The 55,961-nt window shown below is 64.5% G+C and carries 53 protein-coding genes and 1 riboswitch (1 of these 54 running past the window's edge); of the genes, 26 read left to right on the top strand and 27 right to left on the bottom strand.

Annotated features, from left to right (window positions below):
* Window positions 1–577: the 5' portion of a GlxA family transcriptional regulator gene (locus ABY44_RS05945; protein ID WP_060171602.1), read on the bottom strand. 434 nt of this gene lie to the left of the window's left edge; only the first 577 of its 1,011 coding nucleotides appear in the window; the start codon lies at window positions 575–577; its stop codon lies beyond the left edge, outside the window.
* Window positions 578–665: 88 nt separating this feature from the next.
* Here ABY44_RS05945 and ABY44_RS05940 point away from each other — a divergent pair, with 88 nt between their 5' ends.
* Entirely contained in the window at window positions 666–1,766 is a 1,101-nt protein-coding gene (locus tag ABY44_RS05940; RefSeq protein WP_060171600.1) for a DJ-1/PfpI family protein, read from the top strand.
* Between the two features lie 17 nt (window positions 1,767–1,783).
* Here ABY44_RS05940 and ABY44_RS05935 read toward each other — a convergent pair whose 3' ends face one another.
* Window positions 1,784–2,203 carry a hypothetical protein gene (locus tag ABY44_RS05935; RefSeq protein WP_060171598.1) on the bottom strand — a complete coding sequence of 140 codons (420 nt, stop codon included), beginning with the start codon at window positions 2,201–2,203 and terminating at the stop codon, window positions 1,784–1,786.
* A 138-nt stretch (window positions 2,204–2,341) separates the two neighbouring features.
* Entirely contained in the window at window positions 2,342–3,421 is a 1,080-nt protein-coding gene (locus ABY44_RS05930) for an MDR/zinc-dependent alcohol dehydrogenase-like family protein (RefSeq protein ID WP_060171591.1), read from the bottom strand.
* 110 nt (window positions 3,422–3,531) lie between these two features.
* On the opposite strand from ABY44_RS05930, the gene ABY44_RS05925 reads away from it, so the two are divergent.
* A complete protein-coding gene (locus ABY44_RS05925) occupies window positions 3,532–4,323 on the top strand; it encodes a helix-turn-helix transcriptional regulator (protein WP_060171589.1) in 792 nt (263 codons plus the stop codon).
* A gap of 97 nt (window positions 4,324–4,420) precedes the next feature.
* On the opposite strand, the gene ABY44_RS05920 is transcribed toward ABY44_RS05925, so the two are convergent.
* The 7 genes from ABY44_RS05920 to ABY44_RS05890 all read right to left on the bottom strand — a co-directional run bounded on the left by ABY44_RS05920 (window position 4,421) and on the right by ABY44_RS05890 (window position 14,986).
* Window positions 4,421–5,899, bottom strand: a complete 1,479-nt coding sequence (locus ABY44_RS05920; RefSeq protein ID WP_060171587.1) for an aminotransferase class V-fold PLP-dependent enzyme — start codon at window positions 5,897–5,899, stop codon at window positions 4,421–4,423.
* Window positions 5,900–6,155: 256 nt separating this feature from the next.
* Window positions 6,156–6,461, bottom strand: coding sequence for a TrfB-related DNA-binding protein (locus tag ABY44_RS05915; protein WP_060171586.1), 306 nt, complete (start codon window positions 6,459–6,461; stop codon window positions 6,156–6,158).
* An 18-nt stretch (window positions 6,462–6,479) separates the two neighbouring features.
* On the bottom strand, window positions 6,480–6,737 hold the full coding sequence (locus ABY44_RS05910; RefSeq protein ID WP_081072723.1) for a PAAR domain-containing protein: 258 nt from the start codon (window positions 6,735–6,737) through the stop codon (window positions 6,480–6,482).
* 70 nt (window positions 6,738–6,807) lie between these two features.
* Entirely contained in the window at window positions 6,808–8,151 is a 1,344-nt protein-coding gene (locus ABY44_RS05905; protein ID WP_060171737.1) for a hypothetical protein, read from the bottom strand.
* Between the two features lie 274 nt (window positions 8,152–8,425).
* Window positions 8,426–9,904: a virulence factor gene (locus ABY44_RS05900; RefSeq protein ID WP_408580890.1), complete on the bottom strand. Its 1,479-nt coding sequence runs from the start codon at window positions 9,902–9,904 to the stop codon at window positions 8,426–8,428.
* The gene (locus ABY44_RS05895; protein WP_081072724.1) at window positions 9,901–12,213 is read right to left on the bottom strand and encodes a T6SS effector phospholipase Tle3 domain-containing protein; all 2,313 of its coding nucleotides are present in this window, start codon (window positions 12,211–12,213) and stop codon (window positions 9,901–9,903) included. The genes ABY44_RS05900 and ABY44_RS05895 overlap by 4 nt, the downstream gene beginning before the upstream one ends.
* Before the next feature lie 4 nt (window positions 12,214–12,217).
* Window positions 12,218–14,986 (bottom strand): type VI secretion system Vgr family protein, encoded by a 2,769-nt coding sequence (locus ABY44_RS05890; RefSeq protein WP_060171585.1) that lies wholly within the window; start codon window positions 14,984–14,986, stop codon window positions 12,218–12,220.
* 966 nt (window positions 14,987–15,952) lie between these two features.
* Between ABY44_RS05890 and ABY44_RS05885 the strand changes: the two genes are divergently transcribed.
* From ABY44_RS05885 to ABY44_RS05840, 10 genes are all read left to right on the top strand, one after another.
* Window positions 15,953–17,206: an MFS transporter gene (locus ABY44_RS05885; RefSeq protein WP_060171584.1), complete on the top strand. Its 1,254-nt coding sequence runs from the start codon at window positions 15,953–15,955 to the stop codon at window positions 17,204–17,206.
* A gap of 151 nt (window positions 17,207–17,357) precedes the next feature.
* Window positions 17,358–18,287, top strand: coding sequence for a LysR family transcriptional regulator (locus tag ABY44_RS05880; protein ID WP_027789807.1), 930 nt, complete (start codon window positions 17,358–17,360; stop codon window positions 18,285–18,287).
* Between the two features lie 115 nt (window positions 18,288–18,402).
* A complete protein-coding gene (locus ABY44_RS05875; protein WP_027789806.1) occupies window positions 18,403–18,897 on the top strand; it encodes a hypothetical protein in 495 nt (164 codons plus the stop codon).
* Window positions 18,898–18,935: 38 nt separating this feature from the next.
* Window positions 18,936–19,955, top strand: coding sequence for a hypothetical protein (locus ABY44_RS05870; RefSeq protein WP_060171583.1), 1,020 nt, complete (start codon window positions 18,936–18,938; stop codon window positions 19,953–19,955).
* Window positions 19,956–19,999: 44 nt separating this feature from the next.
* A complete protein-coding gene (locus ABY44_RS05865) occupies window positions 20,000–21,466 on the top strand; it encodes an aldehyde dehydrogenase family protein (protein WP_027789804.1) in 1,467 nt (488 codons plus the stop codon).
* An 8-nt stretch (window positions 21,467–21,474) separates the two neighbouring features.
* Complete coding sequence (locus ABY44_RS05860; protein ID WP_431640951.1) at window positions 21,475–22,542, top strand: maleylacetate reductase; 1,068 nt, start codon at window positions 21,475–21,477, stop codon at window positions 22,540–22,542.
* A gap of 27 nt (window positions 22,543–22,569) precedes the next feature.
* Window positions 22,570–22,707 (top strand): hypothetical protein, encoded by a 138-nt coding sequence (locus ABY44_RS05855; RefSeq protein WP_155637450.1) that lies wholly within the window; start codon window positions 22,570–22,572, stop codon window positions 22,705–22,707.
* A gap of 5 nt (window positions 22,708–22,712) precedes the next feature.
* Window positions 22,713–23,024 carry a YciI family protein gene (locus ABY44_RS05850; RefSeq protein WP_021160030.1) on the top strand — a complete coding sequence of 104 codons (312 nt, stop codon included), beginning with the start codon at window positions 22,713–22,715 and terminating at the stop codon, window positions 23,022–23,024.
* Between the two features lie 3 nt (window positions 23,025–23,027).
* Window positions 23,028–23,363 carry a Rieske (2Fe-2S) protein gene (locus tag ABY44_RS05845; protein ID WP_059692768.1) on the top strand — a complete coding sequence of 112 codons (336 nt, stop codon included), beginning with the start codon at window positions 23,028–23,030 and terminating at the stop codon, window positions 23,361–23,363.
* A 195-nt stretch (window positions 23,364–23,558) separates the two neighbouring features.
* On the top strand, window positions 23,559–24,647 hold the full coding sequence (locus ABY44_RS05840; protein WP_060171577.1) for a porin: 1,089 nt from the start codon (window positions 23,559–23,561) through the stop codon (window positions 24,645–24,647).
* A 45-nt stretch (window positions 24,648–24,692) separates the two neighbouring features.
* Here the strand turns inward: ABY44_RS05840 and ABY44_RS05835 are convergent, their stop codons facing one another.
* A complete protein-coding gene (locus ABY44_RS05835; RefSeq protein ID WP_060171575.1) occupies window positions 24,693–25,352 on the bottom strand; it encodes a glutathione S-transferase family protein in 660 nt (219 codons plus the stop codon).
* Window positions 25,353–25,475: 123 nt separating this feature from the next.
* Here ABY44_RS05835 and ABY44_RS05830 point away from each other — a divergent pair, with 123 nt between their 5' ends.
* The 6 genes from ABY44_RS05830 to ABY44_RS05805 all read left to right on the top strand — a co-directional run bounded on the left by ABY44_RS05830 (window position 25,476) and on the right by ABY44_RS05805 (window position 31,529).
* Complete coding sequence (locus ABY44_RS05830; RefSeq protein ID WP_060171573.1) at window positions 25,476–26,291, top strand: helix-turn-helix domain-containing protein; 816 nt, start codon at window positions 25,476–25,478, stop codon at window positions 26,289–26,291.
* A gap of 203 nt (window positions 26,292–26,494) precedes the next feature.
* Window positions 26,495–27,307 carry a hypothetical protein gene (locus tag ABY44_RS05825; protein ID WP_060171730.1) on the top strand — a complete coding sequence of 271 codons (813 nt, stop codon included), beginning with the start codon at window positions 26,495–26,497 and terminating at the stop codon, window positions 27,305–27,307.
* 276 nt (window positions 27,308–27,583) lie between these two features.
* Window positions 27,584–28,606 carry a hypothetical protein gene (locus tag ABY44_RS05820; RefSeq protein WP_196487972.1) on the top strand — a complete coding sequence of 341 codons (1,023 nt, stop codon included), beginning with the start codon at window positions 27,584–27,586 and terminating at the stop codon, window positions 28,604–28,606.
* Complete coding sequence (locus ABY44_RS05815) at window positions 28,603–30,093, top strand: phenylacetate--CoA ligase family protein (RefSeq protein ID WP_049098425.1); 1,491 nt, start codon at window positions 28,603–28,605, stop codon at window positions 30,091–30,093. The genes ABY44_RS05820 and ABY44_RS05815 overlap by 4 nt, the downstream gene beginning before the upstream one ends.
* Window positions 30,094–30,276: 183 nt before the next feature.
* A riboswitch (SAM-I-IV-variant riboswitch) is annotated at window positions 30,277–30,380 on the top strand.
* Window positions 30,381–30,422: 42 nt separating this feature from the next.
* Window positions 30,423–30,761 carry a hypothetical protein gene (locus tag ABY44_RS05810; protein ID WP_148668956.1) on the top strand — a complete coding sequence of 113 codons (339 nt, stop codon included), beginning with the start codon at window positions 30,423–30,425 and terminating at the stop codon, window positions 30,759–30,761.
* Window positions 30,762–30,935: 174 nt separating this feature from the next.
* Window positions 30,936–31,529: an NTF2 fold immunity protein gene (locus ABY44_RS05805; RefSeq protein ID WP_155637855.1), complete on the top strand. Its 594-nt coding sequence runs from the start codon at window positions 30,936–30,938 to the stop codon at window positions 31,527–31,529.
* A 350-nt stretch (window positions 31,530–31,879) separates the two neighbouring features.
* Here the strand turns inward: ABY44_RS05805 and ABY44_RS05800 are convergent, their stop codons facing one another.
* From ABY44_RS05800 to ABY44_RS05780, 5 genes are all read right to left on the bottom strand, one after another.
* Complete coding sequence (locus ABY44_RS05800) at window positions 31,880–34,327, bottom strand: heavy metal translocating P-type ATPase (RefSeq protein WP_081072725.1); 2,448 nt, start codon at window positions 34,325–34,327, stop codon at window positions 31,880–31,882.
* 214 nt (window positions 34,328–34,541) lie between these two features.
* Window positions 34,542–34,808: a DUF5676 family membrane protein gene (locus tag ABY44_RS05795; protein WP_060171563.1), complete on the bottom strand. Its 267-nt coding sequence runs from the start codon at window positions 34,806–34,808 to the stop codon at window positions 34,542–34,544.
* 71 nt (window positions 34,809–34,879) lie between these two features.
* Window positions 34,880–35,536 carry a methyltransferase family protein gene (locus ABY44_RS05790; RefSeq protein WP_060171728.1) on the bottom strand — a complete coding sequence of 219 codons (657 nt, stop codon included), beginning with the start codon at window positions 35,534–35,536 and terminating at the stop codon, window positions 34,880–34,882.
* Window positions 35,520–35,774, bottom strand: a complete 255-nt coding sequence (locus ABY44_RS05785) for a DUF2933 domain-containing protein (protein ID WP_081072726.1) — start codon at window positions 35,772–35,774, stop codon at window positions 35,520–35,522. The genes ABY44_RS05790 and ABY44_RS05785 overlap by 17 nt, the downstream gene beginning before the upstream one ends.
* A 22-nt stretch (window positions 35,775–35,796) precedes the next feature.
* Window positions 35,797–36,234 carry a hypothetical protein gene (locus tag ABY44_RS05780; protein ID WP_226190934.1) on the bottom strand — a complete coding sequence of 146 codons (438 nt, stop codon included), beginning with the start codon at window positions 36,232–36,234 and terminating at the stop codon, window positions 35,797–35,799.
* Window positions 36,235–36,505: 271 nt separating this feature from the next.
* On the opposite strand from ABY44_RS05780, the gene ABY44_RS05775 reads away from it, so the two are divergent.
* From ABY44_RS05775 to ABY44_RS05765, 3 genes are read left to right on the top strand one after another with little or no spacing between them, the layout of a single operon-like run.
* On the top strand, window positions 36,506–37,168 hold the full coding sequence (locus tag ABY44_RS05775; protein WP_226113416.1) for a LemA family protein: 663 nt from the start codon (window positions 36,506–36,508) through the stop codon (window positions 37,166–37,168).
* On the top strand, window positions 37,165–38,019 hold the full coding sequence (locus tag ABY44_RS05770) for a TPM domain-containing protein (protein WP_060171560.1): 855 nt from the start codon (window positions 37,165–37,167) through the stop codon (window positions 38,017–38,019). Before ABY44_RS05775 ends, ABY44_RS05770 begins: the two co-directional genes overlap by 4 nt.
* Before the next feature lie 2 nt (window positions 38,020–38,021).
* Window positions 38,022–38,519, top strand: a complete 498-nt coding sequence (locus ABY44_RS05765; RefSeq protein ID WP_060171557.1) for a TPM domain-containing protein — start codon at window positions 38,022–38,024, stop codon at window positions 38,517–38,519.
* 219 nt (window positions 38,520–38,738) lie between these two features.
* On the opposite strand, the gene glmS is transcribed toward ABY44_RS05765, so the two are convergent.
* Entirely contained in the window at window positions 38,739–40,568 is a 1,830-nt protein-coding gene (gene glmS / locus ABY44_RS05760; protein WP_060171555.1) for a glutamine--fructose-6-phosphate transaminase (isomerizing), read from the bottom strand.
* Between the two features lie 156 nt (window positions 40,569–40,724).
* Here glmS and ABY44_RS05755 point away from each other — a divergent pair, with 156 nt between their 5' ends.
* Window positions 40,725–41,216, top strand: coding sequence for an Lrp/AsnC family transcriptional regulator (locus ABY44_RS05755; protein ID WP_021160045.1), 492 nt, complete (start codon window positions 40,725–40,727; stop codon window positions 41,214–41,216).
* 36 nt (window positions 41,217–41,252) lie between these two features.
* Here the strand turns inward: ABY44_RS05755 and panB are convergent, their stop codons facing one another.
* The gene (gene panB / locus ABY44_RS05750; protein ID WP_060171553.1) at window positions 41,253–42,110 is read right to left on the bottom strand and encodes a 3-methyl-2-oxobutanoate hydroxymethyltransferase; all 858 of its coding nucleotides are present in this window, start codon (window positions 42,108–42,110) and stop codon (window positions 41,253–41,255) included.
* Between the two features lie 77 nt (window positions 42,111–42,187).
* Here panB and ABY44_RS05745 point away from each other — a divergent pair, with 77 nt between their 5' ends.
* Window positions 42,188–43,006 (top strand): AraC family transcriptional regulator, encoded by an 819-nt coding sequence (locus ABY44_RS05745; RefSeq protein ID WP_060171551.1) that lies wholly within the window; start codon window positions 42,188–42,190, stop codon window positions 43,004–43,006.
* 19 nt (window positions 43,007–43,025) lie between these two features.
* Here ABY44_RS05745 and ABY44_RS05740 read toward each other — a convergent pair whose 3' ends face one another.
* From ABY44_RS05740 to ABY44_RS05730, 3 genes are all read right to left on the bottom strand, one after another.
* Window positions 43,026–43,559, bottom strand: coding sequence for a methylated-DNA--[protein]-cysteine S-methyltransferase (locus ABY44_RS05740; RefSeq protein WP_060171549.1), 534 nt, complete (start codon window positions 43,557–43,559; stop codon window positions 43,026–43,028).
* A gap of 50 nt (window positions 43,560–43,609) precedes the next feature.
* Window positions 43,610–44,335 carry a hypothetical protein gene (locus ABY44_RS05735; RefSeq protein WP_060171547.1) on the bottom strand — a complete coding sequence of 242 codons (726 nt, stop codon included), beginning with the start codon at window positions 44,333–44,335 and terminating at the stop codon, window positions 43,610–43,612.
* A 108-nt stretch (window positions 44,336–44,443) separates the two neighbouring features.
* Complete coding sequence (locus tag ABY44_RS05730) at window positions 44,444–44,929, bottom strand: hypothetical protein (protein ID WP_431640945.1); 486 nt, start codon at window positions 44,927–44,929, stop codon at window positions 44,444–44,446.
* Here ABY44_RS05730 and ABY44_RS05725 point away from each other — a divergent pair.
* On the top strand, window positions 44,928–46,220 hold the full coding sequence (locus ABY44_RS05725; protein ID WP_060171724.1) for an MFS transporter: 1,293 nt from the start codon (window positions 44,928–44,930) through the stop codon (window positions 46,218–46,220). The genes ABY44_RS05730 and ABY44_RS05725 overlap by 2 nt on opposite strands.
* A gap of 100 nt (window positions 46,221–46,320) precedes the next feature.
* Here ABY44_RS05725 and ABY44_RS05720 read toward each other — a convergent pair whose 3' ends face one another.
* Window positions 46,321–47,424: a LacI family DNA-binding transcriptional regulator gene (locus tag ABY44_RS05720; RefSeq protein WP_027789782.1), complete on the bottom strand. Its 1,104-nt coding sequence runs from the start codon at window positions 47,422–47,424 to the stop codon at window positions 46,321–46,323.
* 82 nt (window positions 47,425–47,506) lie between these two features.
* Here ABY44_RS05720 and ABY44_RS05715 point away from each other — a divergent pair, with 82 nt between their 5' ends.
* A complete protein-coding gene (locus tag ABY44_RS05715) occupies window positions 47,507–48,343 on the top strand; it encodes an NAD-dependent epimerase/dehydratase family protein (protein WP_060171545.1) in 837 nt (278 codons plus the stop codon).
* Between the two features lie 28 nt (window positions 48,344–48,371).
* Here the strand turns inward: ABY44_RS05715 and ABY44_RS05710 are convergent, their stop codons facing one another.
* From ABY44_RS05710 to ABY44_RS05700, 3 genes are all read right to left on the bottom strand, one after another.
* A complete protein-coding gene (locus ABY44_RS05710) occupies window positions 48,372–48,692 on the bottom strand; it encodes a DUF1330 domain-containing protein (protein ID WP_060171544.1) in 321 nt (106 codons plus the stop codon).
* A gap of 212 nt (window positions 48,693–48,904) precedes the next feature.
* Entirely contained in the window at window positions 48,905–49,603 is a 699-nt protein-coding gene (locus tag ABY44_RS05705) for a hypothetical protein (RefSeq protein ID WP_060171542.1), read from the bottom strand.
* Between the two features lie 106 nt (window positions 49,604–49,709).
* Entirely contained in the window at window positions 49,710–50,174 is a 465-nt protein-coding gene (locus ABY44_RS05700; RefSeq protein WP_060171540.1) for a MerR family transcriptional regulator, read from the bottom strand.
* A gap of 77 nt (window positions 50,175–50,251) precedes the next feature.
* Between ABY44_RS05700 and ABY44_RS05695 the strand changes: the two genes are divergently transcribed.
* Window positions 50,252–51,493, top strand: a complete 1,242-nt coding sequence (locus ABY44_RS05695) for an NADH:flavin oxidoreductase/NADH oxidase family protein (RefSeq protein WP_060171538.1) — start codon at window positions 50,252–50,254, stop codon at window positions 51,491–51,493.
* Window positions 51,494–51,533: 40 nt separating this feature from the next.
* Here the strand turns inward: ABY44_RS05695 and ABY44_RS05690 are convergent, their stop codons facing one another.
* Both ABY44_RS05690 and ABY44_RS05685 read right to left on the bottom strand, forming a co-directional pair.
* Window positions 51,534–53,651: a TonB-dependent receptor gene (locus tag ABY44_RS05690; protein WP_081072727.1), complete on the bottom strand. Its 2,118-nt coding sequence runs from the start codon at window positions 53,649–53,651 to the stop codon at window positions 51,534–51,536.
* A 50-nt stretch (window positions 53,652–53,701) separates the two neighbouring features.
* Window positions 53,702–55,813, bottom strand: coding sequence for a TonB-dependent receptor family protein (locus ABY44_RS05685; RefSeq protein WP_060171536.1), 2,112 nt, complete (start codon window positions 55,811–55,813; stop codon window positions 53,702–53,704).
* Between the last annotated feature and the right edge of the window lie 148 nt (window positions 55,814–55,961).

Here is a 55,961-nt window from a genome sequence, read left to right as displayed (position 1 = left end):
GCGCGGTCGGCGCGCCGCAGTCCGCCTCGACGAGTGCAAGACACAGATCGATGCCGGCCGTCACGCCGGCCGACGTATGAAACGGCGGATCGCTCACGTAGATCGCGTCCGGTTCGATTCGCGCGTCGGGGCACAGCGCCTGCAGCGTCGCACACTGGTTCCAGTGCGTGGTCGCGCGCTTGCCGTCCAGCCATCCGCCCGCGGCGAGCACGAACGCACCCGTGCAGATGCTCGCGATGCGCCGCGTGTCCGCGATTCGCGTGCGCAGCCACGGCAGCACGCCGGCTTCCGACGCCGCGTGTCGCAGTGCCGCTTCATTGCCGCCGGCGACGACGATCGTGTCGATCTGCCCCGGCAGCGCCGCCAGCGGGGCCGTACCGGCGAGGCGCAGGCCCGCGTGCGTGACAATGTCGTCGCCGTGTTGCGACGCGAGCGTGAGCCGGTACGGCAGCGCATGGTCGGGAAGATGACGGTTCGCGACCGCGAACACTTCCATCGGGCCCGTGATGTCGAGCGACTGGACGCCTTCGAAGCCGACGACAACGATGTCGCGTGCCGAACAGGTTGACTGGGACATGGCGGAAAGTGCGGTGGAGTTGTCCTTGTGACCGCGAGCATGATCCTTGTAATTTTCCGGACGTGCAATCGACGGATACGGGTGGACGATGTGGTCAGGGAAGACAGGCGGGGCAGTGCTGCTCGTGTGCGCGGTGCTGGGCGCGTGTGCGGCGGGGTGGCCGGCACCGGTGTGGGCGGAGGACGCACCGCCGGTCGCGCGAGCGCTCACGGTCGGCGCGCCGAAGGCGGGCCGCGTGCGACCGCTCGTGGCGATCGTCGCGGACAATGCAGGAACGGAGACGACCGATTTCATCGTTCCGTACGCGATTCTGAAGACGTCCGGTGCGGCCGATGTCGTCGCCGTATCGGCCGACGAAGGCGAGGTCGAACTGATGCCCGCGTTGCGCATGCTGGCCGACACCACGTTCGACCGGTTCGACGCGACCGTTCCAGCCGGGGCGGATGTCGTGATCGTCCCCGCGCTGCACGGTGCCGACCGGCCGGCGGTGCTGGCGTGGTTGCGCAAGCAGGCCGTCGGCGGCGCGACGATGGTGGCGATCTGCGATGGCGCGGAAGTCCTCGCTAACGCGGGCCTGCTCCAGCATCGCACGGCGACGTCGCACTGGTATTCGCGCGACCGCCTGCGTCGCCGCTTTACCGGGACGACGTGGGTCGACGATCGCCGCTATGTGATGGACGGCGACGTCATGACGACGACCGGCGTGTCGGCGTCGATTCCCGCTTCGCTGGCATTGGTGAGTGCGCTGGCGGGGCCGGCCGCGGCGCGCGAGACCGCGCGGCGCGTCGGCGCGCAGGCATGGAGCGACGTTCATGACGGCAGCCGGTTCGTGTTGACCGCGCCGGCGGTGGCGGTCGCATTGACGAACCGCCTCGCGTTCTGGCGGCACGAGACGTTCGATCTTCCGGTCGAAGACGGGTTCGACGAGCTTCCGGTTGCATTGACCGCCGACGCGTGGGCGCGGACCTGGCGCAGCGACGTCGTCGCGACGGCGGGCGCGCGCGTGATCGAGTCGAGGCACGGGCTGCGGTTGCTGGCGCAGCCGGCGACTGCCGGGCACGCGCGCGTGGCGATGCTGGCCGGACGGCGTGGCGAATCGGTGCTTCCGGGTGTGCTCGGAGACATCGCGGCACGTTACGGCGACGCGACATCGGGCTGGGTCGCATTGCAACTGGAGTATCCGAAGTAGCGGCGCGTCGCGCGCGCTTACTTCACCCACTCTGCGAGCTTGGGATCGGGGTGAGGCAGGAGATCCTGCGACGCGGTGGGCTCGGCCACCCATTTCTTCCCGTTCCAGTGGAAGTCGGCCTGCGTTTCCGACCCGTGGCCGTTCGAGTAGATGACAGCGGTGCAGGCGGCCTGGCCCGGGTAAGTTGGGTTTTTGGCGCCGATGCAGGACCCGAGAAACACCAACACGTCGCCGAGGCCGAACCGCTCCTGCATCGCGTAGGTCGCATCGAAGTCCGAGAGCCGGTCAGGGACGGGCGTCGCGTCGCACGCGGCGAGGCTCACGGCAAGCAGCAGCGCGGCGGCCCGGCCGGCATGCTGCCGGTTGCACGGGCTGTCGGAGGAAGGGGCGCCGGCGTCGGCGCGCTTCCGCGCGCGGGAGTTTGACGGGCAGGGCATGCGGGTTTCGGGTGACGGACACGACGGGCATTGTGCCGGAATTCACTGGCGCCCGGGCTTGGCCGGTGGACACTCGCGCAGTGTTTCGCGCGCGCTTTCCACCGGATCGCGCTCCGCCACGATCGCCGCGTGCCGAGGTCAGGGCGCGATCACCGTCACCTTGAACGGCCCGCCGTTCGCGGCTGCATGCGCGACCGCATCGTTCGCGTCGTCGAGCGCGAACGCCGTCACGTCGAAATGCCCGAGATCGAGCAGCCCGCCGTGAACCAGCCCCGCCATCAGCGTCACCGCTTCCGTTGGATACATCCACTTGCCGCGCAGCGTGATGTCGTTGCGCATGATCCATGGATACGGCAACTCGAGCCCCGCCCCGCCGAGCATGCCGACGCCGCCCATCAGCACCACGCGCCCGTAGGGGCGCACGGCCATCACGGCGGCACGCACCGTCGTCGCCGGCACCGAAGGCGGCATCAGGTCGATCACGCAGTCGATCGGCCCCGGTGCCGCCTGCTGCATGCGGGCGCGATCCGCGGCTTCGTCGCCGATCAGCTCGACCGTGCGCACGCGATCGCCGAAGCGGCGCTCGAGGTCGGCCAGTACGCGCGCATTGCGGCCGGGCGCGACCACGCACCGCGCGCCCATGGCCAGCGCCACCGCGATGCTTGCGCTGCCGAAGTGGCCGGTCGCGCCGCTGACGAGCAGGATCTCGCCCGCGCGCAGGTCGGACGCGAGCAGCCCGCCGTACGGCACGAGCAGCGTATTGAGCGCGCACCAGCGCGCGGCGTCGGCCGATGCGATATCGCCGATGCGCACCGCGTTCTCGGTCGGCACGCGCAGCCGCTCGGCGAACGGGCCGTCGTGAAAATACCGCTGCAACTGCTTGCCGCCTTCGCCGCGCGCGCTCCAGCCCTGCAGCACGATGTCGGGCATCCGCGCATCGTCGCGCGAGCGCACGGTCGGATCGCAGAACACCCAGTCGCCCGGTTGCAACTGCGTCGCATCGGGGCCGGTTTGCCGGACCCGGCCGATCGCGCCGCAGCCGGGGACGATCGGCAGCGCGATCGGATAACGACGCTCGCCGCTGAACACTTCCCGCGCGTAGGGCAGAACCGGCGTCGCGACGACATCCACGATGACCTCGCCGGTGCCGAGCACGGGATCGGGCATCGTCTCGACGGCGAGCGGCAGGCCGAGTGACTTCAGGATCGCAGCTTTCATGAGGGTTCCCGAGGGTGGGGGACGCGCCGATTCTGGCAGGCTTAGAATCCGCAACAAGGCCCGGCGCGAGCCCAGGATCGGCCAATACCACCCTGCACGGAGCGAACCCGATGACCGTCACCACGCGAACCCCGTTCGGCGATTTCCTGCGCTCGCGGCGCAAGAAGCTGCGGCCGGATGCCGTCGGCCTGCACGGCGGCCCGCGCCGGCGCACGCCCGGTCTGCGGCGCGAGGAAGTGGCGGAACTGGCGGGCATCGGTGTGGACTGGTACGTGCGGCTCGAGCAGGGGCGTGACGTCAGCCCGTCGGATGCGACGCTCGACGCGCTGGCACGCGCATTGCGGCTGGACAAGGCCGAGGCTGCCCATCTGCGCACGCTCGCACGGCGCGACGAGGCGCGTGCGTTCGTGCCGGAGCGTGTGCCGCCCGCGATCGCGCGGCTCGTTGCCTATCTTCAGCAGCCGGCCTACGTGACCGGGCGGCGCTGGGACATCCTCGCGTGGAATGCCGCCGCGGCCGAACTGCTCGGCTTCGACCGGCTGGCGGAAGCCGATCGCAACATCCTTGTCTACATGTTCGTCGAGCCGCACGCGCGTGCGCTCTTCGCCGCGAGCTGGGCCGGCGAGGCGCGCCGGATGATCGCACTGTTTCGCGCGAACCACGATCTCTACGCGAGCGAGCCGGCATTCGTCGCACTGGTGGAACGCTTGCGCGCCGGCAGCGTCGAGTTCGCGCAATGGTGGGATGAGCACGACGTGCGCAGCGGCGTGTCGGGCGAGAAGGTGCTCGTCCACGCGCAACGCGGCGCGCAGCGCTACGAGTACGCGACGTTCCAGGCGAACGACGATCCCGCGCTGAAGCTGGCGATCTATACGCCGATGGACGGCGATGAAGGGAAGTGAGGCCGAGTAGGCCGGCGTCACCGCGCGTTCAGGCAGCGAAGCGTCGGCTTCGTGCGTGAACGCGGGCGGTGCGGTGTGACGAAGGAAGCGTGCCGGCTCAGGCCGCGCGTCGTGCGGACAGGCGATTCCACAGCATGCCGGCCCGGCTGCCGCTTCCGCAGTACGCGAGCACCGGCTTCTGCAGCGTATCGACGAGCGCGCCGAATGCGTCGATGTCCGCCTCGCCGATGCGGTCGCGCTCGACCGGCAGGTAGCGCGCGTCGAGGCCCAGTTCGCGGGCCGCCGCGGCGATTTCGTCGAATGCCGGCTGGTCGACGCCTTCGCCGTCGGGCCGGTTGCAGATCACCGAGCGGAAGCCGGCGTTGCGGATCGCCTTCAGGTCGGCCGGCGTGATCTGCCGCGAAGCGGAAAACCCGTTCGCGGCCGTCGCACGACACTGCTCGATCGCGCGGCGGAAACAGGCGATCGCGAAATCGACGTCCTGCTCCGTCGTAAAGCGGCCGAAGCTCACGCGCACGGTGCGGCCCGCCGTCTCCGCGTCGAGGCCGATCGCGGTCAGCACGTGCGACGGTGCGCCGCTGGCCGAGTTGCACGCGGAGGTCGACGACACGGCGAGCGCTTCGTCGAGCATGAACGGGAAGAAGCCGGGCGCATTCACCGTCAGGCTCAGCGTGTGCGGGATGCGGCGTGCCGTGGCCGCGTTCTGCGTGACGTCGCCGAGCGCGGCCAGCGCGTTCGTCAGGCGCGTGCCGAGCGCCGCGATCCGCGCGGCTTCGCCGTCGAGCTTTTCAGCGGCCAGTTCGCATGCAACGCCCATGCCGACGATCTGATGCGTCGCGAGCGTCCCTGAGCGCAGGCCGCGCTCGTGGCCGCCGCCGTGGATTTGCGGGGAGATCCGGTTGGCGATGTCGCGGCGCACGAACAGCGCACCGATACCCTTCGGGCCGTACACCTTGTGCGCGGACATCGACAGCATGTCGATGCCGAGCGTGCGCACGTCGATCGGCGTCTTGCCGAGCGCCTGTGCGGCGTCGACGTGGAGCAGCGCGCCGGCGGCGTGCACGATGCGGGAGATGGCGGCGATATCGGTCAGCGTGCCGAGCTCGTTGTTCACCAGCATCAGCGACACGAGGCCCGTATCGGGGCCGATGGCGGCAGCGACCGCGTCGGCGGTGATCTCGCCGTCGCGCGTGGGCGCCACGAACGTGACCGACATGCCGTGCTTCGACAGGTTCGCCATCGTGTCGAGGATGGCCTTGTGCTCGATGCGGCTCGTGATCAGGTGGCGCTTGTCGGTCGCGTTTTCCGCGTAACCCTTCAGCGCGAGGTTGTTCGATTCGGTGGCGCCGGACGTCCAGACGATCTCGTCGGCATCCGCGCCGATCAACGCGGCGACTTGCGCGCGGGCCTGCTCGACCTTGTCTTTCGCCAGCCGGCCGGCGGCGTGCGAGCTCGATGCGGGATTGCCGAAGATGCCGTCGAAGCCGAGGCAGGCCGTCATCGCTTCGATCACGCGGGGATCGGCGGGCGTCGTGGCTGCGTAGTCGAGGTAGTGCAGCGTGGTGGGTTCGCTCATGTCCGTCTCTTGCTCTGTTCTTTCAGAATGGGAGAAATGATACGGGGGACAGAAGGGAAAAAGGATCCAAAATGGGTCGGTGTTTGGGTCTGACGTGGAATGTGGTTTTGTTTTTGTGGCGATTGGGGGAATTTGTTTCTTGATCAATGGCGCCGCGCGAGATGGCCCCGTCTCCGGGTTGCGGGGGAAACGATGTCCCGCGACGTCTGCGAAACGGGGAAGGGGGCGCGGCGTTTCCCCCGGCTCGACCGGGTGGTCACAGCGGATCGATTGGCGTGGCCCGTCGGTGAGTGTCGCGCACCCATGCATGCAAGGCGCTTTCGTACCTGGCAGGGATCGTGATCGTCAGTGTGGTCAGGCGCGTGTCGTTGCCCGGCAATGCCAGATATCGCTGCCACGCTCTCCGTACCAGCTGCGACATGGCGGAATTGGTGATGCCGAGTTCGGCGGCGAGCTTGCGCTGCGACCGGCCCCTGACGAAGATTTCGAACAAGGCCCACCGGTTCACCGGCTTGATCCGGGTATCGTGCAGCCTCAACAGCTGAAACTGTTCGGCTGTCATGCGTCGAATCTGTGCCATTCAGATGCGCCCGGAAGTTTGCAGGGTAGAAATCAATGCCGCTCCGCAGGACGTCTTGTGATTGTGGAATGCGGCGGGGCGGCCTTCGACATCGAATGCCATGTCTCCTTCAGCAATCACGCAGGCGCCGTGAAGCGGGCACGAACATGCATCGCCGACGCGGGCGACCGCGCGTCCCATCACCTTGCTCGTCGCCGCCCCGGATTCGACCCGGCCGCCGTGAGTGTGCAGGTCGCCTGTTCGAATGATGCCTCGCATATAACCCCTTTCCTGTGTGCTTCGGTGTGGCGGTCGAGTTCGTGCTCAACGCGCCGTGTGTCGGCTTGCATCACCATGAGTAGCCCTGCATCCCGTAGTTGGTGTCGTGACGGCGCCCCCACCACGGCAGGTAAGCGTTGTTCCCGCCACGCGCACGGAACCAGTCCTCGTTCGGATCGATCGGCGTGAGATTGGCCGGCGGCATGACCACGACGGCCGCGGGGTGTCTCGGGTCGGTCGTGCCTGCGACGAGCGCGTTGCCGCCGTAGTGATTGATCCGGCCGATCGCCAGCGCAACGTCGGTCAAGGCGCTGCCGGTTCCCATGTCGCCGAGCAAGGCCGCGGTGTTGAACGCCTGATTCTTGTGGTCGTACTCCGGCAGGATTTCGGTGAGTGTCTGCGATAAGCCGACAAGTCGCGCCGATGCGGCGTCGCTACCTGCGCCGGCATCGTGAACGATGTACTTGATCTTCGGGACGGCGATCCCGGCATTGCGTGCGGCCTGGTCGATGGTTGCCTTCCACGCTTGCACCGTTCGTGTCGTGCCGGCCTTCTGCGAAAACTCGGCGGTGTTGCCGGTCGCTGCCTTGCCGATCCACGCGAGCGGTTCGCGCTCGGTGTTGAAGGTCGGACCGGCGAGGAACAGCACGACGAGGTTCTCGTTGATCTGCGCATCGGTGGGCGGGAAATTGGGCGCGTCCCAATTCATCACCCACACGCTCTTGTCGGGGTTCGCTTGCAGGTAGTCCAGCGCGTTGTTCAACGACGTGAAGCCGGCGTTTGCACCGCCTTGCGTGATCTGCACGTCAGGGGGCGTGTCGCGGCTCCACAGAGTTTTGGGAGAGGGCGGGCCGATTTCATAGAATGTCATCATTCGATCGACCAGGCGCGATCGAGCAAACGTTGCGTCGAGACGAGTAGGAATAGCAATTTCGACGCGTATGCCGGCGAGTTCGCGCCAGTCCTTCTGATTCTTGGGGTCCACTGTGTAGAAGTACTTTGAATTCATCCCATAGCGCGTTCGAAGCAGCAGTATGGATTTATCAATGTACTTGGCATAGAAGCCTTTGAACGTCTCTTCCCCTTCGTTGCCGTAGACCAGTGCGCCAATTGACCGAAGCGAAGAGAATTTTTCAGGCTTGGTCCGCACCATATCGTCGTTCTTGTTGGGTGTAACAAGCCCTTGCGCCCACAACAGTTGCCACTCTGTCGGATAGTCCATCCGTTGCAATGGATTCAACCAAATCATGCCGACGACTTGCGCAACGGGGTTCCTGGCCGGATCGTCTGTACGGGCGGCTTCCAGAGTGGGGGGAATGGGGTGCGTCTCTGCTTGGGCCGGCCGTGCCATGGCCGTGGTGAATAGGAAGGTCATGAGCGCCAGCAAGCCGGGCACAGCTACGAATCGTTTCATCCAATCTCCTATTTCCAAGTGTGCCGGGTCTGGTTGTTCCACGTGTGCCATTAGTGTGGCCATCAGTAGAACCGCGACTATCCAAACCATAACGGCGATCGCGATGCGCCGGGATCGAGTAGCGATCAGAGCCCTCATGGCAACCCTCCATCATTCAGATAGATCTGGCCCTCGCGCTCGTCTTACTATTCGGATGGCTATCTGGAATGCCATCCTCGATGTGATTCGGTGTGGCGGGCGCGTTCACACGCAACGTGCCGCGTGTCGGCTTACATCACCACGAATAGCCCTGCATCCCGTAGTTTGTGTCGTGACGACGCCCCCACCACGGTAGATAAGCGTTGTTTTCGCCACGCGCACGAAACCAGTCCTTGTCCGGATCGATCGATGTGAGCTTCGACGGTGGCATGATCACGACGGCAACGGGGTGTTTCGGGTCGGTCGTACCTGCGACGAGCGCGTTGCCGCCGAAATGATTGATCCGGCCGATTGCCAGCGCAACGTTGGTCAATGCGCTACCAGTGCCCATGTCGCCGAGCAAGGCCGACGTGTTGAACGCCTGATTCTTGTGGTCGTACTCCGGCAGGATTTCGGTGAGTGTCTGCGATAGACCGACAAGTCGCGCCGATGCGGCGTCGCTACCGGCACCGGCATCGTGAACGACGTACTTGATATCTGGAACCGCGATCCCTGTGTTGTGCACCGCCTGGTCGATGGTTGCCTTCCATGCTTGTACCGTTCGCGTCGTACCGGCCTTCTGCGAGAATTCGTCGATGCCGCCGGTCGCGGCCTTGCCGATCCACGCGAGCGGTTCGCGCTCGGTGTTGAAGGCCGGACCGACGAGGAACAGCACGACGAGGTTCTCGTTGATCTGGGCGTCGGTGGGCGGGAAATTGGGCGCGTCCCAATTCATCACCCACACGCTCTTGTCGGGGTTCGCTTGCAGATAGTCCAGCGCGTTGTTCAACGACGTGAAGCCGGCATTTGCACCACCTTGCGTGATCTGCACATCAGGGGGCGTACTGCGGCTCCATACCTTCGGAAAATGTGGGTTACCGATGGAAAACGTCTTTCGAATCGAGTCTTGCAAGTAACTTTGAGAGTCAGTCGCATCCAGTCGCTCAGGAATGGCGAGCTCGACGCGAATACCCGCCAGTTCATGCCAATTTTTTCGATCGTCAGGACTCACTGTGTAGAAATACTTCGGGTTTGTCGCATAGCGTGAACGTAACAGCAGTGGAAATTCGTACATGTATTTGTGATAGAAACCCTTGAATGTTTCTGTACCTTCATTCCCGTAGGCAATCCCAGCGACTGATTGGAGTGTCGAAAACGACTTCGGGTCAGTACGCATCATGTCGTCGTTTTTGTTTGGTGCAACAAGCCCTTGCGTCCACAGCGTTTGCCACTCTGTTGAATAGTCTTTGCGTTGCAACGGATTTAGCCAAATCAGACCGACGACCTGTGCAACGAAGGGCCTTGCGGGTAGTTCAGAGTGAGTGACTGTAGTGGCTGTAGCGGGCAGCGGCACCGCTTGCGCGGTACGCGTCATGGCCGTGGTGAGTAAAAACACCATGAGCGCTAGTAAGCCGGGCACGACTACGAATCGTTTCATCCAATCCCCTATTTTCAAGTGTGCCGGGTCCGGCTGTTCTACATGCGCCATTAAAGTGGCTATCAGCAGGGTCGTGACAATCCATGCCATGGCGGCGATGGCAATGCGTCGCGGCCATGTTGCGATGATTGCTCTCATCTGGAACCCCCGATCTTGAGATAGAACTGGCCTTCGCGGTCGTCCGCAATTGAAGTGGGAATCTTTCCTTCGCTGTTTGCAATGTGAATCCATTGATGCATAGGAAGTTGATCGATTTCGCCGCGTGCAAAATAGTCGTAGTACTTTTTTACTGGACTGTCGTTGGATATCCCTTTGCCCATTCGCCAGTCCGCCTCAATTCGAAGCGCTTTCATTTGGTCAGGCGTCAGGTAACACGGACCGATCGCCACGTCATACGCAAGCGCTTTTTCCGCATGCTCCGGGTTGGTCATCGTCGTCGAGTGGTTCGTCGGGCTGTTCGTCGTACCGCGATCGAGCCAGTCCACGATCTGCTTGTCTCGCCATTCCTTGTAGTCGTCCGGTAGAGCGCTTTTGCCATCCTCGCCGATGACGTGGCCGTCGCTGTCGACCCACTCCGTGTTCAACGTGCGGCGCGCCTCCATCCTCATCTGGGCGCGATCCTCGTAACGCTGTCCGGCTTCGCTTTCGGCCGTGCCGTGAGCATCGCCGTCCTCGTTCTTCGCCTTGTACTGGTCGTAAGGATCGTCGGCCTGTTTGTCCGCATCGGCCTTGCTCGCATTGCGCCATGCGGATGGCGGATCGTTGCCTTCGTTGAAGGTACTTGTCGCTTCGCCGTCCTCGGTCAGAATGGGCTTGTCGAACCTCAACGCCTGCGGCGGAAACGTCTCGTCCAGGGCCGGTGCGTCCGCCAATACCTCCCAACCCTTCGGCGGATCGGCATTCACGCGAAACATGTTCATTGCCGAACTGACCCCGGTCGCGAGGAACATGATCGGCGCGGAGAACAGCGTTGCCGCCATTCCCCACACCGACTCATTTCCCTTGAGCGCACCGATCAGATTGAACTTTGCCGGCGGCGATGGCGGATACCAGAAGCCCCTCTTCGTGCCTTTCTTGCCGTACCGCCAGTCGTCTTCCCAATAGCGGTAGCGCTTCTGCACACCGACATCGAAGCCGGACGCGAACACGCGCTGCGTCAGGACGCCGTGAACGCCGATATCCGTCAGTTCGTGCCTGTCGATGCCGCGCCAGCCGATACCCTGCACGGTGATCGCCGAAATCACCTGATCGTGCGGACAGCAATACGCGGTGACGCGCCCATACGTCGATCCGTTCAGGCCGTGGCGCGCACGGTCGGCCAGTGCGGTATACGACTTGTTGCTCGTCGGCGATACCCGGTTGTTCGCCATGTCGGCATCGACCGTGTCTGGCGACGGTTCATGGGCAGCGCGATCGCCAATCATCGACAAGAATGTGCGGAGCGTCTGAGTGCGCGCTGCGTAGGTCTGTCGGCCGCGCTTGCCCTCGGCATCCTTCGTCGCACGTTGCGACCAGGTGTCCATGAACGTGTCGGATTTGTGCGGACCTTCACTGTTCGCCAGGCTGTACGGCGCATTGGCCAGCACATAGGCATCCGCGACGCATCGCCCCTTGCGCCCCCACGGATCTTCCACTTCCGGTAACGCGTCACCGAAGAACGCGCCCGTGAGGCCGACGATATTCCCCTGGCTGTGACACACAACGGTGATCGGCACGTCGGCGCGCATCTTCCGAATCGACTCGATCAGTTTGGCAAGCCGCAACGCGGCAAGCACGCCATAGGCACGCGGCGGCGCGCGATACAGCGGCCGGTTGGTCGGGTTGATCCCTTGCACGGTTATCCACCCCACGGCTCGGTCGTCGAGGCCACCGTGCCAGAGATCGGGCAAGCTCGAACAGCCGTTGGTGAACGGCCCGCCTCCCCAATAATCCTTCTCGTTGAGAAAGATCTTGTCGCCGTATTCCTTCAGTTCTTCCAGTGTCGCCTTGTAGCCCCACCGAAAATGGATAACGGGCGAAAACGATGGATCAGATTTGACATAGTTTCCCGCCCAAAGCTTCGGATTCAGAAACCCCTCCGGCGTCACGCTCTCGGTGTACTTCGCAGGCGTCAACTGCCCGGCGTCGACCCCGTGATACGTCATCTGGTCGTCCAGGCGTCCCAGCCGACGATTCAGGCCCTTGCACAATCCCTCTTCGGACGCCTTGTACCATTCGCCCTCGGAGTTGACGCCGTGGACGAAGATGACGACGCCGGGCAACGGCAGTTGCTTGACGCAGATGAGCCGCTTGTCGTTGTCGAACAGTATCGGTCCCTCGGCTCTGCCGACGACGACAGGCGGCGGTTCGGAGTGCGATGCAGCGGTGGCGGGTGCGTCGGTCGTCGTGTCGGGCGCGTCGGCGCGCGCGCCCGCTACTGGCCGATGGTCGAGAATCGAATCGGTCATGGTCTTAGCCGTTCTTCTTGATGAACTGCACCGACAGCGTTTCGAACTGGTCGCCATGCACTGCGGGCAGCTCGCCGGCCGCGTCGGTGGTCAGGTTCGACAGCGCTTCGGATGCCCGCTGCAGGTGCCCGTCGAACCCCGCCACCGCATCGCCGTCGGTCGCGCGAACGAGTTTCGGCACACGGCCGAGCGGGGCGTGGTCGAACGTCGGCATGTCGGTGCTCATGCTGGCCGGGCCGCCCCACGCGTGGCCTGCCGACTTCACGGTGAACGTGCCGGGGCACCCGAGTTCGATGTCGCCGCCGTTCAGCTTCAGGTACGCACCGCCCGACGTGACGAACACGACCTGATCGTTCGCCATGCCGGCGAGCTTGCCGCCGGCCGCGGTCAACTGGATGTTCTTCGCGGAATCCACCTGCGTGTCGTCGTCCTGCGACTGGATCGTCACCTTCCCGCGATTCGCGATGGCCGACACGCCGCCGCTGTGCGCGAACATCGCGACGCCATGGCCGCCGTGCAGGTTGATGCGCTCGCCGCTCGCGACCTGCACGTGCCGCTGGGCAATCTGGTCGATGTTCTCGCCCGCATACATGACATGCGTCCTGGGCGTGACGTGCAGCGATCCTGCCTGTGCGCCGAATGCCATCAAGGCGGACGTGTCGCCGGCGGAACCGGCATCCGCAAGATCGGGCTTCCAGTGACGGAACGCATCGGCGATCTTCTCCTGCCCGGCGGTATCCGTGGCTCGTCCGCCGTGCTGGCCGGCATAGTCGCCGAGCGAGTTGAACAGCATCATGCACTGGTCGAGCAACTGAATCAGTTCGTCACGATCGAGCTGACCACCGGTCGCGCATGTGCGCGCATAGGTCGAGAACAGGATGCCCTGGGCCGCGCGCAAGGCCGCCGCGGCATCGGTGCGCAACTCCGCGCCTTCGCCCCGATCGGCACCGTGTCCATCCTTGCGGGGCTGCGTCAGATAACCCAGGTTCAACTGGGTATGCGCATGCTCGCTCGCCAACTGCGCGGATATCTGCGACGGCGTATCGTCCAGGCGAAGCTGGTTGTACCGAGCGCCCTTGATTTCCTTCGTCTTGATCCCGGACACGTAACGGTTGCCGGGCAGCGCACCGGTATGCGTGAACGTCGCGGGCGGGTTCGCGCCGTTGCTCAGCACGCCGATGATGACCAGGCGGTCCGGATCGCCCGACAGGCAGCCCAGCAAGACTTCCATCCCGACGCGGGGCAGAAAGAGCGTGCCGAAGTTTGCGCCCGCCAGACTCGCGCCGACGCGTATCGGTGCGCTGTCGCCGGCCGACCCGTTCGTTCCGGCGCCTTGCGCGTGTTCGTGATCGGCGGGATCGAAGCCATGAATCCGTACGCGCACGCGGCCGGTCGCGTCGCAGAATACTTCCTCGCCCTGCGTGCCGACGATCGTGCCGGTCAGCAGGTGAGCCGGCGGGAGGTCGATTGTCGGATCGTAGGACGGCGTGAGCAGCACGCCGCGACGCACGCACGTGAAATGGTTCTCGTAGCGCGTATCTGCCTGTTCCGACGCATCGGCCGGCGCGGGTGGGGCGGCTTGCGCGAGGTTCCGGCTGGCTGCGTACAGCGCGATTACGCGGCCGGCCAGGTCTTTGGGAAGGTTGTTCCGGATGTCGTGCCGTACCGACGTCACGACGAACTGCCGCTGCTCGGCCGGCTTCATGTCGAGTTCGGGGTCGCCCGTCAGCGTGAACCAGCAGCCGACCGGCATGTCGCGGACGTGGCCGATACCGTCGTAGCGCTCCGCCGCGAACTGGTGGGCGAGTATCCGGTCATGCGTGATGCGGTCGTGATCGTTCCACGAGTCGCCGACGTGCGGAATGTCGATCGCGACATCGGTCAGCAGCCGGGCCAGGTCGTTGCCGGCGTCGCCCTGATCGATGCTCGTCGCGATCGCGGAATCGTCCATGCGCGCCTTCTTGTAGTCCCACGACGGACGGCCGGCTTTGCCGGGGGACAGGCGCTGATGATGCGCAAACAACGTCACCGTATCGCGTTGCGCGGTTCCCGAATCGCGCGGATGAAGGCGCACGGTGCCGGCAGGCGATTCCGGCAATCGCAGCGGGTCGTCGCAGAACACGAGCGTGTGGATCGGCCGCTCGTCGGCCGTGCCGCGCGCGTTGCCGACCGCCCACGCCTTTGCAAAGACGGTGATGCCTTCGCGTCGCAACAGCCGGCGCACGAAACGGGCGTCCGACTCGTTGACCTGCCGCGTCAGTTCGCGTGCCGGATAACGTTCGGCTCGCAATCCCGACAGGTCGAAATCGAACGCGCGCGCGAGGGCGGGGCTGCGTTGCCGCCATTCGTTCAGCAGCGTGCCGAGGATGTCGATGATGTTTCGCGACCGGAATACCCGGGAATTGATGCGGCGGTCCATCAACGACAGCGCATCGCAGATGCGTAGCTGATACACGGTCAACTCGCCGTCGGATTGACCGGCCTGCACGTCGTGCACGATCGCATTGATCGCCCGCACGTCGCCCCGGTCGGTCGTCAGCCGGACCGACACCGGCAGGCCGAGAAACAGCGTGGGCGCCAGATGGGCGTGGGTGGATATGCAGGTCAGCTGCCCGTCGATTCCCGACATCAATCCTTCGCGAATATCGGCGCGATGAAGCTCCAGCAGATGGCCGACCGCGTGTTGCGCCTGCCCGAAATGCAGAGCGACAGGCCGGTTGTTCCAGTCGACCAGACCGGACGCAAAGTTTCGTAATGCTGTTGCTATCGACATAACGGCAATCTCGTTGCTTTTCTGGCTTCGTATTCTTTGAGTCGGACTTTCAGTGCGGTAAAGCAGTGGTGATCGTGATTTCGGTGCGCAGAATATCAAACAATGGGGGTTTTAAAGGTTTATTGGTATTTTGAGATGGAAATCAATTCGCTCTGAAACGGTGTTCGACATTTTTCTGATTTGGCGGGGTGTTTTGTATTAATTGGAAAAATCCTATATCGGGTAGTCAGGGTTGGTATTTGTCGCTATCCCTTTCTGGGTGGTTGAGAGGTGGAGGTTGCGGGCAACTATGCTGAACCGGATTGGATGTCGGTAATTGAAAATTCGACTTGTCTTAATTCGGATATAGATAAGGTGGAATTGAAATATAAAAATCGATGTGCGTGCGATCGCGCTCGTGCACTCGGTATGCGTGTCCGCTTGACAGCAGTTTTGCCGTTTTCAGTTTGATAGTGTGGAAGGCGGTTTCCGTCACGGCTCGCCATGGTCAACTGCATAAGCGCGAAGATTCCGGAGCGCGAGTCAAAGTCCACCACGATAGAAGATCGAAAACGCATCTTTTGTCATACGAAATGTGTTGACCGCACGTATCGCCGGCCTGCGCGCACCACGCGTGAACGGGCCAGTCCCCGGTCGCCCGGATGTCCATGAGGGATTTCCCCCGAGACGCACAATCGCGCGTCACTTCAACCCCACGACCGATCTCTCCCCGCCTTCCCGCCGTCACTTCCGCCCGCCGCCGCCGATTATTTGCATATCGCGAATGGCGCGTTCGCCGCGCGTTCGATACCCGATCCCCGGCGTTGCACCTATCGTTGTGCCGTCGGCTGGCCGGATTCGATATGTCGAACCGGAACGGCAGCCGGCGCTTCCCGGCGATTCACATCGCACACAAAAACCATCGGACCTGGCTGATGCGCAGGCGCTCCGTCGCGCGCAGGCGAACCTGTGTCCACGGAGACGGAAATGAAAGCAAACGAGTGGGATACCTCCTATGAGTGGAAGGCGGTCACGCTGCTGGCGCTCGGCTTCGGGCTGGTCGGCCTCGACCGCTGGCTGATCGCGCCGCTGTTCCCTTCGATCATGAAGGACCTCAACCTGAACGCGCAGGACGTCGGCAACTGCATCGGCGTGCTCGGCCTGTCGTGGGGCATCTTCGCGGCGCTGATGGGCGGCATCTCCGACAAGGTCGGCCGCAGGAAGGTGCTGATTCCGGCCATCATCGCGTTCTCGCTGCTGTCGGGCTTCTCGGGGCTCGCGGGCGGGCTGCTCGGGCTGATGGCGATTCGCGGCCTGATGGGTGTCGCGGAGGGCTCGTTCTGCCCGACGAGCTTTGCCGCGACTGCCGACGCATCGCATCCGCGGCGGCGCGGGCTGAATCTCGGCCTGCAGCAAAGCGGCTTCGCGCTGTTCGGGCTCGCGCTGTCGCCGATCATCGCGACGCAACTGCTCGGTTTCGTGTCGTGGCGCTGGGTGTTTGCGCTCGTGGCCATTCCCGGCCTGATCCTCGGCGCGATCATGTTCTTCGTCATCCGCGAGCCGAAGGTCACGCCGGCCGTCGCGTCGGAGCATGCACCGGCATCACTCGGCCATGTGCTCAGGAGCCGCAACATCCTCGTGGCGATGGCCGCACTGTGCTGCGCGATGACGGGCGTATTCGTGCTCGGTGCGCTGCTGCCGCTTTACCTGACCGACTACCTGGCGCTCGGCACGCAGAAGATGGGCCTCGTCGTGTCGGCGATCGGCTTCGGCGGCTTTCTCGGGCAGTTCGGGCTGCCGGGCCTGTCCGACCTGGTCGGCCGCCGTCTCGCGAGCATCGTCGGTTTCGCGGGGACGGCCGTAATGCTCTATCTGTTTCGCGGCCTCGGCCCGGAGCCGTTCGCATTGTTCGGGGTGCTGTTCGTCGCGTCGTTCTTCACGCTCGGCCTGGTGTCGCTGTTGTCCGGGCCGGTGGCGACGGAGGCTGCGCCCGTCGGGCTCGTGTCGACGTCGATCGGCGTGGTGGTGGGCGTCGGCGAGATCTTCGGCGGCGGCATCGCGCCGGCGCTGGGCGGCTATGTCGCCGCACACTTTGGCATCCAGAACATTCTGTGGCTGCCGATGTGTGCGGTCGTACTGGGCATCCTGGTCAGCCTGCTGCTGAAGGAAACCGCGCCGGCCGTGCTGCAGCGCCGCGTAGCCGTGCAGCCGGAACTGGCGGCCGGCGAGCAATCGCGGTAACGCCCGCGCAGGCAGTGCAAGACAGTGCGTGCGGTAGGCGGCGTCGCCGGCGATTGACATCGATTGGGTGACACAGTGACGCCTCCCGCATGACACAGCCCGATATCCGCACGGGTAGACTGCCGGTTTCGCTGTCGAAAAAGGGCGCGGCATGGACCGGTTTCTGAGCATCGAGGCATTCGTCAGGGTGGCGGAGGCGAGCAGCTTCGCCGAGGCGGCGCGGCAGCTCGGCGTGACCAGCTCGGTCGTGACGAACCGCATCCAGCAGCTCGAGAAGTTCGTCAACGCGCCGCTGTTCCATCGCAGCACCCGCCACGTGCGCCTGTCGGAAGTGGGCGAGGCGTTTTATCGGGAGTGCGCGGAGGTCGTGGGGCGCGTCAACGAGCTGACGGACCAGATGCGCGAGCTGCGCGCCACGCCCACCGGGCGGCTGCGCATCCAGATGCTGCCCGGTTTCGCCCTCGATCACTTCGGCGCGCCGCTGATGGAATTCAACCGGCGCTACCCGGGCATCCAGATCGACGTCATCGTCAACGACCGCGTGGTGGACCCCGTCGAAGAAGGGTTCGACATCGCGTTCCAGATCTTTCCGCCGATCTCCGAGTCGCTGATCGAACGGCGGCTGTTCACCGTCAGGCGCCTCTTTTGCGCGTCGCCCGCCTACCTCGCCGCGCATGGTGCGCCACAACATCCGCGCGACCTGCTGCAGCACACGACCGCGCTGTATTCCGGCTACCCGTCGCGCAACCGCTGGACGATGACGCGCGGCGACGAGGTCGTCGAAATGGAGCTGCCGGGCATGATCCGCTCGAACTCCGTGCACCTGCTGCGCGAGTACGCGCTGACCGGCGGTGGCGTCGTCTGCCTGCCCACGCTCGTGGCGAGCGATGCGCTCGTCGCGGGCCGCCTGGTACCGATCCTGACCGACTATCAGCTCGCGCCGCTGAGCTTTGCGGCCGTTTATCCCGCGACGCAGCGACAGGCGCTGAAGGTGAAGGCGCTGGTCGAATTCCTCGCGGACCATATCGGCGACGAATCCCCGTGGGATCGTCCCCTCCTGGAGCGCGGCTGGGTGCGTTGAACCGCGCGGATTATTCGCGAAACGCAAATGCCGTAATCGCCGTCCGTTGCCTTGTTGCTGCTGTGCGTTGCCCCTAGAGTTGAATCCAACAAGCAGTTCAACTCAGGAGACAGCAATGACCGACACGGCATTCCACACCGTCTTTGGCTCGCTCGACCATTACCGGAAGGGCGAGATCGAAATCACCAGCGGCAGCGCCCGCCACTACGCGTTCTCGAACGTGTTCGAGGTCGCATCGAAATCGGCGCCGTATGAAAAGGTCGTCGCCGGCAAGAACCTCGAATACGTGATCGAAGTGCTGCGGACCGACGGCCAGTCGCCGTGGTTCGCGTGCCCGCACGACGAGTTCGTGATCCAGATGGACGGCGAGGTCCGGATCGACTTCATCAAGCTCGATTCGCCGCCGAAGTCGGGGCGCGGCACCGTGAGCGCCGGCGCCCAGCCGGCCGGCCGCAAGATGGGGTATGTCGTGCTGCGCAAGGGCCATCAGGCGCTGCTGCCGGCCGGTTGTGCATACCGCTTCACCGCGAGCCGGCCGGGCGTCGCGCTGGTGCAGACCGTCCTTGGCGAGCTGTCCGTGGAGAAGTGGGCCGAAATCTGCCTGCACTGATTCGTCCGACCTCATTCGACATTCCCAGGAGACACGTTATGGCCACCCTCGACACCCTCGACCTTTCCACGGGCTTTGCCGCCGATCTGGTGCGATCGACCGAAGCCGATGCCGTCACCGGCTACCGCCGCTTCCAGCTCGGCGAATTCGCGTTCCAGCGCGACGAATACTTCGTGAAGATCAGCTGGCCCGCGAAAGGCCGGACCCGCACGCATGCGATGCCGGCGGACGCGTTCCTGCGCGCGATGATGCGCGACGTGGCGTGGGGCTTCTTCTACGGCTGGGTGAATTTCGACCACGTGTTCGGCACGCGCAATCACTACGGCACGGTGGACGTGTATGCGGGCACGTTCAACGGCATCCTGAAGGATGCCGGCGTCGACTACACCGAGACCTTCGAAACGCCCACGATCATGGCGACCTTCAAGGCGATGCTGCACGACTGGACGAACGAAGGCTTCGATCCGTTCGCGGCGCCCGAGGAAACGGGCACAGCGTTCGGGCGCAAGCACGGCGACAACGGCGCGGCGATCGAGCGCACGCGCATCGCGACGCGCCGCATGCCGGGCCTCGAGGGCGACTCGCCGCTGCGCGACGACCTGCCGGTCAACCGCGCGTTCCTCGACGTCGCGCAGGACGAACCGGAAGTGCATGTCGAGCCGGGCTTCGAAGGCGAACTGCACGCGTTCAACCTGTTCAAGTACCTGTCGCGCTCGGACGTCACGTGGAATCCGTCGGTCACGTCGGTCTGCGGGCGCAGCCTGTTCTGTCCGACCACCGAGGAATTCATCCTGCCGGTGTTCCATGGCAACGACCGCGTCGAATGGTTCCTGCAACTGTCCGACGAAATCGTGTGGGACATCGGCGACAAGAACACCGGCGCACCGCGCGCACGCGTCACGATGCGCGCCGGCGACATCTGCGCGATGCCCGCCGACATCCGGCATCAAGGCTATTCGACGAAGCGGTCGATGCTGCTCGTCTGGGAAAACGCGACGCCGGACCTGCCGCAACGCTACGAGAGCGGCGAGCTCGCGCCGTATCCGATCGCGTTCTGAGCAACGCAAACGCTTCCGCTTCAGCCCTGTACCGAGGACGATTCATGCAAACCCAACTCTTCATCGACGGGCGTTTCGTTGACGCCGTCGACCGCGGCACGATCGACGTGCTGAACCCGCATGACGGCTCCGTCATCACGAAGATCGCGGCAGCCGACGCGGCGGATGTCGATCTCGCCGTCGAAGCCGCCGCGCGTGCGTTTCCCAAATGGTCGGCCCTGCCGGCCGCCGAACGCGGCCGGTTGCTGCTGCGCCTCGCCGACGCAATCGAGGCCAACGCCGACGAACTGGCGCGGCTCGAATCGCTGGACACCGGCCACCCGATCCGCGATTCGCGTGCGCTCGACGTGCCGCGCACGGCCGCCTGCTTCCGCTACTTCGGCGGCATGGCCGACAAGCTGCAAGGCTCGGTGATTCCGGTCGAAACCGGCTTCCTGAACTACGTGCAGCGTGCGCCGATCGGCGTGGTCGGCCAGATCGTGCCGTGGAATTTTCCGCTGATGTTCACGAGCTGGAAGATGGGCCCGGCACTCGCCGCCGGCAACACCGTCGTGCTCAAGCCGTCGGAAATCACGCCGCTGTCGACGTTGCGCATCGTCGAGCTGATGGCCGAAGTCGGGTTTCCCGCCGGTGTCGTCAATATCGTCCCCGGCTACGGGCATACGGCCGGCCAGCGGCTCGCCGAACATCCGGGGGTCGGCAAGATCGCGTTCACGGGGTCGACGGCCACCGGCCGCCGGATCGTCGAAGCGTCGCAGGGCAACCTGAAGCGCGTGCAGCTCGAACTGGGCGGCAAGGGCGCCAACCTCGTCTTCGACGATGCCGACCTCGACGCGGCCATCAACGGCGCCGCATGGGCGATCTTCCACAACCAGGGGCAGGCGTGCATCGCCGGTTCGCGTCTCGTGCTGCACGAACGCATCGCGGATGAATTCCTCGAGCGATTCGTCGCGCTCGCGTCGTCGATCCGCATCGGCAACCCGCTCGACGCCGATACCGAGATGGGGCCGCTGACCTCGAAGCAGCACCTCGATCGCGTGCTGTCGTACGTCGACGTCGCACGCGAGCAGGGCGGCCGCGTGCTCACGGGCGGCAGCGCGCCGCAGGACCCGGCGCTCGCCGGCGGCTACTACGTGCGCCCGACGGTCATCGAAGCGAGGAGCGCCGCCGATCGCGTCGCGCAGGAGGAAGTGTTCGGCCCGTTCGTCACGGTGCTGCGCTTCGGCAGCGACGACGAAGCGCTGGCCATCGCCAACGCGACGGAATACGGTCTGGGCAGCGGCCTCTGGACGAAGGACCTCTCGCGCGCGCACCGGATGGCATCGCGGATCAACGCAGGCATGTGCTGGATCAACTGCTACAAGCGCGTCAATCCGGGCAGCCCGTTCGGCGGCGTCGGCAAGTCGGGCTATGGCCGCGAGATGGGCTTCGAGGCCATGCACGACTACACGGAAGCGCGATCGGTGTGGGTCAACGTCGACGGCAACGTGCCGCCGCACTTCAAGCGCTGAGGTTTTCCATGGATCGCTTCGTCTATCAGGGCACGCCTTCCCGCGTGGTGTTCGAATGGGGCGCACTCGCGAGGCTGCCGGACGAGCTGTCGACGCTCGGCGCCCGCCGCGCGCTTGTCTTGTCCACGCCCGAGCAGCGGCCACTCGCCGAGCGCGTGGAGGCGATCCTGGGCGAGCGTGCGGCCGGCATCTGTGCGCAGGCGGTCATGCACGTACCGGTCGAGGTCGCGCATGCCGCCCGCGAGATGGCCGGCGAGCTGGACGCGGACTGCTGCGTCGCGATCGGCGGCGGCTCGACGATCGGGCTCGGCAAGGCCATTGCGCTCGAGTCGGTGTTGCCGATCCTGGCCGTGCCGACGACGTACGCCGGCTCGGAAATGACGCCGATTTTCGGGCTCACGGAAGGCCGGCTGAAGCGCACCGGGCGCGACGCGCGCGTGCTGCCGCGTACGGTGCTCTACGACCCGTCGCTGACGGTGACGCTGCCGCCGGACATTTCCGCGGCATCGGGCATCAATGCGATGGCGCACGCCGTCGAGGCGCTCTATGCGGAAGACGCGAACCCGGTGATCAGCCTGATGGCGGAAGAGTCGATCCGCGCGCTCGGTGAAGCGTTGCCCATGATCGTGCGCGATCTGGAACACCGCGCGATGCGCAGCCGCGCGTTGTACGGCGCGTGGCTCGCCGGAACCTGCCTGGGCGCGGTCGGCATGGCGCTGCACCACAAGCTGTGCCACACGCTCGGCGGCACCTTCAACCTGCCGCACGCACAGACGCACGCGGCGATGCTGCCGCATACCGCGCACTACAACCATGCCGCCGCGCCCGATGCGCTGCGCCGCGTGGCGCGCGCCTTGGGCGGGAACGACGCAGCCGAAGCCGGCCCGCTGCTGTTCGCGCTGAATGCGCGGCTCGGCATCGCACCTGCGCTCGCTGACTTCGGGATGCCGGAGAGCGGTCTCGACGAAGCGGCCGACCTCGCCTGTCGCAACCCGTACGCGAACCCGCGGCCGATCGAACGCGCGGCGATTCGCGCGCTGCTTCAGGATGCATGGGAAGGACGCGCGCCGCAGTGAGCGGCTCGCGCGTCAACGGAGACAGACATGAGCGATGACCACCATGACGGCGATGCCGGGTTGACCGGGCAGGTTGCCGCCGGCTTCGACGGCACGCCAGGCGCGCGCCTGCGCGTACGGTGCCTGGTACGGCCTCTTCGCGCGTTCGTCCTCGACCGGAGTTGATCGACATGGCGCGATTTTTTGCGGTGTTTGCGACGGATCAGCCGGGCATGCGCGACGTGCGCGACCGCATGCGGCCGATTCATCGAACCTACCTGCGCTCGGCCGACCAGCACGGCGTGGTCGTGCGGCTCGGCGGGCCGACGCTGGACCCGCACGGCGACGCGATGAACGGCACGCTGCTCGTCGTGGAGGCGGACGACATTCACGCGGTGATGCAGTTCGTCGGCAACGATCCGTACGTGAAGGAAGGGCTGTTTTCGCACGTCGAAGTGCGGCCGTGGGACTGGAGCCTCGGCAATCCCGAGCAGCGGGTGTGAGACATGGAAGCCCGACAACTCTGCCGTTTTTCCGATGTGCCCGACGGCGGCGCGCGGGTCGTCGACGAGGCCTGCATCGGACGTCCCGTGATCGTCGTGAGACGCGGCGGGCAGGTGTGGGCGTATGTGAATCGCTGCCCGCACTTCTCGGTGCCGCTCGATTTCGTCCCGGGTAGCGTTTCCTGTTACCGGTCGCAGGTGTTGATGTGCGCCCATCACAGCGCGCTGTTCCGGTTCGACGATGGCGTGTGTATCGACGGGCCTTGCTCGGGTTCGGCGCTGGAGGCCGTGACGGTCGAGGTGGATTCCACCGCGTGGATCGTCCATCGGGGCGCTTGATTCGGGCGCTTCGACGAGTACGAGCGGGGCGGGTCGATGCGGCGGTCATCGAATTGATCAATCAGTCGAGCTAACCATGGTTCAGGCGTTGTTCGATTCCGCCTGAATGAACGCAATTTCCTTTGAGGCACCGAGCGAGCACCCGCCACGTAGCGGGTGGCGGCCTCGCATTTTCATAAAAAAGACGGAGACGACATGAAACTCAGGTTTGGAGCAGTGGTGATGCTTGCCGTGGCGCACGGCGCATGGGCACAGAGCAGCGTGACGATGTTCGGTCTGATCGATGCAGGCATTTCTTATGTCAGCAACGAGGGCGGCGGAAAGAACGTCAAGTTCGACGACGGCATATTCGCGCCCAATCTCTTCGGCTTTCGCGGGACTGAAGACCTCGGTGGCGGGTATCGCGCGACGTTCGCGCTCGTGAACCAGTTCTCGATGGCGAACGGCGGCATCATCGGGACGGGGATTTTCGGCCGCAACGCGTATGTGGGCCTCGAAAGCAACCGGTTCGGCAGCATCACGCTGGGCAACCAGTACGACTTCATGGTGGATTCGCTCTTTTCGAAGGGCAATGCGATCGCTCGGGATATCTCGGGGCTGTACGGCTTTCGCAATGGCCCGTTCCAGCGTCTCGCGCTGCCGGACAATCCGACCGGTGCGTTCGATTGGGATCGCACGGCAGGCAGCAAGCCGATCGCGAATTCCGTCAAGTACAGTTCGCCGACGGTCGCTGGTTTTTCCGGCGGCGTGATGTACGCGTTCGGCGGGGTGGCCGGCTCGGTCGGTGCGGACAATGCGGTCAGCGCCGGGGTGAACTACGAGGTGGGGGCGTTCGGGGTCGGTGCGGCCTACACGAACGAGAAGTACGGTCCCGCGCCCGGCGTGCCGTCCACCAGCGTGCGCAACTGGGGTGTCGGGATGCATTACGACTTCGGTGCCGTGACCGCGAGTGCGCTGGTGACGACCGTGCACAACGCGTTCAACGATGCCGGCGTGTGGATGGCGGAGACCGGCGGGCTGTGGCACATCAGGCCGGATGTCGTGCTGGGCGCGAAGTACATGTACATGAAGGGCAACGAAGCGGTGAACGACAACCACGCGCATCAGGTCAGTGTGGCGCTTCAGTACCTGTTTTCGAAGCGGACGATGGTTTATGTATCGGCCGACTACCAACGCGCGAACAGCGGCGCGAATGCGCAGGTCAACGGCGTGCTGGATCCGAACGGGGCTTCAGGTTCTGCGAACCAGACGGTGGCGCGGGTGGGGCTGCATACGGTGTTTTGACGGGGCGGCGGGCGGGTCCGGGGCCAAGGTCGGCCCGCCAACGGATTACCCTGCCGCTGCGGCCGCCTCTTTGGCCTTGTCCTGTTCCGCCGCCAGCGCGGCATCTGCCGCCTGCGCGCGCTGGATGGCCGGGCGCGCAAGCACGCGATCGATGTAGGCGCGAATGCGCGGCGTCTCGGGCACCAGCTTGAACATCGTGGTCCAGTTCAGCGCCGAGCCCCACAGCACGTCGACCGCGGTAAAGCGCTCGCCCAGCAGGTAAGGTCCCTTCGCCAGTTGCGCATCGATCGTGTCGACGACGGTATCGAAGTCGCCGTAGGGCGACGTCGAGTAGGCCGCCGGCGGGCGATTCATCGATCGGTCGACGAGGGCCGGCTCGAAGCACGAACCGTAGAACGTCATCCAGCGCAGATAGGGGCCGCGCAGCGAATCGCCCGGCGCCGGCGACAGGCCGGCTTCCGGATACAGTTCCGCCGCATACATGTAGACGGCCGCCTGCTCGGTGACGATCACGTCGCCGTGACGCAGCGCGGGAACCTTGCCCAGCGGATTGATGCGCAGGTATTCGGCGTCGCGGTGTTTTCCGGTGGAGAGATCGAACGCGTGCAGTTCATGGTCGGCGCTCAGTTCCTCGAGCAGCATCCGCACGCCGGCCGAGCGGCTACGCGGAGAGTGGAACAGGGTCAGGTGACGGTCTTGCGGCATGGCGGGCTCCGGTGGGTGCGTTCGTCGGCAGGGATTCGAATGTAGGACGGTTGCGCACCCTCGTCTTGGAAAAACCCGCTGCGGCGGTGCATCATTGCGCCTTCACCTCACCGGTTCCCGACCATGGCCGACCTGCGTAACGTGACCGACACGCCCAAGGGCGTGGTCGGCCCGAAGGCGATCAATCAGCGCTTCCGTCTCAATCGTTATCACCCGCGAGCCGAACTGGCCGGCGTGCTGGATCACCACTGGATCGTCGAATGGGATCTGCGCGGCCAGCCGCCTTACGTGCAGCGCACACTGCCGTATCCGTGCGTGAATGTGGTGTTCGACCGGCGGCAGACGGGGATCTTCGGTGTGGTGTCGGGGGCGTTCGAGACGACGCTCGCGGGCGCCGGCAGGGTGATCGGCTTGCGGTTCCGGCCGGGCGCGTTCCGGGCGTTTTTCGGCAAACCGGTGCATCTGACGACCGACAAGGTGCTGCCGGTGTCGACGCTGTTCGGCTGCGGCGATGCGGAAGCCGAAGCGGCCGTGCTCGACGCCGGGGACGATGCCGGGATGGTGGCGGCGGCCGAGGCGCTGCTGTTGCGGGTGCTGCCGCCGCCCGATCCGCAGGTCGAGCGTATTCATGCCATCTTGCAGATGCTGCAGCAGGACATCGGGCTCACGCAGGTGCGCGACCTGGCCGAGCGTGCGGGGTTGAGCGAACGCACGTTGCAGCAGCTCTTTTCCAGCCATGTCGGGGTGACGCCCAAATGGGTGATCTGTCGTTATCGCCTGCACGAAGCCGCGGACAAGCTCGCGGGCGGCGAGGCGGTCGATCTCGCGGAGCTGGCCCAGGCGTTGGGGTATTTCGATCAGGCGCACTTCACGCGCGACTTCCGGAAGCTGGTGGGGAAGGCGCCGGCGGAGTATCGGCGCGAGGACGGGCGGGGATGAGTGTGCGGATTCCTGACGGGGGCGCTGCGCGTTTCCCGCCGGTTGTTGTCGCCCGGGCAACACGGTAGTGTGTCCGTTGGCCTGCCGCCGTGCCGACGACGAACCTATGATGGGCGCGCCGGCCGTCCGTGAATATCAAACGGCGGGTGCGTTGCCGATCATTCCACCCTATAGTGCACGTCGTTGAAAATCAGGAGTTCGTCGTGTTTTACCGGAAATCCACATTGGGTCGCTCGAACTACGCGTGCATCGTCGCCCTGGCGATGATGCTGGCGCCGGTCGCGGCGCATGCAGCGGCCGAGGCTGCGGACGGCACGGCGCGCGTCGCGTCGGCTGTCCATCCCGACACGTCGCCGGCACGACCGATTGCCGGCGACGACCCGGTTGCAATCCGGGACGCACTGAAGAAGCTGCACATCACTACCCTCTCACCTTCGTTGCGCGACCGGGTTCGCGGCCTGGTCTCCAGCGCGGTCGACCGGCGTGGCCCGAATCCCGACCTGGCGTCCGTCGATCTGGATCGTGACGTGACGTTCGTGGTACCGGTGCGGTACGGGCTGAGGTACTCGTCACGCCGGCACCTGTTGACGCTGGACGTCGACCTGTTCGACGCAGAGCGCAACGACCGGACGGGCATCCTGCTCAGAAAAGTCACGACGGGGCCGCGAGGGCGCGGGCTCGTGATTGCACCCGAAGCGAAGGCGAAAGGGTACATCCAGCACGTCGACATCATCGAACTCGATTCCGGCCAAGGCAAAAAGACCGCGATTCGTAGCCGCATGCGGCTATCGCCCGCCGAGCACGCACGAGCGAGCGGCGAATTCGCACTCGTTTTCTCCGGGCGGCTGGTTCGGCCTTACCTGACGGAACAAACCGAGCATGTCGATCCGAGTATCGACGAGCCGACCGACATCACGACGAGGATCTCCACGTTGCACATGGATATCCATGACATCTCGCTGGTGAGTGAGTCGAGCGGCATCGTCGTGTCGAAGAAGCTGCACTTGTCGAAGTAGCGGGGTTCTCGAGCGGGGCTTCGACCGGCCACGAGGCTCCGCATGTGACGGCGGACGATGCTACGGGGCGCGGACGGTTGTGTCGCAGCCGATCTGCCGCCCGGGCATCCGTGAGGCTGCCTCGGCCCTCATGTAAGATGCGCACAGCTTCACCCGGTCTTGAGAGGGGCCGGTTCTCGCGCCACAACGGCAATCAGCCGCACAACAACAAGGAAGCCACGAGAAATGCCGGGGATTCCCACGGAAACCTTTACTGTTTGGCACACGATCCTGTCCGTGGCCCGACACGCACCGTCGCCGCACAACGTTCAGCCATGGCGGGTGCAACTGATCTCGGACGATTGCGCCGAGCTGTTCATCGACGGCACGCGCACGCTACCGAAAGAAGACACGACCGGCGCGTTCCTGTTGTCCGCGATGGGCATGTTCATCGACGCGATCGATCTGCTCGCGGCACCGCATGGCTTGCGTGTCGAATGGCAACTGCATCGCCCGGTGCAGGAATTCGCGGCCATCCTGTCCCGGCCGACGCCGCCGGGGCTGATTCCGTTCGCTGCGTTGCGGCTCATCGCCAACACCAATGCGGATGCGTCGCGCGACGATCCGTCTGCGCTGATGCTGGCGCGCCGCACGTCGCGTATTTCGATGGACCCGACACCGGTGCCGGATGCCGCCGTCACGCAACTGGCGGCGCTGGCCGACGAATGGGGGCATCGATATACGCATCTGTCGGGTGCGGAACTGATCGAGCCGATCATCGCGGCGAACATCGACGCCGTGTTTCATGACATGAACGTCGCGGACTACCACGACGAGATCACGGCCTGGTTCCGGTTCACGGAACGTTCGACTGCCCGACATCGCGACGGTCTCGACTGGCGCTGCATGAACCTGTCGCGCGCCGAGTTCTGGATGTCCGCGCGTCTGTCGAAGATCCTGATGTTCAAGCCGACGCGCTTCTATTTCAAGCGCCGGTACCGGTCGCAGCTCGGCCATGTTCCGGCGATCGGCGTGTTGAGCGGCGATTTCTTCAATCCGGAGAAGGCGATCGAGTCGGGCCGCTTCCTGCTGCGCTTCTGGCTGGCGCTGACGAGCCTCGGCCTGTACCTGCATCCGTACGGCAACCTGGTCACGAACCCCGACGCCGCCGCGTGGTTCAGCACGCATGCCGGGGTCGACCGCGCATGGCTCGTGTTCAAGGTCGGCTACTCGCGTACGCCGCCGCAAAGCCAGCGCAGGGCGCTTGCCGACATCCTCGTCGACGCGCCGGTTCCATCCCATTCGCCGCAATCCGCATGAACACGCTCATTCGCCTCTTTCTCGAAGCCGTTCTCTGGACGCTCTGGTTCCTTCGCCGCGTGATCAGCGTCGACGGACGTCTCTATGTGTTCCTCAACGCGCCGATTTTTCAGCCCTATCTGGCTTATGTCGGCCGCATGCGCGCCCGCGTCGCGTTCCTCAAGGCGAGCACGTCGTGCCCGGCCTACATCGAGTTCCTGAAGGCCGAAGGCTACAAGGCCGGCGGCAAATGGCGGCTGGCGGACCTGCCCGCCATGACCAAGGAGAATTACATCAAGCGCTATTCGATCGAGCAGCGCTGCTACGGTGGTGCCATTCCGAAGTCGGGTGTCGTCATCGACGAATCGTCGGGGTCGACGGGGCAGCCGAACAACTGGGTGCGCAGCGCGGCCGAACGCAGCGACGTCAAGCGCATCCTGCAACTGAACTATCAGCTGGTGTTCCGCGACTCCGGCAAGATGCTGCTGAACTGCTTTGCGCTCGGGCCGTGGGCGACCGGCATGAACGTGTCGATGTCGCTCGTCGACGTCGGCATCATGAAGTCGATCGGCCCCGACAAGGCCAAGCTGATCAACACGCTGAAGCTGTTCGGGCCGAAATACCAGTACCTGATATTCGGCTACCCGCCGTTCATCCGCTCGGTGGTCGACGAATGCGATCTCGACCTGAGTGCGTACCACATCGATTTCATCGTCGGCGGGGAAGGGTTGTCGGAAGCGTTGCGCGACCATCTGCTGCGCAAGGCGAGCACGGTGATCTCGTCGTATGGCGCGTCGGACCTCGAGATCAACATCGGCGTTGAGACGCCGACGACGATCGGCCTGCGGCGTGCGTTGCTCACGCGGCCCGAGCTGTGCCGCGAGCTGTTCGGCCGCGATACGCCGCCGATGATCTTCCAGTACAACGCGCTCGATTACGTGATCGAAACGAATGACGATGGCGAACTGCTGGTGACCATCGGGCGGCAGTCGGGCGCGGCGCCGAAGATCCGGTACAACATTCGCGATTCGGGTGGGACGTATCGATTCCGCGAGCTGAACAGGCGTCTGTCGGCGCATGGCATGCGCCTGCAGGATTTTGCCGCGCGGACCAGCCATTTCCCGTTCCTGTTCGTGTACGGCCGCAACGATTCGAGCGTGCCGTTCTATGGCGCGAAAGTGTTCCCGTCCGACATCGAGCAGGTTCTGTCCGCTTCGCCGGTGCTGCATGACGCGATCAGCACGTTCCAGCTCGCGACGACCGAGGATGCGCAGTTGACGAGTTTCCTGCACCTCCATCTCGAACGGGCGTTGGGCAGTGCGCCGATGCCGCTCGACGATGCGGCGCTGCACGGCGAGATGGTCGAGGGCATGAAGCGCGTGAATCAGGATTTCCGCGAGGTGTCGAGGCTGTTCGATCCGAAGCAGGTGGTCGTGCATCTGCATGAGCACGATACGGGGCCGTTCAAGGGGCGGGATATTCGGATCAAGAACAGGTATATCGCGTGAGGGCGTAGGTTTCGGGGTGGTTGGAGGGCGGTGAGGAGGGCTGACACAGCTCTTCCTGTCGCGTCGCTTACAAGGGCTGGATCGGTGAGGTCATCCGGCTAGAGTGCCGCTCTCCCGACACTTCTTGCGCTACGCGTGCTTTTCGATATAATGAACCATCGTTCGGAATGTCGAACGAGAGAAATCAAGCATCCAGAGTCGGGTTATCCGACGCCAACCTGCCCTCCCGGGCAAGGTGGACGCCCTCGAGGCGATGCGGCCGATTTACGGCAACGAAACGGGAGCAGCATGGCTGGCACCGGTTCGATAACCACTCAACCGGAGCAATCATGCGCCAGGATACCGCTGCTTCCCGCCAGACCGTCTGTGAAGACTGGTCGCACCTCCTTCCCGGTTTCACGCTCACGCATACGGTTCATCTCGTTTCGGGATTGAATCCGGGCATCGTGTCGACAGCGGCTGCCGTACTCGAAGGCGAAACCGCCACGGTCGACCGGTGGGCCATCGCCCGCTGTGGCGACGTTCTCGAGCAAAAGATCGTTCTCGGGGAAATGACGGAAGGGCAAGCGGTTCGGCTGCGCGATCGACTTGCCGCGCTCGATGGCGTGCTGCGCACGAGGATGGAGCATCATTTCGTTCGTGCCGGTTCGGCCGCCTCCGGGAATTGACCGGAGGGTGTCCGTCAGGCGATGCATGGTCGTTGCCGCCGTTCGGCTGATGTTGGTGCCAAATGAAAGCGCTCTGCGTCGCGTGCACATTGGACGTCACCGGAATTTTTCCCACGGCCGCCCTTTGATCGCCGCGCGGCCAGTGCCAATTCATTGAACATTTCCGAGAGACTTGTGCGGAGCGAAGTCGAGCCGCCTGCTGCTCGTTGCGCGCGTCCCATTCCGCAAGCATGCGACCGACTCAAAGGCCCGCCGACCCTGCACGGTAAGATATCGACGGGCCTGCTGCCGGCTCCCTGGTTGGTTGTGGGCGATATTCTCAATCATGAGAGATTGAAGATGACGGATGATGATTTTGTGCGGGCGCGAACGGCATTGAGATCATTCATGTCGGAAATGAATCATTGGGAAAAGGATTTTTATAAGCAGAAGCGCAATGCCTTGGAGGGCGGGCTCGACGTATCGGAAGTTGACGAGTGTGCTCGGAAGGCGCTTTCGGGAATTTTCGAGAGATGGACATTGCAGGATAAGACAAACCAAGGTCGTCTGATTGACTTGGGTTGCTCGGATCCGCCGACATACGACCCTGAAACTGACGTTGAAGATGGCGTGGAATCCACCGGTGGAGAGGTGGTTTTCATCATTCGTCAAACCGTCGGGATGTTGGCGATATTCCGAATCACCATGAAGAACGACGCGGGCGAGTGGAGGGTGAGAAAAAAGGAATTCGTCAATTTTAAGGACAAGTGGCAGCGGTCAGTGCTGTAGCGAGCGCTACCCGACCTGCTGTTCCGGTTCGGTGTCGTTCAAACCGGCGCGCCTCCCGAGGTGCGGGAGAACCGGATGAGAAACTGCTTGCAAGGGCAGGTGGTGCTTCAATCGCGTATGGTGATGCGCCATCGTGGAATCGACCGTCGTGTAGAGGAGGTTTGCTTTAGGGTCCGGCTGCGGATTCTCCGGAGAGACTGCTGGCGATCCGCCTGGTCGAGGCCATGGAGACGCTGTTTAATTCCAACCCCCCTGACATCTATCTTCAGTCCGTACGAGATTCACAAAGCGAGCGGTGGCAAGGTTTCATTAAGGAAACAGTCCGAAAGGCTCGCATGCGGTATCGCCGCTCAAACTTTGGCGTTACGCAACCTCAGCGCGTTCGAGATGACAGACGCGGAACTCAAACTCATCGCAAGCGCCGCGATCATCGGCGACAGCAGCAATCCTGTGAACGGGTAAAGTACCCCGGCCGCCAACGGAACCCCAAGCGCGTTGTACACGAACGCGAAGCCGAGGTTTTGCTTCATGTTCGCGACCGTTGCCTCGGACAGCTCTCGCGCTCGTGCGATGCCGCGCAAGTCGCCTTTGACGAGCGTCACTTGCGCGCTGCTCATCGCCACGTCCGTGCCTGTTCCCATGGCAACGCCGACATCGGCTTTCGCGAGCGCCGGGGCGTCGTTGATGCCGTCGCCAGCCATCGCCACAACATGCCGGGCCTGCTGGAGCTTCGTCACCAAGTCGAGCTTGTCGGCCGGTTTGACCTCGCCGTGATATTCGTCGATACCGAGTCTCTCGGCGACGGCCTTGGCCGTTACCACCCCATCGCCGGTCGCCATGACGACTCGGATGCCGTTCTCCTTCAACGTCGCAAGCGCCTCCGGCGTGGTGGCCTTGATTGGGTCGGCGACCGCAAGCAAACCGGCCAAACGGCCATCGACTGACAGGTACATGACGCTCGCACCTTGCGCTCGCATACGGTCTGCTTCCTTCGCTAGCGACTCGACGGACACCTGGTCAGTCTGCATGAGCGCGGTATTGCCCAACGCCAGCCGTCGACCGGCGACCAGCCCGCGCACGCCGATGCCCGTCACGGATTCGAATTTTTCCGCTCGGTCCAGCTGCCCCCCTTTCTCGCGTGCCGCAGCGACGATTGCAGCCGCGAGCGGGTGTTCGCTGCCTTGGTCGAGACTGGCGGCCAGGTGAAGCACTTCATCGGCCGAGTGTCCGTTCGTTCCGACAGCCCGCTCGAACGCAGGACGCCCTTCGGTCAGCGTCCCGGTCTTGTCCACAATCAGGACATCGACCTTTCGAAAATTCTCGATGGCAGCGGCGTCCCGAAAGAGAACCCCCGTGGTAGCACCTTTGCCGCTCGCCACCATGATGGACATCGGCGTCGCGAGCCCCAACGCGCATGGACACGCGATGATGAGCACTGCGACAGCGTTGATAAGGCCAAACACCCAGCTGGGCTCCGGCCCGAATATGCCCCACAGGAGGAATGTCAGAAACGCGACGCTGACGACCCCGACGACGAATACTCCCGCAACCTTATCCGCCATCCGCTGCATGGGCGCGCGAGACCGCTGAGCCTGCGCGACCATCTGCACGATTTGCGAGAGCACAGTCTGCGAGCCGACCTTCTCCGAGCGAATGACCAGACTGCCCGTTGCGTTCATCGTCGCGCCAATGACGTGGTCGCCGACACGCTTCGTGACCGGAATGGGCTCGCCTGTAATCATGGACTCGTCCAACGAGCTCGTGCCGTCAGTCACGACACCATCCACTGGGACTTTCTCGCCTGGCCGCACCCGAAGCTGGTCGCCTACATGCACGTGGGACAACGGAATGTCTTCCTCGGAGCCGTTCGGGTTAATGCGGCGCGCCGTCTTGGGCGCGAGCCCCAGTAGCGCCTTGATGGCTGCGGACGTTTGCGAGCGGGCCTTAAGTTCGAGCAATTGTCCGAGTAGCGTCAGCGAAATGATGACTGCCGCAGCTTCAAAATACACGCTGACTCGGCCGTGCATGCTGTACGTTTCAGGAAACACACCGGGGAAGATGGTGGCGATGACACTGTAGATATACGCCGCACCTGTTCCGAGCCCGATGAGGGTCCACATGTTGGGGCTGCGGTTCATGAACGAACGCGCGCATCGCGCGAAAAACGGCAGGCCTGCCCACAAGACGACCGGCGTCGACAGAATGAATTCGACCCAGCTCTCGCTGCGAACATCCATCAATTCGAAACGATGGCCGAACATCGCCAGGACGAACACTACGATGGTCAGTGGCAGCGTCCACCAGAATCGACGTCGGAAATCGACCAATTCGGGATTTTCGCCTTCGTCAACGCTGGGCAGAATCGGTTCCAGTGTCATGCCGCACTTTGGACATTGCCCGGGATGGTCCTGGCGAATTTCCGGGTGCATCGGGCACGTGTAGAGGGTGCCCCCGGGAACTGCTTGCGGTTGCTCAATGGTCGAGGGCTCGACGTACTTGGACGGCGCAGCCTGGAATTTCGCCAGGCAAGCCTCGCTGCAGAACGTGTACCACCTGGCATGGTGTTCGCAGCGGAAGCGTGACGCATCGGTCACCGTCATTCCACAGACCGGGTCGCGAAGTGAATCTGCGCGATGAACGTGTTCTTCCTGAACCTGATGGTGATGAGTATGCGCGTCGCGCCTATGCTCGGTGGAATGGGCATGCTTGTCCGTCTCACGAGCGTGAGATTCGTCCGATGCCCCGTGCTCGGAAATCCGTGGGTGATACAGCTTGTCTTCGCCGGATTGGCCGCTCATTTGACGCTCCTTTGAGTACCCGTTCCACTTCCATTGGGGGCCGTTGCCCCGCGCGTTCGATATTGGCGTAACGGCGGTGCCGCGAACGGTGAGTCCCTATTGTCAAGTCGGGGCACGCCGGTGACGACGCTTCGATGTGTTGAGCGATAGCGCGGAGCAACGTTCATTCCACGCTTTTCCGTTGCAGGGGGATGGGCAGGCGTACGGAATTGCGTCAATTGGGTTCACTCAAGCGGTTGTGTAACCACGCGAAGAAGACGCCGGCTGCAAAGAACCAGACCGCGAACACAAAGGCCGGGTAGACAACAAACCACCAGGACAATGGCTCGCCCGTCTGGAGACGCCGGAAATCGAGTCCGTGAAAAAGTGCGTTCATGAAGTTCATGAACGGTTCGGGAAGTGCCATCCATACGAGCGTGCATAGGACATAGAAGAGCACAACCGTGGCCGAGAGCGTCACGCCAGTCTTGAAGGGCTTCATGCCAGCCTCCTCATCCCGGAAGAGTGCGATTGAGTTCGGCGGCAGCGCCAGCTACGGGGAGCCGTCTGAAATCAATGTACTCGAGCCGGGCGTTTTCCGAACAAGTTCGGCACGAAGCGCGGCGTGTGTGCCGCGTATTCACGCCACGCAGCGCCGAACCGTGCCTCCGAATCGCGCTCCTCTTGTCTGGCTAGTCGAACGTACATGAAAACCAGAACAGGAAACATGGCCAAGGTCACGAGCGTGGGCCATTGGAGCAGGAAGCCCAGCATGATGACGACGAATCCGACGTACTGGGGATGTCGGATCTTCGAGTAGGGCCCGGTGGTGGCCAACTCGTTGTTACGCTGAGCTTCATACAGTACGTGCCATGCGGTGGACAACAAGTAGAAGCCGCCCAATATCAGGAAGAAACTGAGGAGATGCGGAAGTCCGCCATGCGGGTCGCCGTGTCTGCCGGTCAGGGTCCACCAGAGGTGTCCAGCGTCGTGCGACAGCAAATTGGCCTGGGGAAAGCGCGTCTGCAACCAACCCGACAGCAAATAGATGGTGAGCGGAAACCCGTACATCTCCGCGAATAGCGCGACGATGAAAGCGGAGAATCCACCGAACGTTCTCCAGTCCCGCTTTGTTGCCGGCTTGAAGAAGCTGAACGCGAAGATGATGAAGAACAGAGAATTGATAGCAACGAGGCTCCACAGCCCGTAACCGTCACCGATGCTGGTCATGACTGTCTCCCGAATCGGGGCGCCCATCGGTCGATTTTGTCCCATGATGCCCGTGCCCATGGTGCATAAACAGATGCATCAGCGGGCACGAGAGCAACAGCAAATAGGGCAACACGCCAAGGAAATGGGCGCGATGTTCCGTGAGTAACAGGAAGAGTGCGATTGCAGTGAAGCCTGCGAGCGCAATGGCCGACCGCGATTTCCAGAACGACCGACCAGCATGCGGACTGTCATCCATGGCTGCCTCCTGTTTCGTATCGTCACTTCTCCGCCGGATGCTCCCGAGCAGCCTGACGGTCCATCATTGCCTGCATCATCATTTGCATCATGTCCATGCGCATTTCCATACTGCCCTGCCGCGACGACATCGGCATACCGGACGAGTGAGCGCCCATCATTTCCATCATGCCCATGCCGTTTTGCATGACTTTCATTTGCTCGTCCATCAGGGCAGCGCGCTCTTCAGGCGTCTTCGCGTTCATCATCTTTTCGTGCATGGCGCGCATGGCCTGCATTTGGTCGTCCGCCTCGCGGTTTGACTTGCCCGGCGCTTTTGCTGCCGCCTTATTCGGATGATGGGCGTCGTGAGCTGCACTGTCGCCGGCCACCGGCGTACCGGCGATTGCAACGGCACTGGCCATGCCGAGCGCCGTAATTGCGATTGCGAGTTTTCGCGGGAATGCCATCTTGTTCTCCATGAGCATGGTTCTCGAGAGCCGGTCGAGCCCTGAAGCCACTCTATGCTGACGCCCCTTCGATGGCTTGATGTGGCTCAACGAACCACGTGCCGAATTGTTCATACGTAGCAAGCCCCCGGAGCCGACACGCGACCGAGGTGGTACGTCGTTCCCGGCGCGCTCGACAGTGCAGCGTTGACGTGCGTCAACCCTGCGACCGTCCGGCTACTTACGATAGGCAGTGCACCGGTGAGCGGCGCAATGCCGGGGAATATCGGACAGAGGCGCGTGCATGTTGACAAACTCAGCAGCAATCTCCGCACGGCGCCGTCTGGCCCGTGCACTTCTGACGGGCGCGTTGGCGCTGAGCGTGCTGTCGCTCTCAGGGTGTGGCTATAACGCCATCCAGAGCGAAGACGAGCAGGTGAAGGCCAGTTGGTCGGAAGTTCTAAATCAATATCAACGGCGTGCTGACCTGGTTCCCAATCTCGTCAGCACGGTGAAGGGGTATGCGAATCAGGAAAAGGAAGTGCTCGTAAGCGTGACGGAGGCCCGGGCCCAAGTCGGCTCGATTCGCGCCACGCCGGAAATCATTGCCGACCCGCAGGCGTTTGCAAAGTTTGAAGCGGCGCAGGGGCAGCTCACGTCGTCTCTGTCGCGTCTGCTCGTGGTATCGGAGAACTATCCGCAATTGAAGTCGGACGCGAACTTCCGGGATCTTCAGGCGCAGCTCGAGGGTACGGAAAATCGCATTGCCGTAGCCCGAAACCGATACATTCGGTCCGTCCAGGCGTACAACACGACGATACGATCGTTCCCGGAAAATTTGACTGCGAAGGCATTTGGCTATCTGGAGCGCCCCAACTTCTCGGTGAGCAACGAAGCCGAGATTTCGAAACCGCCTCGGGTCGACTTCGGCTCGACGCCGGCATCTGCGGGCAAGGCCTCCAATTGAACATGTTCCGACTGGCGATGGCCTTCGCCTTGGCCCTCTTCGTCTTGGGAGGACCGTGCGCCCGCGCGGACGCCGTTATCCCGCCGCTCACATCGAGAGTCACCGATGTGACTGGAACGCTGACCGGTGACCAGTTGGTCAGCCTCGAGACGATGTTGAGAGCGTTCGAGGCGAAACGGGGAACGCAGATTTCTGTTCTCATCGTTTCGACCACGGAGCCCGAAACCATCGAACAGTATTCGATGCGAGTCGTCGAGCAATGGAAGCTTGGGCGCAAGAACATCGACGACGGTGTGTTGCTGATTGTCGCCAAGAACGACCGAGCGCTTCGAATCGAGGTCGGGTACGGCCTCGAAGGCGTGCTCACCGATGCGACGAGCAGTCGCATCATCAACGAGGCGATAGTTCCGCGTTTCCGAAACGGGGACTTCTACGGTGGCATCACGGCTGGCCTCGACGCCATCATGCGCGTAACCAGCGGCGAACCGTTATCTCCGCCGCAGCGGCGAGCTCTGTCAGGCGACGGCGCCGGGCGGTTGCTTCCCGTCCTCTTCCTCCTGACGGTCATGGCAGGCGGGCTGCTGCGCGCCATGTTTGGCCGACTGCCAGGCGCCGTCGTGACAGGCGGCGTCGTTGGCGTACTCGCATGGATTTTGTCGCAGGCGCTTCTTGTCGCCATCGCGGCGGGCTTGATGGCGCTGCTCTTCACGCTGCTGGGCGGCGGTACGAGAGCCGCTGGCGGGCGCTTCATCGGCGGCAGCGGTGGGCGTTTCGGTCGTGATTCGAATCGCGACATCTTTCGCGGAGGCGGTGGGGGCTTCGGCGGCGGCGGCGCATCGGGACGGTGGTGAGCATGGACCTGAAACGTCTGTTCCGGCATCTTTTCGCGACCCACTGGCGGGTCGACAAGGCATTTCCCCGTCAGACGCTAATCTCGATCGAAGAGGCTGTCCGTGCAAGTCATCGCGCGCATGTCGGTCAAGTCAGGTTTGCTGTAGAGGGGGCGCTGCACATCGGAGCCTTGCTGAGAGGCATCTCTGCGAGGGACCGTGCCATCGAGGTTTTCTCGGACCTGCGGGTCTGGGACACCGAGCACAACAACGGCATTCTCATCTATCTGCTTCTTGCGGACCGGGACGTCGAAATTGTCGTCGACCGGGGCATACACGCCAGGGTGGACAGCCGCGAATGGGAGGCGATTTGCCAGGCCATGGAAGCTCATTTCCAGCAAGGCGATTATCGGTCCGGTGTGCTGCACGGTATCGAGCAAGTCACAGTACTGCTGCAAACGCACTTTCCGCTTCAAGACCCGCGACGCGATGACCTCTCGAGTGCCCCCGCCGTGATATGAGTTCCGAAGCTCGACATTAGGTGGGCAGTGCCTGAGCAGGCACATTGCCGTCGTCCGGATGAGACCGTGGACGGTTATTTCGTCGGTAGAAGCGAGCGCCGGCAAGCACGCTCGCGTGTCGACATCGGCTTGGCGCGGCGGCACAAAAGACCCTCGTAACCAAACCTGAATCGGGTGTCTGTAACTGAAATTAATGCACCTCAGCACACCCGCCCCCCCTCACTCCACCGTCACCGACTTAGCCAGATTCCTCGGCTTATCGATATCCGTCCCCCGCGCCAACGCCGCGTGATACGCCAGCAGTTGCATCGGCACCGTATGCAGAATCGGCGAAAGCGGCCCGTAGTATTCATTGAGCCGAATGACCTCGATCCCGTCGCCCGGCACCAACCCGCAGTCCACATCAGAGAACACAAAAAGACGGCCATTTCGCGCACTGACCTCATGCATGTTCGACCGGAGTTTCTCGAGCAGCATGTCGTTCGGCGCCACTGCAATCACCGGCATCTCGTTGCTGACGAGCGCCAGCGGCCCGTGCTTCAGCTCCCCGGCCGGATAAGCCTCCGCATGAATATAAGAAATCTCCTTCATCTTCAGCGCGCCCTCGAGCGCGATCGGATAATGCATCCCGCGCCCGAGAAACAGCATGTTGTCGCGTCTCGCGAGCAGTTCCGACCACGCCATGATCTGCGGTTCCAGCGCGAGCACTTTCGACATCGCATCGGGCAGATGCCGCAGCGCCCGCAGATGTTCCTTCTCCGCGTCGTCGCTCAATCGCCCACGCATTTGCGCAAGCGATAGCGTGAGCAGAAACAGCGCGACGAGCTGCGTCGTAAATGCCTTCGTCGAAGCCACCCCGATCTCGACTCCCGCGCGCGTGACGAACTGCAGCGCGCATTCCCGCATCAACGCGCTCGTCGCAACGTTGCAGATCGCGAGCGTATGCATCATCCCGCTTTGCTTCGCGACATGCACGGCGCCGAGCACGTCGGCCGTCTCGCCGCTTTGCGACACCGCGACGACGAGCGTGCGCGGGTTCGGCACACTGTCGCGATAGCGAAACTCGCTCGCAATTTCCACGCTGGCCGGCAGCTTCGCGATGCTCTCGATCCAATACTTCGCCGTGAGCGCCGCGTGATAACTCCCGCCACATGCGAGCAACAACACCGAATCGACGTCGTTGAAAACCCGCCACGCACCGTCGCCGAACAGCTCCGGCATGATCGAAGACACATCGAGCAGCGTATCGGCCACCGCCTGCGGCTGCTCGAAGATCTCCTTCTGCATGTAGTAGCGATACGACCCGAGATCGGCCGCGCCGCTATGCGCGGCGACCCGCTGCACCGCGCGCTCGACGCGCTGGCCGGCGGCATCGACGATCCAGTAGCGATGCAGCTGGATATCGGCAACGTCGCCGTTCTCGAGGTACGCGATCCGATCGGTGATCCCCGACAGCGCAATCGCGTCGGACGCCAGAAAATTCTCGCCCTCACCGACGCCGACGACGAGCGGCATCCCGTCGCGCGCGCCGACGATCCGGTGCGGCTCGTCGCGGCACATCACCGCGATCGCATAGCTGCCGCGCAGTCGCGCGACCGCGCGCCGTACCGCATCGAACAGATCGCCGTCGTACAGGTGGTCGACCAGGTGCGCGATCGCCTCGCTGTCGGTCTGGCTCGCGAACACGTAGCCTTGCGCCTGCAGTTCGGCGCGCAGTTGATCGCAGTTTTCGATGATCCCGTTATGCGACAGCGCGATGCGCGCGTTCGCGTCGCTCGGCGAAAAGTGAGGATGCGCGTTGAGCGTGACGGGCGCGCCATGCGTGGCCCAGCGCGTGTGCGCGATGCCGGTGTAGCCCGACAGCGCTTGCCCGGCGATCTCGCGCTGCAGGTTCGCGACGCGGTCGACGCTGCGGGCGCGCGCCAGCGCCCGGTCGCGGTAGACCACCACGCCGCATGAATCGTAACCGCGGTATTCGAGCCGTTTCAGGCCGTCGACCAGGTTCGGCAGGATGTCCCGCTGGGCGACCGCCCCGACAATTCCACACATATCGCGCTCCGTAAATGTCCTGTCTGGATCAGTGAGAGCGATGGTAGAGGCCGTCTGATGGAATTAAATTTCAAAATACAAGAACAAATGAAATGGATGGTTGATCGTCTATCATGTTGAAATTAAATTTCACGCCCTGACCGGAAGGAGCCGCCGATGGCCGGCATCACCCTCGACGATCTCGACCTGCGCATTCTCGCGATCCTGCAGGACGACGCGTCGGTGTCGAACCTGCAACTCGCCGAGCGCGCGCTGTCGTCGCCGCCCACCTGCATGCGCCGCGTGCGGCGGCTGACGGAGGCGGGCGTGATCCGTCGGCAGGTCGCGGTGCTCGACCCGGTGGCGATCGGCACGGCCGTCACCGCGCTGATCGAGATCAGTCTCGACCGGCAGACGGCGGAAGACTACGACGCGTTCGAAGCGTACGTATGCGCGGAGCCGGCTGTCACGCAGTGCTACCGCGTGTCGCCGGGGCCCGATTTCGTCGTGGTGGCCGATCTGGCCGACGTCGCCGAATACGACGAATTCGCGCGCCGGCTGTTCACCGGTGCATCGAACGTCCGCAACGTGCGGACGTTCTTCTCGACACATCGCGCGAAATTCGAGGCGAACGCGCGGGTCACGCATGCGATGCGCAAGCGCGCGTGAAGCGATCGCAAGGTTCACGATGCGCCGGCGATGCGATTACGCGGCCGCGTCGGCCGTTTCGATCAGTTGCAGCGGCTTGCCATACCCGAAGCAATGCGCGGGCTCCGGGAACACATGCTGCCGCACGTCGTGCGCGTACTGGCGGATCGCGTCGCGCATCACGGCGTTCGCATCGGCGTAACGCTTCACGAAGCGCGGCGTGTACGCATCGAAAGCGCCGATCATGTCCTCGGTCACGAGCACCTGCCCGTCGCACGCCGGCGATGCGCCGATGCCGATCGTCGGGATCGTCAGCGTTTCGGTCAGGTGGCGTGCGAGCGCTTCGGCGGTGCCTTCGATGACGACGCCGAACGCGCCGGCCCGTTCGGCCGAGCACGCGGCGTCGAACACCTGCGCGGCCGAGCGCGGGTCCATCCCCTGCGCGCGGAAGCCGCCCGTCGCGTTGGCCTGCTGCGGCATGAGGCCGACGTGCGCCATCACCGGGATGCCGCGCTCGGTCAGGAAGCGGATCGTGTCGGCCATCTCGCTGCCGCCCTCGAGCTTCACGGCCTGCGCGCCGGTTTCGGCGAGCAGGCGCGCGGCGGAGCGATACGCTTGCGCAGGCGATTCCTGATAAGTCGAGAACGGCAGGTCGACGACGACGCACGCCTGCGCGGCGCCGCGTACGACGGCCGCGCCATGTGCAATCATCATGTCGAGCGTGACGCGCAGCGTATCGGGCATCCCGTACAGCACCATGCCGACGGAGTCGCCGACGATGATCACGTCGGCCACTTCGTCGACGAGTTTCGCCATCGGCGCGGAGTAGGCGGTCAGCGAGACGAGGCTGCCGACGCCCTTGGTCGAACGGATCGCGGTGACGGTCTTGCGGGTGGTGCGGGTATGAGCGCTCATGGGCTGAAGCCGTGTGAAAGAAGAGCCCCCACGGTAGCATCGCGCTCGTTCGTGCAATGACCTTCGGAGGACGTCTTATGTTGCTGGCGGGACAATCGGGTGACCCTTACGCGGTGCCGCCGATGGCGCGCCTGCCGAGGCCGCTGTATGTGCGTGCGTTCGAGATTCCCGGCAACGCGAGCGTCGACGCGCACAGTCATCCGTGGGCGCAGCTGATGTATGCGACGAGCGGCGTGCTCGAGGTGTCGACGCCGTCGGGCCGGCAGCTGCTGCCGCCGCACTATGCGATGTGGATACCGCCGCGCGTGCCGCATGCGGTGTCGACGCGCGATTGTGTCGCGTTCCACAGCCTGTATCTCGACGCGGCGATCGCGCGCGACGACGTGCACGACGATTGCGCGATCCTCTGCATGACGCCGCTGCTGCGCGAGCTGGTGATCGCCACGGCCGAATTGCCGGTGAATTACGACGAAACGGGGCCGGACGGCGCGCTCGTCTGCCTGATCGCCGACCGGATCGCACGGATGCGGGCGGCGCCGCTGACGGTGCCGCTGCCGCGCGATCCGCGTCTGCTGAAAATCGCGCGTGCGTTGCATGCGTATCCGGGCGATACGCGCAATCTCGACGAATGGGGGCATCAGGTCGGTGCGACGCGACGGACGCTGTCGCGGCTGTTCCGGCAGGACACGGGGTTGTCGTTCACCGAATGGCGGCAGGCGGTGCGGCTGCTGGCGTCGCTGCCGCTGCTCGATGCGGGCGAGCCGATCGGCGCGGTGGCCGCGCAACTGGGCTACGACTCGACGTCGTCGTTCATCGCGCTGTTCCAGGCGAAATTCCGCGTGACGCCCGGCGCATATGCGAAGCGTGAAGCGCGCCGGCCCGTGCTGAGCGCGTGACGCGGCGGCCCGCCCTCGCTCAGAACGCGAGCGCCTGCTGCGCCGGATGGCGGGCGCCGCGCTCGAATCCCGCGCCTTCGAGCGACAGCAGCGCACGCTTGCGGTCGATCCCGCCCGCATAACCGGTCAGGCTGCCCGATGCGCCGACCACGCGATGGCACGGCACCATGATCGACACCGGGTTCCGCCCGACCGCGCCGCCTACGGCGCGCGCGCCGCTCATCGGCAACCCGACGCGCTCGGTGATGTCGCCATACGTCACGAGTTCGCCGAACGGAATCGCGAGCAGTTCCTTCCATACACGTCGCTGAAACGCGGTGCCGCGCAGTTGAATCGGCACCGAGAACGTTTCGCGCGTGCCGGTGAAATACTCGGCGATTTCTTCCGCGACCTTGCGCGCGATCGGTGGCGTCGCGAGCGCGTCCGCTTCGGTCACGATCGCAACCGGCGGGAAGTATTTCTGGCCGACGAAGTAGAGGCCCGTCAGCGCATCGTCCTCGATACGTAGCGCGATGTCGCCCAGCGGGCTCGGAATCAGGTGAGCGGGAGTCATCGCAACATCTCTCCGTGAAGGGGCCGCATATGCCGTCGTTGTATCCGTGGTTAGAGCGAGAGCAGGCCAAGGCTTGCCGCTGCGAAAAGTATAAAGGTCAGGCCGACGAAGGCTTTTCGCGGCGCGATCGTATGAATCAGTCTCGCCGCCGCAACGGGCAGCAAGATCAGCGCAGCGGAGAGAAATGCAGCCGGTGCGGCAACTAACCACGTGATTACGTAGTAAATGAGAAAGAATGCCGCGAAGACAAGGGAAAGGCTCCCGCCAATTGCAATTGGATTGGTCAATTGCGGAACATGGAAACCGGAGATGGTGGCAATTTTATAGAGCGGCTGCGAAAGGATTGCCATAAACGGAGTGCCGAGGAACACGTCCGATGCGCCTAGAACGATCGGTCCGAATATCATCAGACCTACCTGAGGTCTTATTCCCGTGATTGCACTCTTGTGATCCACGCACCACTTTATTGAAAACCAGCCGAACATGCTGAGCATGCCGATGGTCGACAGATAACCGGCCAACATTCGATTGGGGCCGATCATCCTGGGCAGGATGAAAAATAACGCAATCGATGCTATTGATATATAGCGGTATACCTTTCTCAAGGAATTCAAGCCCTCGATTACTTTGATATCCTTCAGGCGATTATTGAAGCTCCCGTAGCCATTCTCGAGATGCGCGACGAAATCATTGATTTTCGGATTTTGGCGCGCCATGTCCCCCGCCCAATAGAAGCCAATGAGGATTTGCAGGCAGGTGCAAAGGATTTTGAGCATGACGACAGTTTTGTGTTGTTGTGACGTTTCGAGGTCGGGCTTTGTGACGAGTGTACTGGATTGTTTGACGGCCTTGTATTGACTGACAGGGCGCATTGGTAGTGGCCGTCATCGTAACGATTCGCGAAATTGTGCTCTACGGCACGCATGCGGCGTGTGAAGCATCTGGCCGCGTGCATCGCGCGCTGTACTCAAGCGTGCCTCCATTGGCGGGACGGCAGTTGAAATTTGTTCCGAGCGCGAGGCGGGTTCGGTGCCCGGCGCGTGGAACCTGTAGGGCTGTGTTTTCCGGCGCGACGTCGTGATCTCCTGACCCCGTGCGGCGGCGTCCGGCTTTATGTTGCCTCCCAGAAAACGGTTAATGCCCAGCCACGAAACAGTCGTCTCTTTTGCCGCGACCAATTTGAGATGACTCATCGAAATCCCCGACTGACAGGGCGCCGGCTGACGACCTATCCTTTGAAAAACGTTTTCCAGATTGATCGGCGGATTCGGCCGTGCGCGACAGCGCGCCGCCGTCCGCCCCGGCGCCGGTCGCCGGTCAACGAATACCGTGCGGCGCGACGGGCGCGGCCGCGCATCGGAGACATTCATGCAATCTGCCGTCGTCGGCGCCGTGCGCGCGGCCGCCAGCCGCTACCGCTGGACCGTCTGTGCGCTGCTGTTTTTCGCGACCGTGATCAACTACATGGACCGGCAGATCCTCGGCCTGCTCGCACCGATGCTCCAGCACGACATCGGCTGGACCCAGGTGCAGTACGGCCGCATCGTGATGGCGTTTTCCGCGTTCTACGCCCTCGGCCTGCTCGGCTTCGGGCGGATCGTCGACTGGCTCGGCACGCGCGTCTCGTACGCGGTCGCGATGCTGGTGTGGAGCATCGCCGCGATGCTGCACGCGGCGGTCGGCTCGGTCATGGGCTTCGCGTTCGTGCGTGCGTTGCTCGGGATCGGCGAGGGCGGCAACTTCCCGGCCGCGATCAAGACGACGGCCGAATGGTTTCCGCGCCGCGAACGTGCGCTCGCCACCGGCATCTTCAACTCGGGCGCGAACATCGGCGCGGTGTTCGCGCCGGCGATCATCCCGGCCATCGCGGTGGCCTACGGCTGGCGTGCGGCGTTCGTGATCATCGGCGCGATCGGCATCGTGTGGCTCGCGGTGTGGCTCGTGCTCTATCGCCAGGCCGATACGCGCGCGCTCGCCGCGGAATACGACGAGCCGCGCGACGAAGCGGAAGCGCTCGACGCGGCGAACGCGAACGCCGGCGCGCCGCGCTGGGGCGAACTGATCCGCAAGCGCGAAACGTGGGCGTTCCTGATCGGCAAGTTCCTGACCGACCCGGTGTGGTGGTTCTACCTGTTCTGGCTGCCGAAGTGGCTCAACGAATCGCGCGGGATGGACATGCAGCACATCGGCCTGCCGCTCGTCTGCATCTATGCGTTGACGACGGTTGGCAGCATCGGTGGCGGCTGGCTGTCGTCGATGCTGCTGCGCGCGGGCTGGAGCGTGAACCGCGCGCGCAAGACGGCGATGCTGATCTGCGCGTGCTGCGTGTTGCCGATCGCGTTCGTGTCGCAGGTGCAGAGCCTGTGGGTCGCGGTGCTGATCGTCGGCCTCGCCGCCGCCGCGCACCAGGGCTGGTCGGCGAACCTGTTCACGACGGCGTCCGACCTGTTTCCGCGCCGCGCGGTTGCATCGGTGGTCGGGATCGGCGGGATGGCCGGTTCGATCGGCGGCGTGCTGTTCTCGGAAGTGATCGGCCAGGTGCTGCAGCGCACGGGCCACTACTGGGTGCTGTTCGCGATCGGTGCGTCGGCCTACCTGCTCGCGCTGGCCGTGATGCACATGCTCACGCCGAGGATGAAGCCGGCGCAACTCGACGCGTAAAGGCGTGATCGCGTAGTCACGTAGTCACGTCATCGCATGTCCGCAAACGAACGCGCCGCCCTTGGGCGGCGCGTTTTTTTGGAGGCGCGGGGCAGGGCGCTCAACCGGCCGCGGCCGTCGACGCGCGCATGATCAGCCGCGGCTCGAACGTCGAATAACTCGCGTCGGTGCGCCCCGCGAGCGCGTCGATCAGCTTCTGCATCGCGAGCTCACCCATGTTCTCGCTCTGGATGTCGACGGTCGTCAGCGCGGGCGCCGCGTATTCGCCGTACGGCACGTTGTCGATGCCCGCGACCGACACGTCCTGCGGCAGCCGGAAGCCGAGCGACGCGGCTTCCTTCATGAAGCCGAGCGCGATCAGGTCGTTGTAGCAGATCACGGCTTGCGGACGCTGCGGCCCGAGCATCACGCGCGAACACGCGCGCTCGCCGGCCTCGGCGGTCGGCGCATGCGCATCGTGCACGTCGAGCGTGAGCCCGGCTTCGGCGAGGCAGTCGCGCGCGCCCTGGATCCGCTCGTCGTTCACGCGCGCGGTGCCGAAGCCGAGATACGCGATGCGCGTGTGGCCGAGATTGAGCAGATGGCGCGCGAGCATGTAGGTCGACAGCCGGTTGTCGATGCCGACGCTCGGAATCGGCAGGCCGGGGCTGCGGCGCAGCAGCACGAGCGGCTTGTTGAGGTCGAGCATCCAGCCGGCTTCGTCGTCGGGCATCCGCGTGCTGACGATCAGCCCGTCGACGCGCTGCGCGAGCGCCTCGATCAGCGAGCGCTCGCGTGCCTGGCTCTCCTCGGTATCGACGAGCAGCAGCGTGTAGTCGTGCTGCAGCGCGACGCGGTTCGCCCCCTTCACCACGTTCGTGAAGTGCGGGTTGCTGATGTCGAGGATCACGAGGCCGATGGTGCGCGTGCGGCCGGTAATCATCGAGCGCGCGAGCGGGTTCGAACGGTAGCCGAGCCGGTCGATCGCCTCCTTGAGCCGGGCTTCGACGGTCGGCGAAAAGCGCTGCGTGCCGTTCACGTACTTCGATACCGTCGCGACCGACACGCCGGCTTCCGCCGCCACGTCGCGGATCGTCGGGGAAACTTTTTTCATGCGGAGGGTAACGTTTTCGTTCGATAACGCCGGATTGTGGCAGAAAACGGGGCCGTGCGGCCACGCGCCGATATCGGGAAAATGCGGATGGCTGCGAGCGGGTTCGGCCATTGACGTTCGGTCGCGCTCCCGCGTATAGTTGGAAAACGTTTTCCGATTCAGTCAGATTTCAGGTCAGATTCAAGGAGATTCGATGAACGCCTCATCCACCGGCGCGCGCAAACCGTTCGGGCGCCTGCTGCTGACGGGCGCGGCCGGCAACCTCGGCCGCCAGTTGCGCGGCGCGCTCGCCGACTGGGCCGACGTCGTGCGCGTCAGCGACATCGCGACGCTCGGCGATGCGGCCGCGCATGAAGAAACCCGCGTCGTCGACCTGGCCGATCGCCCGGCCGTGATGCAGCTCGTCGACGGCGTGGACGCGATCGTCCACCTCGGCGGCATTTCGGTCGATGCGCCGTTCGACGATCTCGTCGGTGCGAACATCACCGGCACGTACAACCTGTACGAAGCCGCGCGCAAGCATGGCGTGAAGCGCGTCGTGTTCGCGAGCTCGAATCATGCGATCGGTTTCCATCCGGTCACGGAAGTGCTCGATGCCGATTCGCCGCTGCGCCCCGACAGCCTGTATGGCGTGACGAAGTGCTTCGGCGAATCGCTGTCGCGCTATTACTTCGACCGCTTCGGGATCGAGACGGTATGCCTGCGGATCGGCTCGTCGTTCGAAGTACCGAAGAATCCGCGCATGCTGGTGACGTTCCTCAGCTATCGCGACTTCATCGAGCTCGTGCGCTGCTCGCTGCTGACGAACCGCGTCGGGCATGCGATCGTGTACGGCGCGTCGGACAATCCGGTGAAGTGGTGGGACAACACGAAGGTCGGCTTCCTCGGCTTCCGCCCGCGCGACAGTTCGGAGCAGTTCGCCGGGTTGTTCCCGGTGGCGGCGCCGACCGCCGATTACGACGATCCCGCCCAGCGTTTCCAGGGCGGCGGGTTCGTCGTCGGCGAGCCGATGGAGCGCAACGCGTCGTAAGCGCCGCCGGCGTCGCTGCTGCCGCGGCTCAGCGGAGGATGTCGGTCGCGCGGTGCCGCGCGTCGACGCCGTCGATCAGGATCAGCGGGCCGCTCGCGTGACGTGCGCGCAGCGGCTGGATCTGGCGGTACGCATCCGATTCGTACCATGCACGCGCGGTGGCGAGATCGGGGAACGCGATCGCGACCAGGTCGCCGCGCCACACGCCTTCGCGTATCTCCGGCCGTGCGCCGTGAATCACGAAATGACAGTCATACGGCGCGAGCGTGCCGTCGATGCGTTCGAGGTACTCGACGATGTCGTCGCACATCTCGACGTCGTGCAGGTGGGCGATGGCGTAGGCGGTCATGGCGGGCTCCGTGGCGTGAGGTGAGTCGATGGAGCCATGATCGCGGCGCGGGCCGCGCGCGTCGATTACCTGCGACGTAAGGAAATCCGCGCGGCCGCTAACGATGGCGCGTGCCGGCAGGCACGCCGCCCGTGTGGTGTGGCAGCATCCGCGCATATCGCTTGCCCGCAAGCAAGCACGCCCGCATCGTCAGCCGCGCAGCTATGCAGCCGTCAATGCTGCTTGCTGCAAGCCGGATCGGTTCCGCGCCGCTCGGCCGAATCACACCAGTAACCCGGCCGCCACGCTTCGAACGTGACGGCTTTCGCCGCGTTGGCGCGCGTGACGCGCACCGGGTCGGCTTTCAGCGCATCGCCGTTCGGGTCGTCGTTGAGCCGCCAGTTCCGCATGACTTCGCGATGGAACACCCACGTGCGGTGCGCGGCGTCGTAGCGAAACGTCACGCGGTCGCGCCAGTGGCTCGGCCCCGCGAATACGCCCTGTTCGACCGTGAAGGTGCGGGGTTCGATCGTGAGCGCGTTCTCGGCGACGCCATCGAGATACGGGTCGCCCATCCCGCCTTCGTCGGCTTTCATGATCACGGTGTCGTTGCGCGCCGCGAGCCGGTAGTGCCCGTCCTTGCCCGGCAGGAAGATCATCAGCGGACGCAGCGATGCGTTGCGCATCGAATCGTCGGGCTGGTGCGCGACGACGACATAGCCGATGCGGGGGCTGTCGGTCAGGCGCCCCGACGCGGCATCCAGCGCTTCGTAGCCGGCGGGAAGCTGCGCGACGATGTCGTCCGGAAGATCGGCTGTATCCGGGCAACGGATCGAAGAAGGCGTGTCGCCGCACGTCGCGGCGTAGGTGCCGCCGATGCCGAACGTCAGCAGCGCGGCGACGAGGAATCCGGTGATGCGGGAGATCGTCATGCGGATCGGGTCTGGAGGTCGCGCCGCGAAAGCCGGCGCACACGCGCCGACTCGTCTCGCCGCAGCGCGGGTTGATTGTTCGTCGGGGGGGGCGCAGTGTAACCGGTCATGCGCGCTTGCGCGTCGGCCTCGGGACCGGCACGGACGCGGGCGCCGGCGGTGCGTCGGCCTGCGCGCACAGCCGGTCGAGCATCCGTTGCGCGGTGCCCGCGCAATCCTCGCCCGCCGGCTTGTTCTCGATCTCGTCGATCAGTGTCTCTAGATGTTGCCGGTTCTGCGCGAGACGCTGTTCGAGCAGCACGATTTCGTCGACCTTGTGGCGCAGCGCGACGAGCAGTTCGTCGCGCGGCCACGCGCCGAGATCGGGCGGCAGCAGCGCGCGGATTTCGTCGAGCGCAAAACCCGCGCGCTGCGCGCGGTCGATGATCGCGAGCCGCGTCAACGCTTCCGACCCGTATTCCCGATAACCGTTTGCCTGGCGTCGGGCCGGTTCGAGCAGGCCGCTCGCTTCGTAGAAGCGGATGCGCGACGCCGCGATGCCGCTGGCGCGTGCCAGTTCGCCGATTTTCATGCGGTGCTCCGAGGGGGCTTGACCTTGAAGTTGACTTTAAAGTTATCGTTGGGCATCGTCAATCGAGGGTGCCCTCCATGAACCTGTTTACGCCGCTGACACTGCCCAACGGGGCGGTGATTCCGAACCGTCTGGCCAAGGCCGCGATGGAAGAGAACATGGCCGATGCGAACCACGCGCCATCCGACGCATTGCTGCGCCTGTACCAGGCGTGGGCCGACGGCGAGGTCGGCCTGATCCTGACCGGCAACGTGATGGTGGACGGCCGCGCGATGACGGGGCCGAACGGGGTCGTGCTCGAGAGCGACGCGCATCTCGGCCGCTTCCGTCGCTGGGCGGAGGTGGCGCGCTCGGGCGGCGCGCACGCATGGATGCAGATCAATCACCCGGGGCGCCAGATGCAGGCGGCGCTCGGCCAGACGACGCTCGCGCCGTCGGCCGTGCCGCTCGAGCTCGGTGCGCTGTCGAAGCAGTTCCCGGTGCCGAAGGAGATGACGCAAGCCGATATCGACGATGTGCAGCGGCGCTTCGTGCGCGCCGCGCAACTTGCGCAGCAGTGCGGCTTCACCGGCGTGGAGATTCACGCGGCGCACGGCTATCTGCTGAGCCAGTTCCTGTCGCCGCTGACGAATCGCCGGCAGGACCGGTGGGGCGGCAGCATCGAGAATCGCGCACGCCTGCTGCTCGATATCGTGCGGGACGTGCGTGCGACGGTGCCGCCGGAATTTGCAGTCGCGGTCAAGCTGAACTCGGCCGATTTCCAGCGCGGCGGCTTCAGCGCCGACGATGCGAAGCGCGTGGTCGAACTGCTGAATCCGCTGGGCGTCGATCTCGTCGAACTGTCGGGCGGCAGCTATGAAGTGCCGGCGATGCAGGGCGAGGCGCGCGACGGGCGCACGCTGGCCCGCGAAGCGTATTTCCTCGAATTCGCGCGCGACATCACGGCGGTCGCGCAGATGCCGCTGATGGTCACGGGCGGCATCCGGCGCCGCGCGGTGGCCGAGCAGGTGGTGGACAGCGGCGTGGCGATGGTCGGCATCGCGACCGCTTTGTCGATCGACCCGAACCTGCCGCGCGACTGGCGGGCCGGCAAGGACAGCGCGCCGGTGCTGCAGCCGATCCGGTGGAAGAACAAGGCACTGGGTGCGCTGGCCAACATGGCCGTCGTCAAGTTCCAGCTGACGCGGCTCAGCGAAGGCCGGCGCACGCACCCGCAGGTGTCGCCGCTGCGCGCGCTGGTCAGGCAGCAACTGGCCGCGCAGTGCCAGACGCGGCGCTACCGCAAGTGGATGGCGGGGCGCGCGGCAGGCACGCGGTGATGTGCGCCGCCGTGCCTGTGCCGGCGGCACGCGCGCCGCGTCAGAACCGGTAGTTCGCCAGCACTTCGAGCCGCCGGTCGTTGCCGAGCAGGTACTGCGTCTCGTTGTAGTACGCGGACTGCACGAAGCGGCGATTGAACACGTTGTACGCGCGCGCCGTGATCGTCGTGTCCTTGCGCGGCTTCCACGCGAGGCCGAGGTCGACCGTGGTGTACGACGGCATCACGAGCTGGTTCGCGGTATCGGCGAAGCGCTTGCCGACGTACTTGACGCCCGCGATGCCCGTCCAGTCCGGCGCGAAGCGCCAGCTCACCCACAGGTTCGCGAGCCGCTGCGGCACCGACACCGGCACGTTGCCCGCGCGCGAGACCGTCGCGCCGCCGGACGTCTGCTGGAAGTCGTCGTATTTCGCGCGCAGGATCGACACGTTCGCGTCGACGCGCCAGTCCTTCGCGATCTCCGCGCCGACCGTCGCCTCGAGCCCGCGCGACGACTGCCGGCCGACCTGGATCGACTGGTTCGGGTTCAGCGGATCGGCCGTCAGCAGATTGCTCTTGACGATCCGGTATGCCGCGAGCGTCCATTCCGCCTTGCCGTCCAGGAACGACTGCTTCACGCCGATTTCGATCTGCCGGCCGGTCGCGAGCGTGAAGTTCGCCTTCGACGCATTCAGCGACAGCAGCGAGCTGATCGGGTCGGCCGCGACCGAATACTGGCCGTACACGGCGAAGCCGGGCTGCACGTCGTACACGGTGCCGATGCGCCAGCCCGTGTTCGCGAACACCTTCGTGAACGCGCCGCCGTTCACGAGATCGTCGCGATTCACGCTCGCGTGGTCGTAGCGCAGCCCGCCGATCACCGACCAGCGCGGCGTGATTGCCAGCCGGTTCTCGGCGAACAGTGCGTACTGGTTCGCCTGGCTGCGGTACTTCGGATAGGTGCCGGCCGTGTTGATGAAGCTGCCCGGATCGAAGTTGAACGGGTCGACCGTCGACGTGCCCGAATAGGGCGCGTTGTTGTCGTGCTGGAACGTCGTGTGATTGAACTCGACACCCGTCGAGAACGTGTTGCGCATGCCGAGCAGCGCGGTGGTCACGGTGGCCGCCGTCACGTTCCCGTACTGCTCCTGGTCGTGGAAGATTTCCGTGTAGCTGCTGCGCCGGACCTGTGCGGTCGACGGCAGGTACGTGTAGTACTCCGCATCCTTCCAGTGACGGTTGCTTTTCATTCGATACAGCGTGCTCGTCACGTTCAGGCTGTCGCTCGGCTGCCAGTTCGCCGATACCGTCGCCCAGCTGTCGCGGAACGCGATGTCGCTGTCGCCGACGTTGTAGTTCTTCTTGTCGAGCGCACGATCGCGCGCGCCGTTGACGAGCGGCACGCCGAAATACTGCATCGGATGCTGGAAGCCCTGCGCATACGACGCCGTCACGTACAGGTCGGACGTCACGTCGTAGCGCAGCGCACCGGAGATCGACAGGTTGCGGGAGGTGCCGCGGTCCACCCAGTTCGACGAGCGGTTGCCGCTGATGTCGAAGCGGTACGACAGCTTTTCGTTGATCGCGCCGCCGCTGCCGAACGCGACCCGCGCCGTGCCCTCGGTGCCGCTGCCCGCCTGCAGCTCGTTGCGGATCGGGCCGCGCGTCGGCTTCTTCGGGACGATGTTGACGACACCGCCGATCGCCCCTTCGCCGTAGATCACCGAAGCCGGGCCGCGCAGCACGTCGATATGGTCGACCGACCACGTATCGAACGGAAAGGTGATGCCGATCGCGCCGTACGGGCGCACGCCGTCATAGAGCTGCGTGACCGACGACGCGCCGACGAAGCCGCGCGCGCCGAGCTCCGAGCCGCCGTTGCCGGGATGCGGCGATGCGCTGATGCCGGCGGCGCGGCTCACCGCGTCGACGATCGAACTGTCGCCGCGCGTGTCGAGCGTCTTGCGATCGATCTGTTCGACGCTCGCGGGCGTTTCGAGCGACGACAGGCCGAGACGGCTGCCGGTGTCGAGCGGTTGCGTGAGCGGTGTTGCCTTCTGTGCGTTGACGCGAATCGGTGCAAGCGTGGCGCCGGCGTTCGCGGCGTCGCTTTCCTGCGCCTGCCCGACCGGTGCGAAGGCCGCGAGCAAGGCGGCGGGCAGCATCGAACTGAACTTCATGTTTCGGTTTCCTTTGAATCTGTGTAACGAGCCATGCCGCAGGCGGCGCATCAGAACGCGTACCGCATGCCGGCGAACACGCTGCGTCCTTCGCCCGGATAGAAGATCGCGGTGTTCGCGGTGCGCGCATCCGCGACGGTGCTGATGTCGCTGACGTAGCGCTTGTTGGTCAGGTTGCGCGCGTCGACGAACAGCGACAGTCCGTTGCGGAAGTCGTAGCCGGCCTGCAGCCCGAGCAGCGCGTAGCTCGGCACGCGCAACGTGTTCGCATCGTCGGCCCACGCGCCCGACGGCACCCAGTCGAGCGTGGCCGCGATGTGGAAGCCGCTCGGGCGCGCGTACCCCAGCGTCGCACGCAGCACGTTCAGCGGCACGCCCGCGATCCGGTTGTTGCCGTACTGCGGGTCGTTCTTGAAGCGGAAGTCGTTCAGGTTCCAGATGCCGGACAGCGTGACCTTGTCGCCCGCGCCGCGGCCGGTGACGTTGCGCAACAGTTCGACCGACGCACCGGCCTCGATCCCCTGCAGCACCGTCTTGTTCGCATTGAACGTCGCCGCCGGCACGTCCGGGTTCGTCGTGTACTGCAGCAACTGGTCGCGCACGAGCGAGCGATAGGCGGTCACGTCCCAGCTCACGCGCTCGCGCGAGCCGCGCGTGCCGAATTCGATCGTCCATGCGTGCTGCGCCGCGAGCGGCGTGAAGCGCGTCGTGTTCGAGAAGGTCTGCGTGAGGTCGGTGAAGTCGGGCACGTCCTGGCTGCGCGTGATGTCGACGTAGGCCTGGGTGTTCGCGTCCGGCTGCCACAGCAGCCCGAGCTTCGGATTGACGCCGCTGTAGCTCGCATTCGTCGAGCGGTAGTTCGGGTCGCGCGGCAGCCCGCCGTTGTCGATGTACTCGCGCACCGAGTGCAGCGCCTTCACGCCCGTCATCAGCGCGACGGTCGGCATGAAGAACAGCCGGTTCTCGACGTACGCTTCATAGTTGAACGCCGTCTGCGTCGAGTCGAGCGTCTGCGCGCCCTTGTTGCCGTTGACGTTCACGTACTGGTTCGCCTGCGTGCGGCCGCCGAAGAAGCGCGCGCCGACGATCAGGTCGTTGCGCATCCCGCCGAGCATCAGGCGGCCGATGTAGCGCGGCGCGAAACCGTAGGTCCAGCCGTCCTGGTCGAGCGCCTGGAAGATCGGGTGATAGAGGCTCTTGTGAATCGCCCACGTGTCGAATTGCAGTTCGCCCGAATCGAGCTTCACCGTCGTGCGGTTGGCGATTCGCTCGGTGCGCGTGTTGCGTGCCTGATCGCCCGATATCGCGTTCGGCGCTGCCCTGGTCGGATTGTTCAGCGCGTCGGACAGCGACAGCGTGCCCGGCAGCAGCTGGTCGACGACGTACACGCCGACGTAGAAGCGCGTTTCGACGGCCGGGCTGAACCGGTAGCCGACGTTCGCATTGAACTGCTCGTATTGCCCCTTCGCGTGATCGCGATAACCGTCCGAATGATTGACGCTGAAGTTCGCGAGGAAGTCGAGCGGGCCGATCACGCGCGAGATCTGCGCGCTCGTGCGCACCGTGCCGTAGCTGCCGCCTTCCACGCGCACGATGTTCGGCGCGTCGGCGGTGTGGGCGGTCGGCGTGACGAAGTCGATCGCGCCGCCGAGGGTCGATGCGCCGTACGCGAGGCCGTTGCCACCCTTGTAGACCTGCACCGCCTGCAGCGCGAGCGGATCGATCTGGTAGTAGTCGCCGCTGCCGTCCGCGAGGTTGGTCGGGATGCCGTCCTGCAGGATCTCGAGGCCGCGCGTGTGATACGAGCGGGCAATCCCCGAGCCGCGGATCGACAGGCGCAACTCCTGGCCGTAGCGGTTCTCGACGAACACGCCGGGCACATCCTTCAGCACGTCGCGCAGCGTGAAGGCGTATGTGTTCTGGTAGCTGTCGGCATCGACGAAGCCCACCGAGCCGACCGTCTGGTCGAGCGTGCGCTTCAGGTCGACGGTCGATTTCGACGTCAGCGAGTCCGCCGCGCGAGTCGCGTTGACGTTGATCGCGGGCAGCGTCGATGCGGTCGGCGCGTCGGTCGGCGCGGCGCCTTGTGCGCATGCGGCTGACGCGGAGAGCACGGAGATCGCGCCGGACAGCGCGACGGCAATACGGGTCAAGGGAAACATGTCGTTGTACGTATGGTTGGGGTGACGATGATGAAACGGACACGATGCGCACTATGCGCGGCGCCGGCCGCCGCGCGTGGTCACGCGCGCGGGCTCGGCATCGGACACCGGCAGGGCGGGCAGGCGAAGCGGACGGCGCCGCGCGATG

Source organism: Burkholderia sp. ZZQ-2, assembly GCF_050768715.1.
GTDB lineage: Bacteria > Pseudomonadota > Gammaproteobacteria > Burkholderiales > Burkholderiaceae > Burkholderia > Burkholderia cepacia.
Note: the sequence above shows the minus strand (reverse complement) of the source record. Positions and strands in the feature narration are given on the sequence as shown.

Bases quoted from the DNA above. Each gene is read 5' to 3' on its own strand.
- ABY44_RS05745 (WP_060171551.1), top strand. From the start codon at position 42,188: ATGTTGCTGGCGGGACAATCGGGTGACCCTTACGCGGTGCCGCCGATG.
- ABY44_RS05715 (WP_060171545.1), top strand. From the start codon at position 47,507: ATGAACGCCTCATCCACCGGCGCGCGCAAACCGTTCGGGCGCCTGCTG.
- ABY44_RS05740 (WP_060171549.1), bottom strand. From the start codon at position 43,559: ATGACTCCCGCTCACCTGATTCCGAGCCCGCTGGGCGACATCGCGCTA.
- ABY44_RS05880 (WP_027789807.1), top strand. From the start codon at position 17,358: ATGGACCGGTTTCTGAGCATCGAGGCATTCGTCAGGGTGGCGGAGGCG.
- ABY44_RS05930 (WP_060171591.1), bottom strand. From the start codon at position 3,421: ATGAAAGCTGCGATCCTGAAGTCACTCGGCCTGCCGCTCGCCGTCGAG.
- ABY44_RS05855 (WP_155637450.1), top strand. From the start codon at position 22,570: ATGAGCGATGACCACCATGACGGCGATGCCGGGTTGACCGGGCAGGTT.
- ABY44_RS05795 (WP_060171563.1), bottom strand. From the start codon at position 34,808: ATGAAGCCCTTCAAGACTGGCGTGACGCTCTCGGCCACGGTTGTGCTC.
- ABY44_RS05850 (WP_021160030.1), top strand. From the start codon at position 22,713: ATGGCGCGATTTTTTGCGGTGTTTGCGACGGATCAGCCGGGCATGCGC.
- ABY44_RS05785 (WP_081072726.1), bottom strand. From the start codon at position 35,774: ATGGATGACAGTCCGCATGCTGGTCGGTCGTTCTGGAAATCGCGGTCG.
- ABY44_RS05835 (WP_060171575.1), bottom strand. From the start codon at position 25,352: ATGCCGCAAGACCGTCACCTGACCCTGTTCCACTCTCCGCGTAGCCGC.
- ABY44_RS05875 (WP_027789806.1), top strand. From the start codon at position 18,403: ATGACCGACACGGCATTCCACACCGTCTTTGGCTCGCTCGACCATTAC.
- ABY44_RS05705 (WP_060171542.1), bottom strand. From the start codon at position 49,603: ATGACGATCTCCCGCATCACCGGATTCCTCGTCGCCGCGCTGCTGACG.
- ABY44_RS05755 (WP_021160045.1), top strand. From the start codon at position 40,725: ATGGCCGGCATCACCCTCGACGATCTCGACCTGCGCATTCTCGCGATC.
- ABY44_RS05730 (WP_431640945.1), bottom strand. From the start codon at position 44,929: ATGAATGTCTCCGATGCGCGGCCGCGCCCGTCGCGCCGCACGGTATTC.
- ABY44_RS05865 (WP_027789804.1), top strand. From the start codon at position 20,000: ATGCAAACCCAACTCTTCATCGACGGGCGTTTCGTTGACGCCGTCGAC.
- ABY44_RS05830 (WP_060171573.1), top strand. From the start codon at position 25,476: ATGGCCGACCTGCGTAACGTGACCGACACGCCCAAGGGCGTGGTCGGC.
- ABY44_RS05685 (WP_060171536.1), bottom strand. From the start codon at position 55,813: ATGTTTCCCTTGACCCGTATTGCCGTCGCGCTGTCCGGCGCGATCTCC.
- ABY44_RS05910 (WP_081072723.1), bottom strand. From the start codon at position 6,737: ATGCGAGGCATCATTCGAACAGGCGACCTGCACACTCACGGCGGCCGG.
- ABY44_RS05935 (WP_060171598.1), bottom strand. From the start codon at position 2,203: ATGCCCTGCCCGTCAAACTCCCGCGCGCGGAAGCGCGCCGACGCCGGC.
- ABY44_RS05915 (WP_060171586.1), bottom strand. From the start codon at position 6,461: ATGACAGCCGAACAGTTTCAGCTGTTGAGGCTGCACGATACCCGGATC.
- ABY44_RS05735 (WP_060171547.1), bottom strand. From the start codon at position 44,335: ATGCTCAAAATCCTTTGCACCTGCCTGCAAATCCTCATTGGCTTCTAT.
- ABY44_RS05700 (WP_060171540.1), bottom strand. From the start codon at position 50,174: ATGAAAATCGGCGAACTGGCACGCGCCAGCGGCATCGCGGCGTCGCGC.
- ABY44_RS05905 (WP_060171737.1), bottom strand. From the start codon at position 8,151: ATGAAACGATTCGTAGCTGTGCCCGGCTTGCTGGCGCTCATGACCTTC.
- ABY44_RS05780 (WP_226190934.1), bottom strand. From the start codon at position 36,234: ATGGAGAACAAGATGGCATTCCCGCGAAAACTCGCAATCGCAATTACG.
- ABY44_RS05810 (WP_148668956.1), top strand. From the start codon at position 30,423: ATGCGCCAGGATACCGCTGCTTCCCGCCAGACCGTCTGTGAAGACTGG.
- ABY44_RS05940 (WP_060171600.1), top strand. From the start codon at position 666: ATGTGGTCAGGGAAGACAGGCGGGGCAGTGCTGCTCGTGTGCGCGGTG.
- ABY44_RS05890 (WP_060171585.1), bottom strand. From the start codon at position 14,986: ATGTCGATAGCAACAGCATTACGAAACTTTGCGTCCGGTCTGGTCGAC.
- ABY44_RS05695 (WP_060171538.1), top strand. From the start codon at position 50,252: ATGAACCTGTTTACGCCGCTGACACTGCCCAACGGGGCGGTGATTCCG.
- ABY44_RS05895 (WP_081072724.1), bottom strand. From the start codon at position 12,213: ATGACCGATTCGATTCTCGACCATCGGCCAGTAGCGGGCGCGCGCGCC.
- ABY44_RS05920 (WP_060171587.1), bottom strand. From the start codon at position 5,899: ATGAGCGAACCCACCACGCTGCACTACCTCGACTACGCAGCCACGACG.
- ABY44_RS05765 (WP_060171557.1), top strand. From the start codon at position 38,022: ATGGACCTGAAACGTCTGTTCCGGCATCTTTTCGCGACCCACTGGCGG.
- ABY44_RS05870 (WP_060171583.1), top strand. From the start codon at position 18,936: ATGGCCACCCTCGACACCCTCGACCTTTCCACGGGCTTTGCCGCCGAT.
- glmS (WP_060171555.1), bottom strand. From the start codon at position 40,568: ATGTGTGGAATTGTCGGGGCGGTCGCCCAGCGGGACATCCTGCCGAAC.
- ABY44_RS05720 (WP_027789782.1), bottom strand. From the start codon at position 47,424: ATGGCCGAACCCGCTCGCAGCCATCCGCATTTTCCCGATATCGGCGCG.
- ABY44_RS05925 (WP_060171589.1), top strand. From the start codon at position 3,532: ATGACCGTCACCACGCGAACCCCGTTCGGCGATTTCCTGCGCTCGCGG.
- panB (WP_060171553.1), bottom strand. From the start codon at position 42,110: ATGAGCGCTCATACCCGCACCACCCGCAAGACCGTCACCGCGATCCGT.
- ABY44_RS05800 (WP_081072725.1), bottom strand. From the start codon at position 34,327: ATGAGCGGCCAATCCGGCGAAGACAAGCTGTATCACCCACGGATTTCC.
- ABY44_RS05845 (WP_059692768.1), top strand. From the start codon at position 23,028: ATGGAAGCCCGACAACTCTGCCGTTTTTCCGATGTGCCCGACGGCGGC.
- ABY44_RS05775 (WP_226113416.1), top strand. From the start codon at position 36,506: ATGTTGACAAACTCAGCAGCAATCTCCGCACGGCGCCGTCTGGCCCGT.
- ABY44_RS05840 (WP_060171577.1), top strand. From the start codon at position 23,559: ATGAAACTCAGGTTTGGAGCAGTGGTGATGCTTGCCGTGGCGCACGGC.
- ABY44_RS05885 (WP_060171584.1), top strand. From the start codon at position 15,953: ATGAAAGCAAACGAGTGGGATACCTCCTATGAGTGGAAGGCGGTCACG.
- ABY44_RS05790 (WP_060171728.1), bottom strand. From the start codon at position 35,536: ATGACCAGCATCGGTGACGGTTACGGGCTGTGGAGCCTCGTTGCTATC.
- ABY44_RS05710 (WP_060171544.1), bottom strand. From the start codon at position 48,692: ATGACCGCCTACGCCATCGCCCACCTGCACGACGTCGAGATGTGCGAC.
- ABY44_RS05815 (WP_049098425.1), top strand. From the start codon at position 28,603: ATGAACACGCTCATTCGCCTCTTTCTCGAAGCCGTTCTCTGGACGCTC.
- ABY44_RS05860 (WP_431640951.1), top strand. From the start codon at position 21,475: ATGGATCGCTTCGTCTATCAGGGCACGCCTTCCCGCGTGGTGTTCGAA.
- ABY44_RS05690 (WP_081072727.1), bottom strand. From the start codon at position 53,651: ATGAAGTTCAGTTCGATGCTGCCCGCCGCCTTGCTCGCGGCCTTCGCA.
- ABY44_RS05900 (WP_408580890.1), bottom strand. From the start codon at position 9,904: ATGAGAGCAATCATCGCAACATGGCCGCGACGCATTGCCATCGCCGCC.
- ABY44_RS05725 (WP_060171724.1), top strand. From the start codon at position 44,928: ATGCAATCTGCCGTCGTCGGCGCCGTGCGCGCGGCCGCCAGCCGCTAC.